At 35.9% G+C, this 57,671-nt stretch carries 48 protein-coding genes and 1 tRNA gene (2 of these 49 running past the window's edge); 31 read left to right on the top strand and 18 right to left on the bottom strand.

All coding sequences use genetic code 11. The annotated features are described in order from the left end of the window. Both OO013_RS02000 and OO013_RS01995 read left to right on the top strand, forming a co-directional pair. Positions 1–1,371 carry the 3' portion of an ABC transporter permease gene (locus OO013_RS02000; RefSeq protein ID WP_266054899.1) on the top strand. Its footprint begins 939 nt before the window's first position, so the window shows 1,371 of its 2,310 coding nt (coding positions 940–2,310); the start codon falls outside the window, past its left edge; it ends in the stop codon at positions 1,369–1,371. A gap of 1 nt (position 1,372) precedes the next feature. Then, the gene (locus tag OO013_RS01995; protein WP_266054898.1) at positions 1,373–2,062 is read left to right on the top strand and encodes an ABC transporter ATP-binding protein; all 690 of its coding nucleotides are present in this window, start codon (positions 1,373–1,375) and stop codon (positions 2,060–2,062) included. A gap of 73 nt (positions 2,063–2,135) precedes the next feature. On the opposite strand, the gene OO013_RS01990 is transcribed toward OO013_RS01995, so the two are convergent. Next, complete coding sequence (locus OO013_RS01990) at positions 2,136–3,134, bottom strand: NADP-dependent oxidoreductase (protein ID WP_266054897.1); 999 nt, start codon at positions 3,132–3,134, stop codon at positions 2,136–2,138. A gap of 165 nt (positions 3,135–3,299) precedes the next feature. Between OO013_RS01990 and OO013_RS01985 the strand changes: the two genes are divergently transcribed. Continuing rightward, complete coding sequence (locus OO013_RS01985) at positions 3,300–3,935, top strand: peroxiredoxin (RefSeq protein ID WP_266054896.1); 636 nt, start codon at positions 3,300–3,302, stop codon at positions 3,933–3,935. Positions 3,936–3,976: 41 nt separating this feature from the next. Here OO013_RS01985 and OO013_RS01980 read toward each other — a convergent pair whose 3' ends face one another. Then, positions 3,977–6,325 (bottom strand): TIM-barrel domain-containing protein, encoded by a 2,349-nt coding sequence (locus tag OO013_RS01980; RefSeq protein WP_266054894.1) that lies wholly within the window; start codon positions 6,323–6,325, stop codon positions 3,977–3,979. Between the two features lie 118 nt (positions 6,326–6,443). Between OO013_RS01980 and OO013_RS01975 the strand changes: the two genes are divergently transcribed. The 3 genes from OO013_RS01975 to OO013_RS01965 all read left to right on the top strand — a co-directional run bounded on the left by OO013_RS01975 (position 6,444) and on the right by OO013_RS01965 (position 8,476). Next, positions 6,444–6,674 carry a hypothetical protein gene (locus OO013_RS01975; protein WP_266054893.1) on the top strand — a complete coding sequence of 77 codons (231 nt, stop codon included), beginning with the start codon at positions 6,444–6,446 and terminating at the stop codon, positions 6,672–6,674. Positions 6,675–6,843: 169 nt separating this feature from the next. After that, a complete protein-coding gene (locus OO013_RS01970; RefSeq protein ID WP_266054892.1) occupies positions 6,844–7,416 on the top strand; it encodes a hypothetical protein in 573 nt (190 codons plus the stop codon). A gap of 289 nt (positions 7,417–7,705) precedes the next feature. Beyond that, complete coding sequence (locus OO013_RS01965; RefSeq protein ID WP_266054891.1) at positions 7,706–8,476, top strand: copper resistance protein NlpE N-terminal domain-containing protein; 771 nt, start codon at positions 7,706–7,708, stop codon at positions 8,474–8,476. Between the two features lie 22 nt (positions 8,477–8,498). Here the strand turns inward: OO013_RS01965 and OO013_RS01960 are convergent, their stop codons facing one another. From OO013_RS01960 to OO013_RS20235, 6 genes are all read right to left on the bottom strand, one after another. Further along, positions 8,499–8,945 (bottom strand): MarR family winged helix-turn-helix transcriptional regulator, encoded by a 447-nt coding sequence (locus OO013_RS01960; protein WP_305067177.1) that lies wholly within the window; start codon positions 8,943–8,945, stop codon positions 8,499–8,501. A 140-nt stretch (positions 8,946–9,085) separates the two neighbouring features. Beyond that, positions 9,086–10,708 carry an amidohydrolase gene (locus tag OO013_RS01955; RefSeq protein ID WP_266054890.1) on the bottom strand — a complete coding sequence of 541 codons (1,623 nt, stop codon included), beginning with the start codon at positions 10,706–10,708 and terminating at the stop codon, positions 9,086–9,088. 70 nt (positions 10,709–10,778) lie between these two features. Then, entirely contained in the window at positions 10,779–11,672 is an 894-nt protein-coding gene (locus tag OO013_RS01950; protein WP_266054889.1) for a thioredoxin family protein, read from the bottom strand. A gap of 427 nt (positions 11,673–12,099) precedes the next feature. Next, complete coding sequence (locus OO013_RS01945; protein ID WP_266054888.1) at positions 12,100–12,450, bottom strand: hypothetical protein; 351 nt, start codon at positions 12,448–12,450, stop codon at positions 12,100–12,102. A 109-nt stretch (positions 12,451–12,559) separates the two neighbouring features. Continuing rightward, positions 12,560–14,452: a hypothetical protein gene (locus OO013_RS01940; protein ID WP_266054886.1), complete on the bottom strand. Its 1,893-nt coding sequence runs from the start codon at positions 14,450–14,452 to the stop codon at positions 12,560–12,562. A 565-nt stretch (positions 14,453–15,017) separates the two neighbouring features. Then, positions 15,018–16,088: a helix-turn-helix domain-containing protein gene (locus tag OO013_RS20235; protein WP_266054885.1), complete on the bottom strand. Its 1,071-nt coding sequence runs from the start codon at positions 16,086–16,088 to the stop codon at positions 15,018–15,020. A gap of 214 nt (positions 16,089–16,302) precedes the next feature. On the opposite strand from OO013_RS20235, the gene OO013_RS01930 reads away from it, so the two are divergent. Further along, positions 16,303–18,114, top strand: a complete 1,812-nt coding sequence (locus OO013_RS01930) for a sodium:solute symporter family protein (protein WP_266054883.1) — start codon at positions 16,303–16,305, stop codon at positions 18,112–18,114. Here OO013_RS01930 and OO013_RS01925 read toward each other — a convergent pair whose 3' ends face one another. Further along, on the bottom strand, positions 18,115–18,849 hold the full coding sequence (locus OO013_RS01925) for a class I SAM-dependent methyltransferase (RefSeq protein WP_266054882.1): 735 nt from the start codon (positions 18,847–18,849) through the stop codon (positions 18,115–18,117). It abuts the gene before it with no gap. Positions 18,850–19,076: 227 nt separating this feature from the next. Between OO013_RS01925 and OO013_RS01920 the strand changes: the two genes are divergently transcribed. Continuing rightward, complete coding sequence (locus OO013_RS01920) at positions 19,077–19,964, top strand: tryptophan 2,3-dioxygenase family protein (RefSeq protein ID WP_266054881.1); 888 nt, start codon at positions 19,077–19,079, stop codon at positions 19,962–19,964. Here OO013_RS01920 and cls read toward each other — a convergent pair whose 3' ends face one another. Then, positions 19,965–21,437, bottom strand: coding sequence for a cardiolipin synthase (gene cls / locus OO013_RS01915; RefSeq protein ID WP_266054880.1), 1,473 nt, complete (start codon positions 21,435–21,437; stop codon positions 19,965–19,967). 130 nt (positions 21,438–21,567) lie between these two features. Between cls and OO013_RS01910 the strand changes: the two genes are divergently transcribed. Together OO013_RS01910 and OO013_RS01905 are read left to right on the top strand one after the other, a co-directional pair. Further along, on the top strand, positions 21,568–22,158 hold the full coding sequence (locus tag OO013_RS01910) for a DJ-1/PfpI family protein (RefSeq protein WP_266054879.1): 591 nt from the start codon (positions 21,568–21,570) through the stop codon (positions 22,156–22,158). Next, on the top strand, positions 22,155–22,967 hold the full coding sequence (locus OO013_RS01905; protein WP_266054878.1) for a PhzF family phenazine biosynthesis protein: 813 nt from the start codon (positions 22,155–22,157) through the stop codon (positions 22,965–22,967). The genes OO013_RS01910 and OO013_RS01905 overlap by 4 nt, the downstream gene beginning before the upstream one ends. A 61-nt stretch (positions 22,968–23,028) precedes the next feature. Here the strand turns inward: OO013_RS01905 and OO013_RS01900 are convergent, their stop codons facing one another. Then, the gene (locus OO013_RS01900; protein ID WP_137090203.1) at positions 23,029–23,898 is read right to left on the bottom strand and encodes a sigma-70 family RNA polymerase sigma factor; all 870 of its coding nucleotides are present in this window, start codon (positions 23,896–23,898) and stop codon (positions 23,029–23,031) included. A gap of 342 nt (positions 23,899–24,240) precedes the next feature. Continuing rightward, complete coding sequence (locus tag OO013_RS01895) at positions 24,241–24,882, bottom strand: phosphoribosyltransferase (RefSeq protein WP_266054876.1); 642 nt, start codon at positions 24,880–24,882, stop codon at positions 24,241–24,243. 79 nt (positions 24,883–24,961) lie between these two features. On the opposite strand from OO013_RS01895, the gene OO013_RS01890 reads away from it, so the two are divergent. Beyond that, a complete protein-coding gene (locus tag OO013_RS01890) occupies positions 24,962–25,984 on the top strand; it encodes a zinc-binding dehydrogenase (protein WP_266054874.1) in 1,023 nt (340 codons plus the stop codon). 51 nt (positions 25,985–26,035) lie between these two features. On the opposite strand, the gene OO013_RS01885 is transcribed toward OO013_RS01890, so the two are convergent. The 6 genes from OO013_RS01885 to OO013_RS01860 form a co-directional block, all read right to left on the bottom strand. Then, complete coding sequence (locus tag OO013_RS01885) at positions 26,036–29,203, bottom strand: cadherin-like domain-containing protein (RefSeq protein WP_266054872.1); 3,168 nt, start codon at positions 29,201–29,203, stop codon at positions 26,036–26,038. Positions 29,204–29,449: 246 nt separating this feature from the next. Beyond that, positions 29,450–29,926, bottom strand: coding sequence for a hypothetical protein (locus tag OO013_RS01880; protein ID WP_266054870.1), 477 nt, complete (start codon positions 29,924–29,926; stop codon positions 29,450–29,452). 279 nt (positions 29,927–30,205) lie between these two features. Then, positions 30,206–30,276, bottom strand: a tRNA-Cys gene (locus OO013_RS01875). 127 nt (positions 30,277–30,403) lie between these two features. Beyond that, entirely contained in the window at positions 30,404–32,185 is a 1,782-nt protein-coding gene (rpsA, locus tag OO013_RS01870) for a 30S ribosomal protein S1 (RefSeq protein WP_266054868.1), read from the bottom strand. 158 nt (positions 32,186–32,343) lie between these two features. After that, the gene (locus tag OO013_RS01865; RefSeq protein WP_266054866.1) at positions 32,344–33,177 is read right to left on the bottom strand and encodes a universal stress protein; all 834 of its coding nucleotides are present in this window, start codon (positions 33,175–33,177) and stop codon (positions 32,344–32,346) included. Further along, positions 33,174–34,019, bottom strand: a complete 846-nt coding sequence (locus OO013_RS01860) for a universal stress protein (protein WP_266054864.1) — start codon at positions 34,017–34,019, stop codon at positions 33,174–33,176. The genes OO013_RS01865 and OO013_RS01860 overlap by 4 nt, the downstream gene beginning before the upstream one ends. 625 nt (positions 34,020–34,644) lie before the next feature. On the opposite strand from OO013_RS01860, the gene OO013_RS01855 reads away from it, so the two are divergent. The 20 genes from OO013_RS01855 to OO013_RS01760 all read left to right on the top strand — a co-directional run. Beyond that, on the top strand, positions 34,645–35,688 hold the full coding sequence (locus tag OO013_RS01855; protein WP_266054862.1) for a PA0069 family radical SAM protein: 1,044 nt from the start codon (positions 34,645–34,647) through the stop codon (positions 35,686–35,688). Between the two features lie 381 nt (positions 35,689–36,069). Beyond that, complete coding sequence (locus OO013_RS01850) at positions 36,070–37,449, top strand: c-type cytochrome (protein WP_266054861.1); 1,380 nt, start codon at positions 36,070–36,072, stop codon at positions 37,447–37,449. Between the two features lie 37 nt (positions 37,450–37,486). After that, positions 37,487–40,627 (top strand): TAT-variant-translocated molybdopterin oxidoreductase, encoded by a 3,141-nt coding sequence (locus OO013_RS01845; protein WP_266054860.1) that lies wholly within the window; start codon positions 37,487–37,489, stop codon positions 40,625–40,627. A 27-nt stretch (positions 40,628–40,654) separates the two neighbouring features. After that, complete coding sequence (gene nrfD, locus OO013_RS01840) at positions 40,655–42,019, top strand: NrfD/PsrC family molybdoenzyme membrane anchor subunit (protein ID WP_266054858.1); 1,365 nt, start codon at positions 40,655–40,657, stop codon at positions 42,017–42,019. A gap of 5 nt (positions 42,020–42,024) precedes the next feature. Next, a complete protein-coding gene (locus tag OO013_RS01835; RefSeq protein ID WP_266054857.1) occupies positions 42,025–42,552 on the top strand; it encodes a DUF3341 domain-containing protein in 528 nt (175 codons plus the stop codon). A gap of 10 nt (positions 42,553–42,562) precedes the next feature. After that, on the top strand, positions 42,563–43,192 hold the full coding sequence (locus OO013_RS01830; protein WP_266054856.1) for a c-type cytochrome: 630 nt from the start codon (positions 42,563–42,565) through the stop codon (positions 43,190–43,192). Between the two features lie 9 nt (positions 43,193–43,201). Beyond that, entirely contained in the window at positions 43,202–44,596 is a 1,395-nt protein-coding gene (locus OO013_RS01825; RefSeq protein WP_266054855.1) for a quinol:cytochrome C oxidoreductase, read from the top strand. A gap of 22 nt (positions 44,597–44,618) precedes the next feature. After that, entirely contained in the window at positions 44,619–45,695 is a 1,077-nt protein-coding gene (locus OO013_RS01820) for a cytochrome c oxidase subunit II (RefSeq protein WP_266054854.1), read from the top strand. A 17-nt stretch (positions 45,696–45,712) separates the two neighbouring features. Beyond that, the gene (locus tag OO013_RS01815; protein ID WP_266054852.1) at positions 45,713–47,593 is read left to right on the top strand and encodes a cytochrome c oxidase subunit I; all 1,881 of its coding nucleotides are present in this window, start codon (positions 45,713–45,715) and stop codon (positions 47,591–47,593) included. A 34-nt stretch (positions 47,594–47,627) separates the two neighbouring features. Next, positions 47,628–48,647 carry a COX15/CtaA family protein gene (locus OO013_RS01810; RefSeq protein WP_266054850.1) on the top strand — a complete coding sequence of 340 codons (1,020 nt, stop codon included), beginning with the start codon at positions 47,628–47,630 and terminating at the stop codon, positions 48,645–48,647. Beyond that, positions 48,640–49,533 carry a heme o synthase gene (gene cyoE, locus OO013_RS01805; protein WP_266054848.1) on the top strand — a complete coding sequence of 298 codons (894 nt, stop codon included), beginning with the start codon at positions 48,640–48,642 and terminating at the stop codon, positions 49,531–49,533. Before OO013_RS01810 ends, cyoE begins: the two co-directional genes overlap by 8 nt. Positions 49,534–49,535: 2 nt before the next feature. Continuing rightward, a complete protein-coding gene (locus OO013_RS01800; protein ID WP_266054845.1) occupies positions 49,536–50,144 on the top strand; it encodes a cytochrome c oxidase subunit 3 in 609 nt (202 codons plus the stop codon). A 16-nt stretch (positions 50,145–50,160) separates the two neighbouring features. Next, positions 50,161–50,916 (top strand): cytochrome c oxidase subunit 3, encoded by a 756-nt coding sequence (locus tag OO013_RS01795; RefSeq protein ID WP_266054843.1) that lies wholly within the window; start codon positions 50,161–50,163, stop codon positions 50,914–50,916. A gap of 27 nt (positions 50,917–50,943) precedes the next feature. Next, positions 50,944–51,315 carry a cytochrome C oxidase subunit IV family protein gene (locus tag OO013_RS01790; protein ID WP_266054842.1) on the top strand — a complete coding sequence of 124 codons (372 nt, stop codon included), beginning with the start codon at positions 50,944–50,946 and terminating at the stop codon, positions 51,313–51,315. 9 nt (positions 51,316–51,324) lie between these two features. Then, positions 51,325–51,879: a hypothetical protein gene (locus tag OO013_RS01785; protein WP_266054840.1), complete on the top strand. Its 555-nt coding sequence runs from the start codon at positions 51,325–51,327 to the stop codon at positions 51,877–51,879. Beyond that, positions 51,872–52,411: a DUF420 domain-containing protein gene (locus OO013_RS01780; RefSeq protein WP_266054839.1), complete on the top strand. Its 540-nt coding sequence runs from the start codon at positions 51,872–51,874 to the stop codon at positions 52,409–52,411. Before OO013_RS01785 ends, OO013_RS01780 begins: the two co-directional genes overlap by 8 nt. Positions 52,412–52,424: 13 nt before the next feature. Then, positions 52,425–52,673 carry a hypothetical protein gene (locus OO013_RS01775; RefSeq protein WP_266054838.1) on the top strand — a complete coding sequence of 83 codons (249 nt, stop codon included), beginning with the start codon at positions 52,425–52,427 and terminating at the stop codon, positions 52,671–52,673. A gap of 73 nt (positions 52,674–52,746) precedes the next feature. Next, the gene (locus OO013_RS01770) at positions 52,747–53,034 is read left to right on the top strand and encodes a DUF983 domain-containing protein (RefSeq protein WP_266054836.1); all 288 of its coding nucleotides are present in this window, start codon (positions 52,747–52,749) and stop codon (positions 53,032–53,034) included. Between the two features lie 19 nt (positions 53,035–53,053). Further along, on the top strand, positions 53,054–56,725 hold the full coding sequence (locus tag OO013_RS01765) for a sensor histidine kinase (RefSeq protein WP_266054834.1): 3,672 nt from the start codon (positions 53,054–53,056) through the stop codon (positions 56,723–56,725). Next, positions 56,722–57,671: the start of a DUF8818 domain-containing protein gene (locus tag OO013_RS01760; protein ID WP_266054832.1), read on the top strand. Its footprint extends 2,431 nt past the window's final position; the window shows 950 of its 3,381 coding nt (coding positions 1–950); it begins with the start codon at positions 56,722–56,724; its stop codon lies beyond the right edge, outside the window. The genes OO013_RS01765 and OO013_RS01760 overlap by 4 nt, the downstream gene beginning before the upstream one ends.

Genomic DNA, 57,671 nt, shown 5'->3' with positions numbered 1-57,671 from the left:
AATTTGGCTACAACACTAATTTATACTGTTATAGCTATCTTATTGGGATTGACAATAGTTGAACTAACACTTCCTGTTTTTAATACCATATCACCCATTTCTATTAATGTACCGTATGACTCACCGATATTTTGGATAGGAACTTTGATGATTCTTCTGGTAACCACCATTGTTTCTGGTATATATCCTGCAATTTATCTCACTAATTTCAAACCAGTTAAAGTGCTTAAAAATGAAATTGAAAAAGGAAAATCAGCATTAAAGTTCAGGCAAGTGCTGGTAGTAATACAATTTTCACTTTCAATTATCCTGATAATCGGAACAATGTTTACTTACAAACAATTAGAGTTTTTACGAAACAAGTCCATTGGAATGGATAAAGAAAATGTGTTATTCTATTATCCTGGAGTGTCATTATTTGAAAAGTTCGACACCTGGAAAACAGAAATTGAATCAATGCAGGGGATTGATGTGGTTTCCAGGGTGGATGAAAATCCGGTAAGAGTCGGATCCAGCACTGGAGATGTGATCTGGGATGGTAAAAAACCAGACGAAATAAATTCATTCAAGGTATTGAAAGTCGGCTATGATTTTGAAAATGTATTGGGCATAGACATCGAAGAAGGCAGATCATTTGATGAATTATTTAATGATTCTACAAGCTATTTGATTAATGATGTTGCAGCCGAATTGATGGGGATGGATAACCCTGTGGGGAATCGCTTAAACTTCCGTAACACTGAAGGTAAAATAATTGGCGTTTTTAAAGATGTTCATACCAATTCCTTAAAAGCAGAAATCCCACCGACAATTATTACCCTCGATACTGACTATGTTTTTCGAGCAATAGTCAGATTTAAGGAAGGGCAAGAAAAACAGGCTCTGGCCTCTCTAAGCGCAATTCACCCGAAATATGACCAGGTAGCACCTTTTGACTACCAGTTTATGGATGAAGAGTATGACCAGCTTTACAAAAACGAAGAGATTCTGGGTAAACTTTCAGGGGTGTTTACTTTTGTGGCAATTATTATTTCCTGCCTGGGATTATTTGGTCTGGCATCCTTTTCAGCAGAACAAAAAACAAAAGAAATTGGAATCAGAAAAGTTCTGGGAAGTTCGATAAAAGACATTGTACTTAATTTTAATATGTCTTTTGTTAAGCTGGTTTTAATCTCGGCGGTAATCGCCATTCCAGTAAGTTATTTCATACTTACTGATTGGATCGGAGAATTTGCCTATCACATAACGCTAAATTTCTTAGTCTTTATAATTGGTTCCGGGATCGCATTTATAGTGGCTATAAGTACAGTAACTTATCATGCATTGAAAGTAGCAAGTACAAATCCGGTTAACGCATTAAAAAACGAATAATATGATAGAAATAAAAGACCTTGATAAGTATATCGATGCAAAGTTTCAAAGGTTGTTTTTGCTAAAAGCCATCGACTTAAAAGTTGAAAAAGGTGATTTTCTAACCATTATGGGACCTTCAGGGGCGGGTAAATCTACTTTGCTTAACATTATCGGTATGTTAGATAATGCTTCATCAGGTAAATATCTTTTAGATAATAACGATATCTATACCCTTAAGAGTAAAAAGCAGAGCGAACTGGCAAAGAATTATTTCGGCTTTGTTTTTCAGGCATATCACTTGATTGATGAGTTAACAGTTTATGAAAACATTGAAACACCTCTTTTATATCGAAAAGTTCCTGGTAAAGAAAGAAAAGCCTTAGTGGCTGAAATGCTGGACCGCTTTAATATGGTTGCTAAAAAAGATTTGTTTCCCAATCAACTATCCGGAGGCCAGCAACAACTTGTAGGGGTTGCCAGGGCAATTATTGGTAAGCCTAAAGTATTACTGGCAGATGAACCAACTGGTAATCTTCATAGTAAGCAGGCTGCAGAGGTTATGAATATTTTCAGAGAGTTAAATGAAGAGGGTACAACCATTGTCCAGGTAACTCATGACGAGCATAATGCTTCTTATGGTAAACGGATAATTGAATTGGCAGATGGAGCAATAGAACGAGATTATCTGGTTGAAAGAGAAAAGGTGTAATAAAGATAAAGTTCAATAAAAGGCAGCCCAAAGTGCGCTTTGCCGGCAAACAATTAAGGGCTGCCTTTACTCTTTATACTTTTACAACCATTTTACCTTTGTTTTCTCCTGAGAAAAGACCAAGGAATGCCTTCGGGATATTATCGAATCCTTCAACTACAGTTTCTTCGTATTTCAATTTACCCTGCTGAAGCCATGATGCAATCTTTTTAATCCCCTCACCAAATTCGCTTTGAAAATCAGAGATTATAAAACCCTGCATTTTTACTCTCCGTGTTAGCAGAATTGGTTGGATGCGTGGTCCGGTTGGCATTGATGTAGCATTATAAAGTGCGATCTGTCCACATAATGATACTCGTGCAAAATCATTCAATTGCATTGTTACTGCATCCGAGATTTCACCACCAACGTTGTCAAAATACACATCTATACCATTAGGACATGCTTCTTGCAAATCATTTTTGATATCATCGGTTGCTTTATAATTGATCCCCGCGTCGAAGCCGAAATCATTTGTTAGCATATCGATTTTTTCATCACTACCTGCAATACCAACAACCCTGCAGCCCTGTATTTTAGCAATCTGTCCGACTACGGAACCTACCGCTCCTGCAGCTCCTGAAATAACTACTGTGTCACCTTCTTTTGGCTCGCCTATTTTCATTAGTCCGAAATATGCGGTTAGTCCAGGCATTCCCAGAATTCCCAGGTTATAGCTAGGTGGAGCTATTTCAGGATCTATTTTTCTCAGGGTTTTATCATCGGCTACCTGATATTCTGCCCAGTCGAGCATTCCGAAAACTGTATCTCCTTCCTTAAAATTTTCAGATTTGCTTTTTTCAACTACAGCAATGGCACCTCCATTTAATGGTTTACCAACTTCAAAGGGTTCAGTATACGATTTTGCATCGCTCATTTTACCACGCATATACGGATCTACAGAAAACCAGGTAGCTTTAAGTAAAACCTGGCCGTCTTTTAGATCCGAAAGTTCTGTTTTTTCAAAGCTGAAAGTAGAGTCATCGGGCATCCCTTTTGGACGCTCTTTAAATATGATTTGTCTTGTTTGCATATGTTTATTGGTTTAAAGTCGAATAGATATAACCCCTCTTCGGGAGATAAGTTCTTTAATTTATAAATTAACTCAACAATGAACACGGTAATTCGTTTAAATACTACAAAACAACCTTGACCTCAATCAGTTTTGTTTCAACTATAATTTAAAAAACTATTGACCATGGCACATTTAAGACTGGGCGATACAGCGCCTGACTTTACCGCTGAAACTACCGAAGGTAAAATCAATTTTCACGAATGGCTGGGAGATTCCTGGGGCGTGTTATTTTCACATCCTGCAGATTTTACACCGGTTTGTACAACCGAATTAGGTACTGTGGCACGCTACAGAAATGAATTTGATAAACGAAATGTTAAAACAATTGCATTGAGTGTCGATCCCTTAGATCAGCATAAAGAATGGGTTAAAGATATTAATGAAGTAAATAAAACAACTGTCGATTATCCTATAATAGCTGATGAAGACAGGAAAGTATCTGAACTTTATGATATGATCCATCCTAACTCAGATGAAAATGCTACTGTCAGATCTGTTTTTATTATCGGTCCTGATAAAAAGATCAAATTAACTCTTACTTACCCTGCATCTACAGGCCGAAACTTTGATGAGATCATCAGGGTTATCGATAGTCTCCAGTTAACAGCTAACCAATCTTTGGCCACACCGGCTAATTGGAAGGAAGGAGAGAGAGTGGTGATATCGCCATCTGTTAGCGATGAAGATGCAAAAGAACGATTTCCAGGTTATGATACAATCAAACCATATCTTCGAATGACGGATGCTAAAAAGAAATAGAATGAATAATCAAAGCCCGCTAATTAGCGGGCTTTGATTTTTTAATTAAGATTTACCGTTTCATCATTTCTCAAAGTACTGTAAAAGGAAAGCAATGATTTTTTCGAAACCCAGGAAAATTTTTCCTGATCCATTCCCAATGGTTCTGATTTAATTCCATGAATCACAATTTTATAAACTCGGGTTGAAGGAGCACCTTTAAAACCATTTCCTTCATGATCTGCTGCAAAGGTTATGCTAGATGAATTTGAATTAACATTTACCGTAATCAGGTCGTATTTATTTTCCAGCCAGCTTTTATTAGTTAATCCATCGTCAAAATATATCTTATCTTCATTGATTCCTTCTTTATAGTAATAGTTTAATTGAACAGAGTCTGTGTCATAATAATCAGTTGACCTGATCACTTCTGTAGTAGGGATAATGCTTCCACCCTTTACAAAAACAGGGATATTTTCCATTGTAACAGATACATCTATCCATTTTCCTCCATTAAGCTTTTCATCTGTCCAGTAATTATACCATTCTCCTTCCGGTAAATAAACCTTTCTGTTTTTAACTCCTGGATTTAAGATTGGAGCAATCAGGAAATCATCTCCCCACATGTATTGAGTCTGGAGGGTGTCTGGAATTGAAGGATATTCAATAAACATTGGTCTCATTAGAGGCATGCCCGTGGTTGTATTTTCCCAGGCCATGGTATAATTGTAAGGTAAAAGTTCATATCTAAGTTCGACAAATGGCTTAACATTTTTCTGAACATCTTCACTCCACATGACTGGTTCTGCAGGAGCAGATTGGTCAGCATGAGGTCTGAATATTGGTGAAAATGCAGCAAATTGCACCCAACGTGTATAAAGTTCAGGATCTTTTTCCTCGACAAATGTAAAGCCACCAGCATCAGAATGCATATAACCTATTCCGGAAAGTCCCATGCTCATAATAATCGATGGCTGTGGTTTAAAGCCAGACCAATTTCTGCCAACATCACCCGACCAGGGGATCAAGCCGAATCGCTGAGTACCTGCAAATCCGGCGCGTGCAAGTAGGAAAAGTCTTTCGTTGGGGAAATCTGCAGCATAGCCGTTATACATAACCTTTGCCCATTCATGACCATAAGCACCATGGACTTCGTAACCTCTGCCGTTATAATGGTACATGGAATCCGGGTGAGTTTCCGGTTCTCCAAGATCTACCCACCATCCTGCAGCACCATATTCTTTCATTCTTTTGTATTCCTGCCAGATCCACTTTTGAGCTTTAGGATTGAAAATATCGAGTAATCCTGCATCACCAAAATAAAAGTCAGGCAGTTCGTATACTGAACTATCTTTGTCCAGGCCCAATAATCCATTAGAAGCTAAATATTTATAATACTGTGACTTTTTGGTGAAGAATGGCTCTGTTATCAGAATGGTTTTAACACCTTTCTCTTTGAAGTTATCGATCATTTTTACTGGTTCCGGCCATTTCTCTTTATTCCATTTAAGGTCTCCCATTCTTCCATCTTCAATTTCTGGGCCAAACCAGAAAATATCCAGAATAAGTGCATCTGTAGGATATCCGGCGTTTAAAGAGCGATCAAGAATATTTTCAGCTTCCTGCTGACTCTCATATCCAAAACGAGATTGAAAATTGCCTAATGCCCAGATCGGAGGAAGAGGCTGATTACCTGTCAGCCTGGTATAATTCCTTATCAATTCCCTGAAATTAGCTCCTTCTATAAAATAAAAAGAAAGATTACCTCTATAACTGGAATAGATCAACTCGTCTTTATTGGTTTTACCGATATCAAAATAAGATTTTGAAGGGTTATCGATCATCATCATATAATTAGATGAGGACATCCAATGAGGAATTGAATAATTCAATTCTGTAGCCCCCTCTCCATAAGCGTATTGAGGTTTATTGTAAGCCAGATAGCTATACCCTCGACGGTTTAATGGAATAGCCCTGAAACCTGTTCCATAAATGGATTCATCAGGTTTTAATGAGAAATTAACAGCGACACTATCGCCAATTCTATTAACTCCTCCATTGAGTTCAAGCTTAATATTACCGTTATTATCAAAATAGGTTAGTTTAAAGGGAGATTTTGTTATTTGTATTCTCAATTCAGAAGTTTTGGCTATGATCGTACTATCATTTTCAATAACCTCCATTTCAATTTCTTCGGTCATCACAGGAGCATAAATTTCATCTGAAGTAATTATCGAATCGTTAAAAGAGAGTTTAACTATTTCTTCAGTAAGGGCAGACAAATAGTATGTTCCATGATCACTATTGATAGTTACAATTTGTTGTTTGTTGAAATCACTTTTCTCGGATTTATCTTTACAACTAAAAATAAATACTGAGATCAGTAGAAAAAATGCACTTACTTGCTTCATGATTTATTGAGGTTATACTGAGGTTAATATAATTAAGATTAATTTTATTACTTAAGATATTCTTTAATTTAAGTGCGAACTTAATATTTGTTACAGGAATTTTTAAAGAGCATTTATTATGAGAGGTTATTTTATCTTTTTAGCCTTTTTTAGTGTCATATCAGTTCAAGCGCAATATACCGTTAATCCTTCTATATTTGCCAAAATCAGGTCAGGTGGGATATTTGGGGACCATCAATTTGGTGAAATAAACCTGAATTACATAAATGGTAATAATTTACTCTTAAAAGCATATTATGTCCAATATGTGCACAATCCATCATGGGAATATAATTATTCTCTTTCCTAACCAAATTCTTTTATTGCAAAAAAATGTTTAAATAATTATATCTAGTCTAAATAAAAGATTATATTTACACAAGGAGCTATAAATCTGAATCCCATCAGAAAAGTGTGATATTTTCATTGGTCTAAATCAAAAGAATAAGAAATTAATTATTCAAATAACCAATGCCATTATGAAATATAACCACCTTACCACACCATCTTTAAGTAGATTTTCATTAAATGTTTTGAAGATCTGTTGTTTGTCATTGTTAATCCTGTTTGCAGGATGTGAAAGTGAACCTGATTCATTCGTTCCCACTGGTAAAATGAAAGTTGATGGATTTGAATGTTGCGACGGAGATAAAGAACTCAACAAGCAACTACTCAAAGAGATTAATGAAGTAAAAGCAGCGGCTGGGAAATTACAAAATTTCAATGTTGCTTATTATCTAGGTTGGAATGACGATGTAACAGGTTATCTGCCAAATATGGGGCATCATTTTGTCAAGGGGGCCTTAGTAGACGGAACATTCGATCATCGAAACCCGGAAGCTTTGTTGTTCATTCCAGATGAAGACGGAAATTGGGAATTCCTGGCTGTAGAATATCTGGTTCTTAGATCTGAAAGCCCGGAACCACCTGAAGGATTTACTGGAGACTTAGATCATTGGGATGTAATAGGACCTTATTGGGCGTTACATCTTTGGATCAAACTTGAGAATCCTGATGGAATATTTAATCCCACCAACTCTCGTGTGCCATGATAAACATATATCCCTGACAGTTTGCTCTGTCAGGGTTATTTTTTGATTAGAAAATCATGCTACAGGTCTTTAATTTTCAAAATACTTTTAACAACCAATTTATTTGATTTTTTTATAGAAAATAAACCGTATTTATCTCCTGTTTATATTATGAATTGCTATAGAGAGTAGAAATAATCTTAATTAACAATATTAATTTAAAATTAAAGCCCAAGAGGTAACAATAGATAAGTGATATATGTTATATTTTATATAATCAAAAATAGTTTTTATTTAAGTCAATTAGATAATGAGATATTATACCACAACGTTTTTTTTACTAATCTTTTTAATATTTAGCTGCAAACCTAATCAACCAAGGTATGGTAAATATGATGGTGATAATAGCACGCTTTATATTGATTGGATAGGCTATTATGAAGGCATATTACCCTGTGCTGATTGTGATGGTGTTAAAACATCAATTACTCTTAAAGAAGATTCTACTTATATTAAAAAAGTAGTTTACTTAGGAAAAGAAGGCGAGGGGTTTGAGAAAAAAGGAGAGTTTGAATGGTTTGATGACGAAAACAAAATAATTCTGGATAGTAGAGGTGGTACTCCTGATATGTATCTCCTTGGTAAAGATAAGTTGATTCACCTTGATAATGATGGTAGTAGAATAGAAGGCGAGCTCGAGGATGATTACATATTGAATAAAGTACAAATGGAAGCAAAATTTGAGTTGACAGAACCTAAATGGAAATTAATTGAATTAAAGGGACAGAAAGTGAATAATATTTCTGGTAAGGAAATATTTATGGCCTTTGAACCTGATAAAGCCAGGGTTTATGGTTTTGCGGGGTGTAACAATTTCTTTGGCCAGTACAAATGGGAAGGGCAAACCCGGATAAGTTTTTCGAATTTAGGTAAAACTCAAAAGATGTGTACTGAGGGAATGGAGATCGAAGAGCAATTAATGAAAGTATTTGAAATGACTGATAACTTTACTATCACCGATGATATTCTTAACTTGAATAAGGCGAGAATGGCCACTCTGGCAAAGTTTGAGAAGATGTAATATTAAATAAGCTAATTAGCTGTCACTTATCTTTCATTTTGTCAATTAACAGACAAAGTGTTTCTTTCATTTGCAGAATTTCATTAACTGAAATATCCTCAGAAGACAATTGTTCAATCAGTTTAGAGGGAATTGATTGAGCTTTTTCTTTGAGCTTTTTACCTTTTGAAGTTAGTTTGATATAAACAGTTCTTTCGTCTTCTGCGGATCGTTTCCTTTTAACCAGCCCGGATTGTTCCATCCTTTTAAGTAGAGGCGTTAAAGTATTGGTGTCAAGAATTAATTTATTGCTTATCTGTTTTATGGAAATATTTTCTTTTTCCCATAATACCAACAAAACCAAATACTGAGGGTAGGTAATTCCCAATTGGTCCAAAAGAGGCTTATATGCTTTAGTGATTAAGCGTGAGCCTGCATAGAGAGGGAAGCAGATCTGGTTTTCAAGCTTTAATATTTCATCCGGGTTCATGATTCTCCTGGGAATTTTATTAAATCAATAATAAACTTAATGAAGATTAAAGGATGAAAGAAGAAAAAAAGCTAAAAAGCATAATTGATGCTGTTGAGGATTAAAACTTATGGAAATTCATATTATGTTTTAATAAAATATCAAGAGTTATACCTGTCAAATATTTGGGTTCCTTTATGCCAGACTGCATCCACTTTTAATTTATTTAATGATATACTTTCTACCTCATGAGGGTTTTCTTCTAATAATATTATATCTGCATCAAACCCAGGTAATAATCGCCCTGACGATTTCTCAGTATGATTTAAAAAGCAGGGTGATGTGCAGTAGCTATGAAAAGCTTCATCAATTGTGATTTTCTCTTGTGGCTGCCAGCCACCTTCGGGTTTACCGTTATCATCTGTACGATTTACTGAACTGAAGATGTGTTCCATTGGATTCAATGGGCCAATTGGTGCATCCGAACTAGCTGTAAAAATTACGTCATGATCAATAAGACTTTTTCCAACCTGAACAAACTCACATCTGTCTTCACCTAACCAGGAAGCATATTTTGGATATTCTTTTTGCAAGAAACCGGGTTGCGTTTCAATAGGTATCCTGAAGGAGTGGAGCATCTTTAATAGATCAGGCCTAGTATTTTGCATGTGGATTATTCTATGCCTCAGTGGATTTTTTTCCTTTTTATTTGCCTGAATAATTGCTTTTAATGCTGTTTCAACTGCCCTGTCACCAATACAGTGCATTGTTACTTGCATTTTGTTCTTTTCAGCAAAAGACAGCATTTTGTTTAATTCATTCTGATCGTAAATTAAAGTACCAGTAGTGCCTGTATCAAAATAAGGTAAATTAAGTGCTGCAGTATGTAGTCTGTATGTTCCATCAACAAAAATTTTAAACGCTCCAACTCTTACATTTCCTTCTCCATCCCCGGTTCTGAATTCATAATTTTTGATATAATTCTTCATATCTTCAAGATTAAATACATAATGATGAAGATATGCTGAACATGTTAGTTCTCCCTTCTTATCAAGATCAGAATAAGCTTTCCAGACTTTGGAATAGTCTCCGACATAATTAAGATCGTCAGAATCAATATGGGTAATTCCAAATTCGGCTAAATGGGGAAGCCCATCGATAATGGCATCTTTTGCTTCTTTAGTGGTTTTATTTCTAAAGTGCATTTTGATGAAATGTACAGCAGTATCTTTAAATCTTCCCGTCCAGTTGCCATCACTATCTTTTTCAATAAATTCGTCATGATCTTTTTGGAGCAAATCGTCCTTCCGTACAATTTCTAAAGCCTTACTATTAAGAACACATTCATGCCCGTCCTGGTGTAGTAAAAATATAGGGTAATCTATATCAATCTTATCAAGGTCTTCAGCAGTTAACAATTTATCTTTATCACTAAATTTATTATCCATTAAACCTCTGCCAACTAACCAGTTATTTTGTTGTAAAGCTACTTCTTCTGCACCATCAGTTAATTGCTCTCTCAGGTGTTTCCAGGTAGTAATCTTTCTAAGGTCGCGTTCCTTTTTCATTAGTGAATACCTTAAGAAATGAATATGGGAGTCTTTAAAGGATGGGCATAATACTCTGCCCTTTGCGTTAAAGGAATTGTCAGGTTTTTTTCCTTTGTAGCCATTTTCTTCTATTGAAACTATTCTATGATCTAATATTCTGACCTGATAGTATTTATTGTCTTGTAGGTCGAATGGTCTGTAAATCTGGGCGTTGGTGATTAAAGTATGAGACATAAATATTTAATTCATTATTACTATAATTTATTAAATATTTATGTCCCTTTGTAGGTTTATTAGGTAAAGTTTATTGATTTATATCTTCAATTTCTCTTAGTTTTTCTTTAGCATTTTTGTTTTCAGGATCTAACTCTAACACTTTATTATATAGATTCTTAGCTACTTCGTAGTTTCCTGCAATTACATTGGCCTCAGCATAGCTGTCATATACATTTGGTTGATATTTGAAGAGATACATATTTGTTTCGAAAACAAAAAGAGCTTCTTGAATCCTGTTAGCATCTAAAAGAACATAACCCAAAGTATTTAACTCATTTGATTTACCTGTTTTGTAAAAACATTCTAAGACATGTTTTCGCTTGTCTGTTTTTATTTCTTCAATTGTCTTGTTTTTAAAAAGTTCTAACATATAATCGGCCGCTCTGTAATTAGGCACAGATGGGTACCCAAGTGCAATTTGAGCCAGGTCTGTTTCAAGATCATTTACTGGAGATTCAACTATCCTGGCAAACTCGTTATCATTTCTGTAAAAAATGAATGTTGGAACCCTGTGAATTTTTAAGCCTTTCTCTTCTCCCTCGGGCCCTTGTTTGTATTTACCTTCTACATTACCATCATACAGTGCATATAATTTCAACTGTTCTTCTTTTAGGCCGATTTCTTTCCAAAGCTTAATGAACTTTGGAACATAGTTTTTGCTATCGCCACACCAGCTGCCAAAATAAATTTCTACGTATGAATCTTTAAGATTTTTTGCCCAGTCAACATTTTTACCCGATAATTCAAATTCATTGGCGCTTGAACTGTACCAACTAGAAAATTCCGGGTCATCCTCTAAAACATTTATTGGAATTTGACCACAAAGATGCTTTTCTCCATTTTCACTAATATAAAACTTGTCTTCCTGAGAAAAGGCAGGATGGAATAAAATGATTAAGGTGAGTGTTAATAATTTTTTCATATAATTGATTAAGGTTTGAATGCAATTTTAATCAACAATGAAGAAGTACCAGCTCTGCTAAATGTTAATAATTCCTAACTAATTAATGATTTTGTTAAATAGATGATTATGAATTTCAGATTATAAAATTCCTTTGATATTATGAACTTGAGTATTCTTGTTTTCACCACCGCATAATCCACAAATTTCCGTTTCATTATAGATATTACCACAATGTTTGCATCCCAAAACGTATCTGCTTGGTCGGTTTTGAATTATGAAATGTCCGATAAGAGGGGTGAATAAATAATTGATTAACAATGCACTAAAATAATTAATTCTTTTGTGCCTTGAGTCAAACCAACTAATAATTAATGGCACAACAAAATAAACTATTATTAATAAAAAAGGAATTATGTTGTTAATACTCAGGCTTATGAGGTCCATTTCATTTTTTAGCTATAATGCCTTTAATAATTAAAAGCATTCCTATAATAAGTGGTGAATACATAATAATGGAATATGGGCTATTTAAATGGATATCCTGATAGATCATGAATGACGTTATTAGGCCTGAAAAAAACAGTATAATACCCCACAGAAGTATTCTATTAGCTTTTTTGTTTTCAACATCTGTCTGGGCCTTCTTCTTAATTTGGGCGTCAATATACTTTATTATCGCTCTTACTTCATCTTCAGGTAATCCTTTGGACTCCATATCTTTTTTTATGAGATCGATATGAGAACCTGGCTTTTTCAATTCAGCCATGTAAATATCAATGATCCTAGCTCTACTCATAATCCACTTTTGTTAAATCCCTATAGTAATTTAATTCTATATTTTCTTTATTAAAAGAATTTTGGAGGCTTAATACCTTTGTATGTAATAAGTTAATACAGGTATTCAATTACATGTTTTGATCATTACATGTTTCGCAATAAATATTGTTGAGGAACTCACTGTTTCTTAATTGGAAGCTCGCCCCGCCTTGGGACTTTGAATTAAAAAACTGACAGAAACGTTCTTTATTTCGAGCAATTGCTTTCCTGACAAGCTGTTTCGAGTTGTCATTAAATGTAAGTCCGCTTTCTACGAAGTATAGTCTCAAATAATAAAATAATATATCTTCTGATACACCAAATTTGTTTACTTCCGGAGTAAGAATATTTATGGCAGTCTCAAATTCACTATTGAAAGAAAGAAATTTTGATATGCTAAATATTTCATCTTCATTTAGAGATGAGTTTCTATAATATGCAAGTATTTTTTTTATAGCATCCCGCTTCAGGTCATACTCATTATTCAGTATATGATATTGAACCAAAACCAAATAATAATTAATTTTTAATCTTGCCAGTAATGTTTCATCAAGAGGCGTGCTATTTAAACTTTGAATTTGATCATAAAGGACTTTATCGTAATTAAATGTAGAATCTCCATTTGCCCATTCTTCTATTCTAAGTGAGAGTAAATTGTATTTTATTTTCCAACTATCAGGAGTGAACTTTTCTATCTCTTCAAACTTCTCAATAATTTTTTTGCGATTACTTATTTTATAATCCAGTTCAAATAGTAACAAATTATTAAACAATGGTCCGAATTCAGATTTTTCTGGTATTTCAAGTAAATTAATGAACCTTGCAGGTAATTGACGATCTTTAATTTCTTTGAAAATATGTTTCTGGATCTTTATAGCCTTATCTAAATCCTCATCTCTGATGCTTTCATCAAATACTGATATTAATAGATCGGGATTCTTTAATATAGATTTTCTTAGTCTGAGATCAAGTTTAATTTCAGCATACCTTTGTTTAGCTAATAATGGCTCAATTTTATTTAATAATATCTTGTCAGTAAATAGCTTATTCTTTACTTCTTCTTTAGATAAATTTCTCAAAAATTCGAATTCTGTATTTCTTATTGATCTGGCAAATTGACTCCAGTTTTCAGATGTTTTTATATGGGGCTTTATTTTGTTTGTCTGATATTTTTCCAGCGCTTTAATAATGCTTTTTGCCCTGGCGAACTGCAGATAATCATTTTCTTTTACAGTACCTTCTACTGATGAATAAGCTTTGATCCAAATATCTGTTATTTCATAATCTGTTACATTAAGCGAATCGTAAAGAGGCTTTATATCTGTTGAATCATAAGTAGATTTGTTTTTATTAAATGGGATTTTAAAGGTGATGGATTTTTCAAAAAAGCGATCAGAAAATTCCTCCTGCTGTCGGGGAATAGTATCCCAATAGAGTCCTGTGTTGAGTAATGCCCAACTTTCCATTTCTAAACCTGCGGTTGATTCATAGCTGCATAGTGCCTTTTTTTGTAGAACCAATAAATTACATTCCACATTTTCAGGCTCAAACGAATAAGGTAAAAAACCGATATTTACCGCTACGGTGTTCAGTTCAGTTAAAACATAGTATTTCAATAATTCATTTTTAAAAACAGGATCCAGTAATAAGCCCCGGTTAGGCCATGCGCTTAGTAATTCATTATTATCTATGCAACTATATTGGTTCTTATCGATGATGTCTACTGCAACTCCATCAAATGAATCGTCAAAAAGTTTTTTGAAATGTTTTTCACTTGGAAAGGTTAATATTATTTGCCTGTCAAGAACTACAATATCAAATCTTATGTCTCTGGGAAATGAAGTGACTATATTATTGTATTCTTTACACCGGTCACCAAATAGGCTTTTAGGCCCTTTTATTTTGTTTCTGTAGTCACTTTGCTGGCTAAAAATTACTGTATGAAACAAGCAAAATGTTGCTAATAATAAAATTTTATTCATCGGTTAAAAAAGGTTGATAATTGGTCATTACCAGTTTGTTACTTCTGATGGCCCTGCTCTGTTCATAGTTTAAAAAAGTAGCAAACTCGGACGAAGATAATTTTATCTTTTTTTAATACAAAATATTTTTTTAAAAACCTTCATGAAGAATACCATTAGCAGGAGAATGATGATGCTCTTTTGCTTACAATGCTTAATAAAATAGCTCCCTGATGATTTTTAATGATAATTGACCAAAATATCTTTGATATAATAATTTAAAATGACTTTGGAAATATAGATACTTCTGGTGCCTGGCAGATCAGGTTAATAAACCTATAGGTGATTAATTAAAGTAGTTCGGAACCTGTTCTATCTTCATCTTTACTCAAACTTATGAATAATGCATTGCCAATTATGTAATCCTCATATATGAATTTATCAAATCTTGAGTCAAATGCCTTATTACGATTATTTTTTAGAGAAAAGTATATTTTTATTTGAAAGGTTTTACCAAAATAAATCTGCAAGTAAATGTTTTGTCTATAGGAAAAGTATTTGAAGGCAACTTAATAGTATTTTAAGTCTAATTAGATTTATCAGGATTAAAATAATTGGTTGGAGAACTGCCTTTAATATCTTTGAAAGCCTGGTTGAAGGTTAATTTTGAACTAAAGCCTGAATCCATTGCTATTCCAAGCAATGTTTTATTATCGAGTTCTCCGCTTTCTATTTTTTTTATCACTTCATTTATTCTTAGAGTATTAACATAATTCATGAAATCCATTCCATGATATGTACTGATCATTTCTAATAAATGTTGTGCGGAAATATTTAGTTGACTTGCAGCTTTTTCTATTGTTAGCTGTTGCTGTTGATAAAGCTTTTTCTCAACAAATAATTTATGAATTCGTTCAGCTTCTGTTCTGGATTCACTGGCATTGTCACTATATGATGTTTTTCTGGTTAAAAGAGGTGGAAGTGAAAAAAAATCAGGATTGAAAAGCGCAATGTAACTCAATATAAAAATAAGTATACATAGAATGATAATTGTATATGAGAAAGCAGGTAAATGAATAATTGCTTCTAAAAACCAGAGGATCGTTATTAATAAAAATGCGATGAAAAAAGAGAAGATCTTAACCAGGTGTTTTTTTGCTTTTTCTCCTGGTAAAAACTGAATAGAATTTCTTAATCTTTTAATATCTAGCCCCACTACTGCTAAAGCGACCACCATAGCCAAAAGGGGTAGGATTTCAGTAAACCAAAACCAGCCAGGATTATTAATAAGACTATACGAAGTATTAAGATATTTATTTGAATAAAAAGATGTTAATTCAAATCCTATTTCAATTATTGCCGGTATAAAAAGAGTCAGATGCCAAAACCTTATTTTAAATCTCGCTTTGGTAGATAACTCGCCAAAAAGATATAATGAAGGCGGCAAAACCAGGTAGGATGAAAATATCCAAAAAGGAAAAATATCCTGAACATTGGTTGTATTTGTTTTTACAGCCCAAATAGTTAGAATTTCTAGTGAGATAATTAAGGTAACCAACCCAAGAAAAAAGTTTTGCTTTTTACTAATCACACCGCTAATAACCAGGGCAAGACTTAGCAAAAGGCCTTGACCTGCAGAAATGAGTAGTATGATCACCAGTAAATCCATTTCGAGTCAGATATCAGAATGTTGCTGACAAGTTAGTTTATCATTTAGTAAAAATTAAACAATTCATTAATTCCCATCTTTTTTAAAATCAGATTTTAAAGTTTTTATTTGAAATATTTCCAACTCAGCACCCGGGATTGTCATATCTATTTATATATTTAGCTTTTGTTTTAACCCGAAAAACATTTTGAGGAGATAGCTTATGGAACTCGAATGGATAGACTGGCTTTCGGTCGCATTATTTTTTATTGTTTCCCTGGCCATCGGGGTATGGTTTGCAAAGTCAGCAGGTAAAAGTGCCAAAGACTTCTTTTTATCCGGAAGAAATATGCCGTGGTGGCTATTGGGTATTTCAATGGTGGCAACTACCTTTTCAGCAGATACACCAAACCTGGTTACAGAAATTGTAAGAAAAGACGGAGTAGCAGGAAACTGGACCTGGTGGGCTTTTCTTCTCACTGGCATGCTGACCGTTTTTATTTATGCTGCTTTATGGCGTAAATCAGAAGTTGTAACTGATCTTGAGTTTTACGAATTACGATATAGTGGAAAGGCCGCTGCCTTCCTCAGAGCATTCAGAGCAGTATATCTCGGGGTGTTCTTTAATGTGATGATCATGGCAACTGTGTGCCTTGCCGCAGCTAAAATGGGTAATGTATTACTAGGACTTTCTAAGGGAGAAACACTGATCATTGCCGGTGTGGTTACAGTTATCTATTCATCACTTGGAGGACTAAAAGGTGTTTTGGTAACCGATTTTATCCAGTTTATCATAGCTATGGCAGGATCAGTATGGGCTGCAATGATCATTGTCGATCTACCTGAAGTGGGAGGGTTATCAAATATGATATCTAGTCCTGCACTTACAGGTAAGCTGGATTTTATTCCCGATCCTACCGATCTAAATGTTTTTGTACCATTATTTCTAATTCCAATAGCGGTTCAATGGTGGAACGTATGGTATCCCGGTGCTGAACCCGGAGGCGGAGGTTATATCGTACAAAGGATGCTTTCTGCCAAAGATGAAAATAATGCAGTTGGAGCGACATTGTTTTTTAATATTACGCATTACGCTTTAAGACCATGGCCATGGATTTTGATCGGACTAGCGTCTTTACTGGTTTATCCTGACCTGGCTTCTCTACAAACTGCTTTTCCGGAAGTGGATAAATCAATAATCGGGCACGATTTGGCATATCCTGCCATGCTTACTTATTTACCTCATGGATTGCTTGGTGTAGTTGTAGCCTCGCTGATCGCAGCTTTTATGTCGACTATTTCAACTCATTTAAACTGGGGTTCGTCTTATGTGGTCTATGATTTTTATCAACGTTTTATTAAGCCTGAAGCAGAGGAAAAAGAATTAGTGCTTGTAGGGCGGATTTCTACAGTTGTATTAATGGTTCTTGCAATGTTATTTGCTTTGGTTCTGGAAAGTGCCCTTGAAGCTTTTCAAATTTTATTAACTATTGGTGCAGGCACTGGATTGATATTCATCTTAAGATGGTTTTGGTGGAGAATTAATGCATGGTCAGAGATCACTGGAATGGTGGTATCTTTCATCGTTGCTATATATTTTAATGTTATACACAAAAAATTCTTCCCGGATCTTGAAGCTTACGAAGTTCTGTTGATCAGTATTGCAATTACAACTGTTGCCTGGCTGACAGTTACTTTTCTTACAAGGCCAACTGATGAAGAAAAGCTAGTGAATTTTGTTAAAAAGATTAATCCTGGAGGGATAGGATGGAAAAGAATCTATCGCAAGATCTCTTTAGCAAAAGAAATACATTTTCAAACCGGCGAAATGTACAATAAGAGTAAAATCCCACTAGGTCTGGCAGGAATGCTTACTGGTACATTTTCTGTTTATTCAGCCTTGTTTGCAGTTGGATACTGGTTATATAGTGAAGTTTATTTAGCTTCCTTAATGACAGTGATTTCAGTATTGTCCTTTTTCCTGATGTTCAGGATATGGGGAGCTCTGAGAAAGATTTATAATTCAGAAAGATAATCAGAATGAAAGTTTACCTGCACGCATAAATATCTTTTGCTTTATTGCGTAGCTCTCTTCTTTTAGATTATTTTTTAGAAAACCCAAAGGATCAGTTCCGATGGAACTTTTGTAATTTTTTACCGCTGACCAGGTGGAAATGTAACCCAGGAGTTGTTTGCGTGAATAATGAGCATGGATCTCAAGTTCAGGAGATTCGAATTCATTGATGGGTAAATCAAAATCACGATATCCATTATCAACATACTTTCTTTCTTCAGGCCAGTAAGGTCCAATGAGGTCGTGATAAAACTCATCAATATATTTTTGATCTGGCGATTGAAGATCGATCAGATTATAACCCCAGGCAGCAAAGATCGCATCTTCGGTAGCTACCCTTTTGACCTGCTCAAAGAATTTATCAGTGTCTAACCAGTGCAGAGCCTGGGCGATAACAATCAGGTCAATGCTTTCTCCCGGCCATAGAGATTCTTCTGCTCTACCTATTTTGTAAACAATGTTATCATGTTCAAGGGAGTGCTCAATTTGTTGCTCACTAATATCGTTCGCGTAAACAGTAGAAAATTGCTTAGCCAATTCATAAGCTACCTGGCCATTTCCGCATGCTGCATCCCATGCACGGTAGAAGCCGGTACAATGTTCATAGAGCCATTTGTAAAGTTCCTGTGGGTACTTTGGTCTGTATTTGGCATATTCAGCTGCAAACTCGGAAAAATGATCTTGTTGTTCTTTCATAAAATGATTGACCAGGATTTTATATTTGTAGTGAAATTAATAAGAATTATTTCTTACTTACTCAAATCTTAAGTTAATTATTTAAAACTTTTTTCTAAAGACCTATTTAATCGAAAATTATGATATAAAGGACATTTTATGCATTTCAGGTCATTTTTTGGTAAAAAGAGCCTATACTTTCCTAACTTTCGACCGACAACATTAATGACCCCTAAGAAATATATTAGATGAAAGACGAGATCCTTAAACGCCTTCAGAAAAAGTATGACGATATAAACCAGCCTGCTGATGCTTATCTGGAAGGGTTATATCATGCTAAACCTATAAATTATTGGGATTATATCCAGGTTGATACGCTTCTTACTTTACAGAAAACCAGAACTGATTTTCACGATGAAAAAATATTCATTGTGTATCACCAAGTCACTGAATTAGTTCTTAATCTGATAATTCACGAACTGGAAAAACTCACATCTGGGGAGATTCCTGAAGAGGAAGAATTGGATATTCGCATGAACAGGTGTGTGAATTATGCCGATATGTTAATTAATAGTTTTAGTGTGATGAGTAAGGGGATGTCTTATGAAGAGTACAATCAATTTCGCATGACTTTGACTCCGGCTAGTGGTTTTCAGTCTGTACAGTTCAGGTTAGTAGAATTTTATTGTACTGATATCGAGAACTTGATGAAGCCCGAGGATAAAAAGAAGCTAAATGGAGGTGAGTCGATCAGTGATAAATTTGAATATCTATATTGGCAAAGGGCAGGTAAGAATCCTAAGACCGGCGAAAAAAGCCTGACTCTTCAAAATTTTGAAGATAAGTATAAAGGTGAAATGGTTTCGCTTGCAGAGAAAATGCGGGAAAACAATTTAAATAAGCGGTTAAAAACAATAGAAAAAGAGAAAGGATTATCTCCGAAATTATTAGAAACCGTAAAAGCATTTGAAAAGAAATTCAATTACGACTGGCCAATGGTACACCTTGAAACAGCCAGGTTTTATCTGACGGGTAGTCCTAAAAAAGAAGCAACCGGAGGTAGTGACTGGGAGAAGTATTTACATCCAGACTATCAGCAACGCAGGTATTTTCCGGAATTTACCATTGAAAAATAATCACATTAACGGACTGATCATTCTGCAAACTCCTTCAAGGATTTTCTGACTGGTCGGTCTGTTTTTGAATGCAACAGGATCGATCTTTTCACTTTCTTCAAGATCTGATTTGAAGTTTTTAGATAACGTTGAGGCTACTTTCTCATCATAAATAAAGGCGTTTACTTCAAAGTTCTTTTCAAAACTTCTCTCATCCATATTCGCTGTCCCCACTGAAGAAAATATTCCGTCAACTACCAGAACTTTTCCGTGGTTGAATCCTTTATTGTAAATGTAAACTTCCACACCAGCATAGATTAGGCGGCTTGCAAAATTAAGAGAAGTATAATAAAGAGTTTTATGATCAGGCATTCCTGGAAGAAGTAAAACAACTTTTACTCCACTTAGGACAGCTGTTTCTAATGCCGTAATGATGGGTTCATTAGGCACGAAGTATGGTGTTGAAATGTAAATATGATCTCTTGCTGTGGTAATTGCAGTAAAATATGCCTGCATAATTGCCACTTCTCTTGAGTCAGGACCAGAAGCAGTGATCTGGACGAAAGTATCGGATTCTGTTCTAAGCTTAGGGAAATATTCATGGCCATCGAATACTCTGTTACAAACAAATCTCCAGTCTTGTAAAAATACAGATTGAAGGCAAGTTGCGGCCTCTCCAGTTAGTTTGATGTGTGTGTCTCTCCAGAAGCCAGTGTCCTTTTTGATTTTTGAATAGCGCTCAGCGATATTTAAACCGCCGGTAAATCCGACTTTACCATCTACAATTAATATCTTTCGGTGATTGCGATAATTTAATCGGGTCGTAAGTAAAGGAAATCTTACAGGCATAAAAATCTCTACCTCGATACCGGAATTTCTTAGTAGCCTTATGGTCTTTTTGGATAATCCCCAGGACCCAATTCCATCAAAAATACATCTGATAGCAATTCCTTCTTTTGCTTTCTCAAGTAGAATTTTAATAAAATCCTGCCCTATATCATCTTCTTCAAATGAATAGAAGCACATATGGATGTGGTGTTTGGCACCTTTTATTGCTTCTAGCATGGAAGGGAAAGTAGCGGCCCCATTTTCAAGAATCTCAGTACAATTACTTTTTGTCAGCATAGCTTTATTAGCTGCAGCTGCAAGTTTCATGATCTTGTTAAAAGGAAAATACTTTTCATCTTGTGCAAGAATATCTGTTCCTGATAGGTCAATATCCGAAACTTGCTCGATGATTTTATTTGAATCTTCTCTTGATTTAGCGGTAAATAGCTTTTCTTTCCTGAAATTTCGTCCATACCGCAGGTATAGTAAAATACCTATTAATGGTAAGAAAAGGACAATGAGCATCCATGAGATCGACTTTGTGGGATTTTTCCCTTCAAGAATAATTACGGTAACAGTAAATGCCAGTGTTAATCCATAAAACACTAAAAAAATAGCAGCTAGTATTTCCGTTGTCAGAGGGCCTAAAAAAGCAGATATTTCCATTTATTAAAAAATACCATTTTAATTATTCTAATCTAACGCTTTATAACTGTGATTTCGAAGATTTTTGTTATTAAATTAAATGAATAAAATCAGGAAGTGATTAATTGCCATTATTAAAAACTCTATAAATATGACTGTAGGTTTTTTCATTTATGATAATATGGAACTCATGGATTTTGCAGGTCCGTGGGAAGTATTGTCTGTTGCTGCAGAACTTGTCAAAGATAAACATTCATTAAAGCTCTATTCATTTGCGGATGTCAGCCGTCCGGTCAATACGATTAATGGAGTCACAATTACTCCTGATTTCGTAATTGATGAAATTCCGGATACGAATTTATTGATCATCCCGGGTGGAAATGGGTCAAAAAGAATTATTGACCAGGATCACATAATGAATAGGCTGAAAGAAATTATTTCTTTTACCGAATTGACAGCTACAGTATGTAGTGGTGCCAGGATCGCAGCATCTTTAGGGTTATTAAAAGAAAAAAAATTCACTACCCATTATTCTGTTTTTGACGATGTATTGAAAATAGAACCAACTGCAAACCCTGATTTTGATAACCGATTCATGCATGATGACAGAATTGTAACTTCGGCTGGAGTTTCAGCTGGTATTGATATGGCTATTTATCTTGTTTCCACTATTTTTGATGATGAAGTAGCTCAAAAAACAGCTAGGTTTATAGAGTACCCATATTATATTTATAACACATGATGAAAAAAAACTCCTATAATTATTACCAGGTTGATGCTTTTGCAGAAAAGATTTTTGAAGGAAATCCGGCAGCTGTGGTGCCTTTGGATTTCTGGTTTGATGATGAGGTAATGCAAAGTATCGCGAAGGAAAATAATCTTTCTGAAACTGCTTTTTTTATTCCAATTAATGCCGAAGAAAATGAATACCAATTGAGATGGTTCACACCTGAAGTTGAAGTTAATTTATGTGGCCATGCTACTTTGGCTTCAGCATTTGTGCTTTTCAATATCATGGAGATGCCGGGTGATTCCATTAGGTTTCAGTCGAGATCAGGAATGCTTGAAGTTAAAAGAAAAGGAGAGTTGTATTGGCTTGATTTCCCAAAGATGGGGTATGATGAGGCAGAAGTTAGTCCGACAATAGTAGAATCAATGGGAATCGCTCCATTAAAGGTTTACACTTCTGAGGATGACTGGCTGTTTCTGTATCAATCAGAAGAACAGGTTAGGTCTTTAAAACCAAACATGGAAATGCTTAAAGAATTTCCAGCCAGGGGTGTGATAGCAACTTCTGTTTCTGAAGAATTTGATGCTGTCTCAAGATTTTTTGCTCCTTCTGTTGGGATTGATGAAGATTACGTAACAGGATCTTCATTTACAAAATTAATTCCTTTCTGGTCTGAAAAGTTAAATAAGGAAGAGCTACATTTCTATCAGGCTTCGAGCAGGGGAGGAGTAGTCTTCGGAAATATTAAAGGAGAAAGAGTTGATATTGGGGGAAAGGCTAAATTATTTTCGAAGGGAAAATTTTATATAAATGGAGATTAAATAATTTAAAAATAAAAAAGCCGGCTTGTGCCGGCTTTTAATATATATTTCCAATAAGTAATTATCTTCCCAGATAAGCGATAAGATTTCTCGCTGCAGGGCTTTTAGACAGTTTTCGAATGGCTTTTTCCTTAATCTGTCTTACACGTTCACGTGAAAGACCAAGGTTTTCACCGATGTCTTCCAAAGTCAAACTTTGTTGTCTTCCGATACCGAAAAACTGACGGATAACTTCTCTTTCTTTTTCAGATAATATTGACAAGACTCTTTCAACCTCTGATTTCAATGAATCCTGGTGGATAAGATCATTATCAACCTGGTTGGCATCTTCATTTTCAAGCACGTCAAGAAGAGAACTGCTTTCTCCTTCTTCAAACGGCTTATCCATAGATACCGATTTAGTTAATGACTTCAAAGTGTCCTGCACCTGATCAACATCCATTTCAAGAACGTTAGCCAACTCTTGAGGAGTAGGTTCACGGTCAAATTTCTGTTGTAATTCAGCTGCAGCCTGATCAATTTTAGAGAGTGTACCGATTTTGTTTGCTGGAAGCCTGATCATTCGAGACTGCTCTGCCAAAGCCTGGATAATCGATTGCCTGATCCACCACACTGCATACGAAATGAATTTGAATCCCCGGGTTTCATCAAATTTTTTGGCTGCTTTAATTAGCCCTACATTACCCTCATTAATCAAATCATTCAAAGGAATTTTAGTGTGCTGATATTGCTTGGCAACCGAAACAACGAATCTTAAATTAGCCTTAATTAATTTAGCTAACGCTACTTGATCACCTTGTTTTATTCGCTGGGCTAGCATTACTTCCTCTTCTGGTGTAAGCATTTCTTCTTTTGAAATTTCGAAGAAGTACTTCTCAAGGGTTTTACTATCCCTGTTGGTAATCGTTTGCGTAATTTTAAGTTGTCTCATATTATATAAGCTTGAAAATCAGTAGTTTTTATTTTAAAACCTTTAACTCAAACGTCAATGGTATATATATGTTGCAATAATTTGCAATACTATTTTTTTTATTCTTACATCAATAAATTATCAGCAATGCTGATCAAATGAAGGAGCTAACGTGATGAATTTGTAAACGTAGGTGGTTAAATTTAATGTAAAGTCGCAAGTATTTTAAACGTATAACCATGTGATAATGTTTCAAATTTCATCCTTTTGCGGATACTTCGGCTGCTAACCCGGGGGTCAAAAGTCGAAATTAACCGCAAAACTAATCTTATTTTTCATAAAACCAAAATTCAAACTTTATTTTTAGAAAATTGTTTTCTGATGATCGATGTTTTTTGAATGACGAATCAAATTATCGATAACAGATAAGCTACATGTCTTGAAATTTTCATAATATGTCGATACAAATCTGAATTCTGGAGGTTGTAATAATGAAATTAGATTGTCTACTTTATCCTCAATTTTATTCAATCCTATAGGTGAGCCGACAGGTACCGCTACAGTTATACTCTTAGGATCATACTTTTTCACATATTCAATAGCTGACAGTGCTGTTGCACCTGAAGCAATGCCATCATCGACAATGATTACATCTTTATTACTAAATGATTGAGTTCCTATGGACAGCGAATAATATTCCGCTGAATTTGCTAAATCTCTTTCAATTATCTTACATTGAGTGTCAAGGTATTTTTTACTTATACCGTGATGGGCAAAAAGCTTAACTGAGGATTGATTTACTGCACCAACTGCATACTTCTTATTTACGGGGTGTGGTATCCGCTTTACAAGCACAAAGCCAAGGGGGGTATGAAGCGCTTTGCTTAATACATGAGCTATTACCATTCCTCCATTGGGAATTCCTACCACCAGAGTATCTTTTGTTACTCTGTCATGCAAGGATGGGTATAAAGCTAAAGCGGCATCAATTCTATCCTCGAACATTATTTTTCATTTAGTTAATGATAATAACAATTTATTTATACTTAGTCAAGAAAAAATATAATTATATATTGAAAAAGTTATGAAAAAGACATCTTGGAAAGTAACTCCTAAGGCCGGGAATATGAAGAGGTTAAAAATTATAGATGAAGAAATTGGCCCTTTGAGCGAAAATGAAGTCAGAATTAAAAACAGGGCTATCGGCCTAAATTTTGCAGATATTTTTGCCATATTCGGGCTTTACAGTGCAACGCCTGAGGGTGAATTTATTCCCGGACTTGAATTCTGTGGTGAGATAGTTGAGGTGGGGAGTAAAGTTATTGATTATAAAACAGGAGACCGTGTCATGGGATCCTCCAGGTTTGGGGCGTACACTTCTTTGATAAATATTGATCAGAGATATGTGTTAAAACTACCAGATAACTGGTCATTTGAAGAAGGCGCCGGATTTATTGTCCAGGCATTAACTGCCTATTATGCATTGGTAGAGCTGGGCAATGCAAAAACAGGTCAGAATGTTCTAATTCATTCGGCTGCCGGAGGGGTAGGGCTGATGGCAAACAGAATAGCCAAAAAGTTTGGACTTTATACAATTGGAACAGTTGGTAGTGAGTCTAAAATTGACCTTCTGCAAAAGGAAGGATATGATAAATATATCGTAAGAGATAAAAAGTTTGGTCAAAGGCTTAATGAGGCATTAGACGGACGCCCTTTAAATATCATACTTGAGTGTATTGGGGGTAAAATCTTTAAGCAAGGATATAATCAATTAGCTAAACAGGGGCGTCATGTTATTTATGGATCAGCCAGGTATGCACATCCAGGAAAGTCACCAAATTACCTTTATTTGATATGGAAATATCTCACGAGACCGAAGATAGATCCGCAAAAAATGATCGAGGAAAATAAATCGCTTATGGGATTTAACCTGATCTGGTTATATGAGCAGGTTGATGAACTCATGGCAATGCTCAAAAAGATCGAAGCTATGAATTTGGAACCACCTTTTATCGGGCACACGTTTAAATTTGAAGAGTTGGTAGATGCCCTGGAATTATTCCAGTCGGGGAAAACTACTGGTAAAGTAGTTATTACTCTAAATTAGTTTATTGTAAATAAATAGATAGAAATTAAAAGGGACCGGGGTCCCTTTTATTTAATCATGCTGTATCATCAATTTACCATGGTATAGATAATTATTTTGTTGGATTTGATATAAATAAATACCATTCTGATATTCTTGGCCATTCCAATCTATCTCATAAATTCCTGGTGTTTGATTTTTATCAACTAACACTTCTAATTTTCTCCCGGTTTGATCAAATATTGAAATTGTAACTTTGGCATTATTTTCAACAAAATATCGGATAGTAGTAATGTCGCTAAATGGATTAGGATAATTTGTTGGCTCATTAATCGTTAAACTTCCTGAAGAATTATTCACCTGGAGGCTATGTAAACTTAAACTACTTTCTGAGGTCATAGGTAATATAGCTTCAGATGTACTTATATTATTTTCTTCATCGATAGCTTTACATAATAGGGTGATTACATCGCCTTTTACAGAGACTAAATTACCAAAGTCATCAAATTTATATTTGAATTTATTCTTTTCATATTTCAATTCCAGTATTTGTCCGTCATTTACTTCGACTCCCATATTATTACTGATATTTATCCAAAATAACTGTGGATTTGGAGCCTTTATCTCAACCGTGTTCTTGCTTTGATCAATTTCAATGGAATAGGAAGAATTGATTTTGTATTGAATAGCTGGATTTATTAGATCCGGTATTTTTATTACTGATGTAGTTGTTAGATTGTCTGAACAGACATCATTTGCTAAACATGAAACAATATATTCATTATTACCGCTTGGTGTTAGTGCTGCTGAGACTTCCGGAGGTAAACTATCATCAACAGTTATCGTAGCTGTTTTATTATCTTCTTTACCACATTCATCAACCACTTTCAATAGATAGTCAAAACTTCCAACTTGAAGAATTACTGTTGTGGTAGGGGCTGTCGATGGTCCGGCGATCAATTCGCCCTCGCTGTACCAGCTATATAGTAAAATTCCTTCTTCCGGATCAGATGATCCACTTCCATCAAGGATAACCTCTGTGCCTTCTGGTCCTTCACATTCAAAGGTTTGATTTTCAAAAACTGCGATCGGTGGTTTATTTTCTTCAATTACTTCAATAAAAACCTCTACTGAATCTGATAAATTGTTTGTCGCATCTTTCATTCGGTAAACAAATTTATCTGACCCGACAAATCCTTCATTAGGGATGTAAACGAACTTGCCATCGGCAAAGGCAGATATGTTTCCGTTTTCTGGAGAGGATAATATTGCCGTGGCTGTTATCGCGTCACCATCAGCGTCATAATCATTTGCAAGAAATCCACTTGTTGGAATTGTTAGTGTTGTGTTCTTGATTGCAGTGTAATGATCATCTAAACCTATTGGATTCCGGTTTCCCTTAACTACCATAATATATACTCTCACTGAGTCAGAATTATTATTCGAGGCATCTTTCATTCTATATGCAAATGAATCCATCCCTTCAAAATCCGAATCAGGAGTGTAGTTAAAATGACCATCTGCAAAGGCTGATAATGTTCCATTATCCGGTGGGTCTAATATAGCTGTAGCTGTAATCGCTTCAGAATCCTGATCTATATCATTAATTAAAAATCCTGGAGAATTCACTACCAGACTCATATTTGTTAAAGCTGTATAGTAATCATCATATCCTACCGGATCTCTGTTTGCAGACGGGGCTACATCGATAGTAACAAATACTGAATCAGAAAAGTTAGATGAGGCATCTCTCATTCGGTAAGCAAATTTATCAGGACCTGTGTACTCAGGATCGGGAATATAGATGAATTGTCCGTCAGCAAATGCAGAGAGTATTCCATGATCTGGTGGGTCTAATATAGCTGTAGCGGTTATTACTTCGCCGTTTGTGTCAATATCATTAATTAAAAATCCTGGAGCATCAACTATTAAATCCCGGTCATTACTTATTTTAAAATGATCATTAACACCCACAGGCATTGTACCATTTTCAATTACTGTTATTTCGACAGTTACTGAATCAGATATATTAAATAAAGCATCTCTCATTCGATAGACAAATTTATCAGGACCTGTGTAGTCAGGATCGGGAATATAAGTGAATTGCCCCGCAGCAAAAGCGGAGAGTATTCCATGATCCGGAGGATCCAATATTGCTGTTGCTGTAATTTCATCTTCATCAGGATCAAAATCGTTGATTAAAAATCCGGAAGTTGGTATTGATAAGGTTCCGTTCTTAACTACAACAAATTTATCATCAATTCCTTCTGGAGGTCTGTTTCCTTCGAGGACATTTATAGTTACTTTTACTGAATCAGAATAATTGTTTGATGCATCTCTCATTCGGTAAGCGAATGTATCTACACCAGTAAAACCCTGATCAGGTATATAAGTAAATTTTCCGTCTGCAAAGGCCGATAATTGACCATTGTCTGGAGGATCTAAAATTGCAGTGGCTGTAATCATTTCCCCATCCTGATCAATGTCATTTTGTAAAAAACCGGGAGCATCTATAACTAAAGTAGTATTAGCTGTAACACCAAATATGTCATCTTGTCCAATTGGTGTTCTGTTAGAAGGTTCTGAAACAGTAATAGTCACAAATACAGAGTCTGAATAATTGTTTGAAGCATCTCTCATTCTGTACGCAAAACCATCATCTCCAATGAACCCAGGATTTGGGATGTAAACGAAATTACCATCTGCAAAGGCTGAAAGTATTCCATTATCAGGCGGATCCAGAATTGCTGTGGCTACTATCGCTTCTCCTTGTAAGTCGATATCATTTTGTAAAAATCCGGGGGCATCAATGATCAATTGTCTGTCTGTGGCAGTCTGATAATAATCAGGTGTGCCTACAGGAGCTTCGCCACACACTGTAATGGAAAAGACCTGAAAATTATTAATATCTTTTTTTATACCGACTTTGAGAAGTGAAGATGAATAATTTATGTCTGCTTCAGGTTTGTTAGATGCACTATTTGAATCAATTGATTCTGTAGAAAGCTTGATGTCTGAATCATTTGAATATAATTGCTTCATGACAGTAGATGGTAAAGCTTCATCTATCAAAGGGGTATTATTCCCATGGTCTATCGGCTGATAGAAAATTTTAGGTTCGTAATTTGTGTTGATTTGGTTTTCTTCAACCGGAATTTGATTTTGCCCGGTGATAATTAATGGCAATAGAAGCAACAATATGCTAAAGAGCACTTTTTGGTAGTGTGGTAGTGGTGACATTTTTAAAATGGTGTTATTTGTATATTTAATATAATAAAAATAATACTAAACAACACTATTAATAGATTTGTAACGATTGAAACTCTATTAAAAATAGCTTGTATATCAGTAAATGAATCAAAGGGTTACTGACTATTCAAGATGTTTAAAGTTTAATTATTATTGAAAAGAAAAAGAATGGTTAGGTGAATAACCAAAAATTCTTTTCACCTTAAGAATGATAGGAGATTTTTGAATTTGAAAACCTTATTGAGAATCGGACTCCCTGTTAAATCTTGGTTTCATATCACCAGTATCAGATGGATTGAAATTCTCATTTTGGCTCTTTACTTCTCCCGCTTCTAAAGCCCGGTCCAAATGAATAACCAGATCTCGTACTTTGGTACTTGAGCCTCCATCAATATCAAGAAAGTATCGAATTACTACATATACGTTATTATCTTCTTCATCCTTGTAAAGACGGCGGATAGGAAGTGCCAGATCTTCGATCCCTCTTCGAATATATACTTCCGGTTTTGAAATCCTTTCGGGTTTTGGGATGAAACAATATCTGTAATGACTTGCAGAAGCTTTGCCAAAAGTAATTAACATTCCTGCATGATAGGTAGCACTATCAATTGCGGTATAGACAGGGAGCCTGGAAGTTTTAGGGTATTGAGCCTTTAGCTGTTGACTTATGCCAAAAGTAAAAAGGATCAAAAAAATGAAAAATATTTTATTCATTACCCAAAATATGAGACACCTATAAAAATTAACGAAATCCGTAATTTTAGTTTCGGATTTTGCCTTATAAAATTAAAATGATCTACTAATACTACCTTGTTTGCTCTTGTTTATTATTGCTTATGGTGCTGAAATCATGCCAAACTATTAAAATTCTAATCAATAGCTTTTAAAATTTGATAAATTCAATTTTATGCTCTATAAACAATATTTATTATAATATAAGCATCAATATTTTAAAATAAAAAAAAACCGACTAATCAATAGTCGGTTTTGGTGAGGTTCCGAGCGGATTCGAACCGCTGTAAAAGGTTTTGCAGACCTCTGCCTAGCCGCTCGGCCACGGAACCTTGTTTGTTTTAAGGTGATGCAAAACTAGTTAAAACAAATGTTTTGCACAACATGAAAAGTCAATTTTATTAGATAAAAAAAATCCGCCGGTTAAGGCGGATTTTTATCTTATTGAAAAGGAGACAATTACTTGTCGTCTTTACCTTTTTCCATTTGTTGTTTAAGCTGAGAAAGGGCATCAAGATCACCTAAAGTAGCTTTGTCTTCCTGTGTTTTAGGAGCTGCTTTCTTAGTTGATTTTTTCTTAGGAGCTGGCTTCTCTTCAGCTGCTACTTCAGAGTGAGTAGCTTTGTGAGAAAGAACGATCTTTTTATCGTCTTTAGAGAATTCCATTACCTTAAAGTCTAATGACTCGCCTACATCAGCTTTGCTGCCGTCTTCCTTAATCAATTGTTTTGTATTCGCAAAACCTTCGATTCCGTAAGGAAGTTCAAGGATCGCTCCTTTGTCATTTTTGTTAACAATAGAAGCTTTATGTACAGAACCAATAGAGAATACTGTTTCGAAAGTATCCCATGGATTCTCTTCTAGTTGCTTGTGTCCAAGAGCAAGTCTTCTGTTTTCAACGTCAAGCTCAAGTACGATTACTTCAAGCTCATCGCCAACTTTTACAAACTCAGAAGGGTGCTTGATCTTCTTAGTCCAAGACAGGTCAGAAACGTGTACAAGACCATCAATACCTTCTTCAAGCTCAATGAACAATCCGAAGTTAGTCAGGTTACGTACTACACCTTTATGTTTAGTACCAACAGCATATTTAGTAAGGATATCTTGTTTAGTCCAAGGATCCTCAGTAAGCTGTTTAATACCTAGTGACATCTTTCTTTCGTCTCTGTCGATAGTTAATACAACTGCTTCAAGTTCGTCACCAATGTTGATGAAGTCTTGTGGGTTACGCAGGTGCTGAGACCATGACATTTCTGATACGTGGATCAAACCTTCAACTCCAGGCTGGATTTCAAGGAATGCACCGTAATCAGCAACATTAACGATCTTACCTTTAACTTTTGAACCAACTTCGATCTTCTCATCAAGTGAATCCCATGGATGAGGAGTAAGTTGCTTCATACCTAGAGAAATTCTCTTCTTCTCATCATCAAAGTCAAGTACAACAACGTTAACTTTTTCGTCAAGTGAAAGAACTTCTTCAGGGTGGTTAATTCTACCCCATGAAATATCTGTAATGTGAAGTAATCCATCTACACCACCAAGGTCAATGAATACACCAAAGTTTGTCATATTCTTGATAACACCTTCAAGAACCTGACCTTTCTCAAGGTTGTTAAGAATTTCAGCTTTTTGAGCTTCGATATCTTTCTCGATAAGTACTTTGTGTGATACAACAACGTTGTCGTTAGCGTAGTTGATTTTAACAACTTTAACTTCCATTTGCTTTCCAACAAATACGTCAAAGTCACGAATTGGCTTAACATCGATCTGTGAACCAGGAAGGAAGGCTTCGATACCGTAGATGTCCACGATAAGACCACCTTTTGTACGACGTTTAACCGTACCCTCGATCACTTCATCATTGTCAAGAGCAGACTGGATTTTTTCCCATGCCTTAACGATCTTCGCTTTTCTTCTTGAAAGCACTAACTGTCCGTTAGCATTTTCTTTTTCTTCGACGAAAACCTCAATTTTCTGTCCAACTTTCAGATCTGGCACGTCACGGAATTCCGAAGCAGATACCAGGCCGTCAGATTTGAAGCCGATGTTCAAAACAACATCTCTGTCGTTGAAATCAACAACAGTGCCCTCTACAACCTCTTTTTCAGTAACCTCGTTTAAGGTCTGGTCGTAAAGTTTTTCCATTTCAGCTCTTTCTTTCTCAGAATAGCTGTCTCCAAACCCCTGGTCACTGATGTCATCCCAGTTGAAGTCTTGATTTTTTGATTCTTCTGCCATAATAAAATTAAAATCACCCGTTTATACAGCATAAAACCCGGGCAGCTTTTTATGCCTTTTTATTTTACAATTTTCTGTAAACCAATAATTTACAGATTCGCTCACCTGAGCGGAGCGCAAAATTAACCAAATTATTTGATTTTCACTAAGTAAGCTCCTTAATCTTTGTCCTGATTCAATATAAGCAAGGGCTTTCTGATGTGTGTGGCGAGATAGTGACTTTTGCTTTTCCCCAGTAAATTTTGCCAAAATCCTTTTTCACGATGCAAATTTACTACAAGGTCGATTTCATTCTCTTCGAGATATTCTTCTAATGCCGGAGTAAACTTTGCTGAAGGGACAAAACGGTAAACATGAGGTGCATCTTTTAGTATATTTTCAAGGATCAACCCTGCTTCGATTTCCTTTTCGGAAGGATGTTCGAGATCTTCCCCTGCATACAATACGTGAATTCGAAACCCAAAGGCCATACTTAAAGAATTAAATACTTGCATATTTTGATTGTCCTTGACCTGCTTGAAATCATAGCTGAACACTGCTTCCCTGAAATCAAAATTTTCCTGTTCCTCAGGTATGATCAATAAAGGCTGGGTGACAGTGTGAAGAACATCTGTGATAGTATTGCCTAGAATAGGTTTCTTGTTTTTGTATTTTTCTGGATTCCCCAATATGATAAGGTCCGGATGAAAAGATTTTATATTATCTAAAATAGCCTCTAAGGCAAATGCCAGATCTGGATTAAATTCAATTTCAGATTCATTCAATTCTGGAATGTCTTTAATGATGTTGTCATATTTCTTTTTTGCCTCTGCCAGATATTCGTCAATAATAGAGCGATCGAAAGTATTGGCAACGTCCATCATCGGAAACGGAGCATTCGTGCCATGCAGGATCATTATTTGACAATTTCCTACTTTTTTTCCGATCAGAGCAGCCGTTTTTAAAGAAGGTTTAGCAGCTTCATTAAGATCAATTGGAACTAATATTTTCATCTATCTGCCTGTATAACTAAAAGAGGGATTTCGCTGTGAAAAGCTAATTGTTTAGTGATGCTACGCTTAAATAATTTTGTAATTATATCATGTTTTCTCGGCATTACTGCCAAAAGATCTGCATCGGTTTTTTCAGTGAAAGAAAGAATTCCTTCTTCAACTTTTTCTGCCTCCAGGTACTTGAATTCGTGCGGTATACTCTTGAAGTGTAAAGCAAGTTGCTTTGCCTCAAACCGTTCTTCTTCATCAAGTCCGGTAACTCCGTCTGTATCAATGTGTAAAATATGAATTTTTGCACCAACGAATTTAGCCAGGTCTATAAGGAAAGCAATAGTTTCTCTTTTCGGTACTTGCTGAAAATCACTTGTGAAGACGATGGTTTTCAGGCTTTTCAGTGAGGCTTCTTCCGGGATAATGATGACGGGTATCTTAACAGTTTTAATAACATTGTAGGCATTGCTACCTATTAATACCTCATCTATTCCTTTTGCTCCATTTGTGCCCATAATCACGAGCTCAATATTTTCGCTTTCTATTGCGTCTTCTATCGCGTCATTAACAAAATCGTAAGTGGATTTTAATTGAAAGTTTACCTTCTTTAATTCAGGGATTTTTTCCTCCAGATTTTCAAATTCTCTGTCAACATCTTCTTTTATTTCTTTGTGCAATTCAGGATCTACTGCAACTCCTGATTCCATTTCTACTCCGGTAACAGGAATACGGTATGCATGTAAGAGAACAACTTGTGCATTCATTGTTCTGGCTAAAGCAACTCCCTCTTTTGCTGCATTAAGAGAGCAGGCGCTAAAGTCTATTGGGATTAATATTTTTTTGATGACCATTGTTGTCTGTTTATTTAATTGGTTTACGGATTGGGCCCGTATTATTTTGATAGATCTTATTTTTCAGGTTTTTAACCTAAATAACGCCAATAAAGACGTAACAAATGATAGACCGCAGTGAAAAGTGAATTGTCAATTTGTAAATCACTCTATTCTGTCAGTTTCATTACCTAATTAAATATAGTTTACACCAGACTAATTATCAAGCTAAGCAACTGATAAGAATCAGGAAACCAAAAGACTTTTAGCATCGTATGAGATAAAATAAAAATACCCGGACTTAATGCCCGGGTATTAAAAAAATCGTACAAGTTTAGGTACAGGTAAAGTTTAAAAAATCGTTTAGTTTAAAAAGTTCAACTTCTCAGTTAAAAAATGATTTGTTATTAATTAAAATATATTCTTATCATCTGATCCATCTCATGAGAATATATTCTTACAAATCTTGCGTTGTCAAAAGCTTTTTCCATTTTTTCTTCTCTTTTCATTTCACATTGTAAAGATAGGATCCTTATTGTCTTTTTCCATGAAAAAATGTACGTCTACCTTTCGAGTGTAATATATAGTGTCTAATATAATCTTGCTAAAAATATTAGTTTACTAAAAAAATTAGTATCATTACCGTATGAAGGGTAGAGGATCAGATTTTAATTTTAATAATCGATTTTACAAGGAAAAATTTGGCTTGTTCGAGCCAGAAGGTATTGATGTTTTTGAATCTGAGGATGTAGTAAATACAAAATATTATAATGATTCTCCTAAAAAAGTTATAAATAAGGTTAATAGCCCAGACTTGAGATTGGATTTCTCAATCAATCCATACCAGGGTTGTGAGCATGGATGCAGTTATTGTTACGCAAGAATGAGTCATGAGTATTGGGGTTGGAATCCTGGTCTCGATTTTGAATCGAAGATTATTATAAAAAAGGATGCCCCTAAACTTTTGGAAAAAGAACTGATGGCGCCTTCCTGGAAAGTCTCGCCAATTATGTTATCAGGGAATACTGATTGCTACCAGCCGGTAGAAAAAAAACTTGAGATCACCCGGGGCCTCCTACAGGTTTTTAATAAATATAAACATCCTGTTTCCTTAATAACTAAGAATTCACTTATCGAAAGGGATCTTGATATACTGGAAGAATTGGCTCAGGAAAATTTGTGCCATATATATATAAGTATAACTACCCTTAAGGAAGAGCTTAGAAGAACAATGGAACCGCGGACGGCTACTGCAAAGAAAAGACTTGAAGTGATTAGAAAATTTTCTGAGAGAAAAATACCTGTCGGTGTAATGGTTGCTCCTGTCATTCCTGGCCTAAACAATACGGAGATTCCAAAAATTGTCGAATCAGTTGCGCAGGCTGGCGCCAGAAAGGTAGGTTATACGGTTGTAAGATTAAGCAAACCGGTTTACCAGGTTTTTGATCGGTGGCTCAAGCAAAATTTCCCCGAAAGGTATAAAAAAGTAATCAATCAAGTTAAAACTTTGCACGGAGGAGATGTCTCTGATTTGAAATGGGGCAGAAGAATTAAAGGAGACGGGCCCATAGCAGAAATTATTCGCCAATCTTTTCAGTCAAGTATAAACAGGTATATGCCTGATAGGTCCATGCCAACCTTTAATCTTAATTCATTTAGGAAAGGTGGAAACCTCAAAATAGAATTTTGATGTAATTTTCATGTAAGAAAATTAATATAAAATAACAATTTAAGTTTTGTTTAAGCTTTTATCAATCAATCTCTTAAACGATTAAAAAACTCAATTTCGTAATTATCAACCCAGTTAATTATTACAATTGTAATGAGCTTTACTTATGAAGCCATCTTTGAAAAGTTAAACAAAACAAAATACACAACATCTTATTTAAAACCATTCTAAATTAAATAGCTTTCATATTAGAAAAGACTAATAAATCGCTGAAAAGCACTGTTTTGAGCATAATGAGAGAAATTATGTATGATTTGAAAGTATTTTGTCAAACCTGTTTGTTTGAAAACAAGCGTTCGCATAGTAGATTTGTAGCGATTTTAAAGGATGTAGTATACTGAAATGAGTATAATCAATTACTTAAACGAAAAGAAAATGGCTCTGGGTTGCAAAATGAGGAACTTTTTGTTCCTAATTTGTATTCTGTCGGGTACTGTAGCGTATGCTCAGCAAGACTCGGCTACTGCTGCGGGAGATGCTGCGGCGGGTGGTGAACAACAGGAAACAGCTGCTGCAGATGATGCTGCTTCAGGTGGAGGAGAAAAATATCCTGGGATTCCCACGGATCAGGCTTCAATATCAGCCGGTCAGGAATTATTTGAAGGAAACTGTAAAACTTGTCACAACATCCACACTAAGTTAGTTGGACCTGCTCTGGCAAATGTTTATGAAAGAGTTCCAGGTGAAGGAGAAGAGTCGATAGAATGGCTCCATAATTTCATCTACAATTCACAAAAGGTTATTGCTTCTGGCGACCCATATGCTCAAAAGCTTTGGGAAGAATATAAGCCAACTGTTATGACGTCTTTCCCTTTCGAAAAAGAACAGGTGAAAGACATTTTAGCTTATATACAGCAGGAAACAATTAAAGGACCAGCAACAGCTTCAACTGAAACTGGGCCTGGAGGAGAAGTTACAACAGATGGAAAGCAAACTGGAATAAGTAGCACTTATATGTCTGTTATTCTTGGCGTATTGATCTTTGTTCTTGTTCTGATCCTTGTGGTTCTGATCTTAATAGTTAACATTCTTGTTAAGTATTTAAAGGACAAAGAAGACCTGGACGAAGCTGACAGAGAAGTAATTGAGCAAAAGTTCAGTTTTAAAGATCTGGCAACTAATAAAGTATTTTTGGCAATATTAACTGCAATTTTCATAGCAGTTGTCGCTAAAACGTCAATTGATGCTTTATTTACTGTAGGTATCCAGCAGGGATATCAGCCTGCACAGCCTATCGCATTTTCTCACGCTCTTCATGCCGGTGAGTATGAAATTGATTGTAATTACTGCCACACCGGTGTAAGAAAAAGTAAAAATGCGAACATTCCTTCGGCAAATATCTGTATGAACTGTCACTCTGTTGTAAAGACAGAATCAAAACAGATTCAGGAAATATATAAAGCTGTAGAGGAAAACAAACCAATCGAGTGGGTCCGTATCCACAACCTTCCTGACTTAGCTTATTTTAATCACGAGCAACACGTTGAAGTTGGTGAGATCGAATGCCAGACTTGTCATGGGCCGATCGAAGAGATGGAAGTAGTATATCAATATGCTCCGTTAACTATGGGATGGTGTATAAACTGTCACCGTGAAACTGCTGTTAATGCAGACGGAAATGATTACTACAACAAACTCGTAGAATTACATAATCAAGAGACAGACGAACCAATGACCGTTGAAGATATCGGTGGTCTTGAATGTTCTAAGTGTCACTATTAATTAAAGAATTTCTTTCCCTAGATATAGATAGATTGAAATGAAAAAAGTAAATAAAACATACTGGAAAGGCCTTGAGCAGTTAACAAACGATACTGAGTTTGTTAAAAATGCACAGAATGAATTTCCAGAAGTCCCTGGTGAAGGTGAAGATGCACCCTCGAGATCACGACGTGATTTCCTTAAAATGATGGGATTCAGCCTTGCAGCTGCTTCTCTTGCGGCTTGTGAAGCTCCTATCAGAAAAGCAATCCCTTATTTGAACAAACCGGTAGATGTTGATCCGGGTATTCCTAACTATTATGCGTCTACTTACTTTAACGGTGGTGATGTATATAGTGTGGTTGTTAAAACCCGCGAAGGTCGTCCGATCAAATTAGACGGAAACAAGCATGGTGTTGCTGAAGGTGCTACAACAGGACAAGTTGAAGCTTCTGTTTTAAATCTTTATGATACAAACAGACTTCAAAATCCTAAAAAAGGTGAAGCAGATATTACCTGGGAAACCCTTGATGCTGAAGTTAAATCTAAATTATCTTCAATTCAGGCGAAAGGTGGAAAAATTGCTGTTGTAAGTGAAACAGTAAACTCACCTTCTATTAAAAAGGCATTAAAGAAATTTGCTGATAAATATCAGAATGTAGAGCACGTGATGTACGACCCGATCTCTGAGTACGGAGTGATGGCTGCTCACAAAGCAACGTTCGGAGTTGACGCAGTACCTTCTTATGACCTTACTAAAGCAGATGTTATTGTTTCAGTAGCTTCTGATTTCCTTGGTTCAAGAAGTAATTCAGGACAATTCTCAAAAGCTTATGGTAAAATCCGTAAGGTAAGTAAGGACAATCCTGAAATGAGTCGTCACTACCAGTTTGAATCAAACCTTTCATTAACTGGTGCAAATGCAGACTACAGAACTCCAATCAAACCTTCCCAGGAAGGATTTGTAGTTGGTCAGCTTTATAATTTGTTAGCTAAAAAGGCTGGAGCGGCACCTCTTTCAGGTGTATCTGGTGCTGAAGTAGCTAATCTTGAAAAAGCTGCAAATGACCTGTGGAAAGCAAAAGGTAAGAGTTTAGTGATCGCTGGCTCTAACGATCCTGATGTGCAGATCGTTGTAAATGCGATAAACAACTTACTTACAAACTACGGTTCAACTATCAATATCGATAAACCTGCTTATTACAGATTAGGTAATGATAGAAAAATGAATGCTTTCGTAAGCGGATTGGCAAAAGGAGAGTACAGTGCTGTAATCTTCTACAATGCAAACCCTGTTTACAATCATCCAAAAGGTGATCAGATTGCTTCTGCTTTATCTAAAGTTGAACTTTCAGTGGCAACAAATGGTACTTCTGATGAAACTTCATCATTATCACAATACATTGCCCCTGATCATCACTTCCTTGAAGCATGGAATGATGCTGAACCTGTAAAAGGACACTTTACCCTTGGTCAGCCTGCTATCAGACCTTTATTCAAAACAAGAAATGCAGGAGAATCTTTCCTTGCATGGTCTGGTGAAACTACTTCTTACTATGATTTCTTAAGAAATAACTGGAAAGAAGGACAGTTCGCTGCTCAGTCTTCTACAGGAGATTTTGATCAGTTCTGGAATGAGACTTTATATAAAGGTGTTTTTGCCGGAGATGTTCAAACAGCGGAAATTACTGAAACCGCTACTAGTGATGAAGCTCCTGCTACAGAAGGCCAGTCTTCTACAGGTTTCACTGCTAACCTGGCTGCAGTTGCATCTAGAATTAAAAAGAACTATAAAGCTTCAAGCTCCAATATTGAGCTTGCACTATATACAAACGGAACAGGTAATGGTAGCATGGCTAATAACCCATGGTTACAGGAAATGCCTGATCCAATTACAAAAGCTACCTGGGATAACTATCTGACTGTTTCTCAATCTTTCGCTCGTGAAAATGGGTTAGAAATGAAAGAAGGTCAGACTGTTACTGCAACCTTGAAAGTAGGAGGGCAAACAATGGAAGTGCCAGTTCTTATTCAGCCTGGTCAGGCAAAAGGAACAATGGGACTTGCGTTAGGTTACGGTCGTAAAAAAGCAGGTAAAGTTGGAAATGAAGTAGGAGTTAATGCTTACCCACTTCTTGCAGTACAAAATGAATTTGTTTCATTTAATGTAACTGAAGGAGTAACTGTAGAGCCAACAGGTAATACATACAAGATAGCTCAAACTCAGACTCACGAAACAGTAATGGACAGAGATAGCATCATTAAAGAAGCTACTCTGAAACAATATAAGAAGGATCCAAACAGTGTTGTTGATCATCCAGAGTTCCACACATCTGAGGGTAAGAAAAGACCTGAAGCGATCACGTTGTGGGATGGACACGATTATAATAATCACCATTGGGGACTTGCAATTGATCTTAACTCATGTACAGGATGTTCTGCTTGTCATATAGCTTGCCAGGTTGAGAATAACATTCCGGTTGTGGGTAAAGAGGAAGTTCTTAATCGTCGTGAGATGCATTGGATCAGAATCGACCGATACTATAGCTCACCAGAATCGGCAGATTCTTATGATGAGATGGAAAATGCTGCAGATAATCCTGAGGTTGTATTCCAGCCAATGATGTGTCAGCATTGTAATAATGCTCCATGTGAGACTGTTTGTCCGGTTGCTGCTACAACACACAGTTCTGAAGGTCTTAACCAGATGACGTACAACAGATGTATTGGTACTCGTTACTGTGCTAATAACTGTCCTTACAAAGTAAGACGTTTCAACTGGTTCAAATACCATGACAATAAGCAGTTTGACAAAAACACAGCTCAGAACAGTGCGCTTGGAAAAATGGTTCTTAACCCTGATGTTACAGTTCGTGCAAGAGGTGTAATGGAGAAATGTTCATTGTGTGTACAAAGAATCCAGTCAGGTAAGCTTAAAGCGAAGACTGAAGGTCGTCGTCCGAATGATGAGGATGTGACAACAGCTTGTGCTGCAGCTTGTCCTTCAGATGCAATAGTATTTGGAGACCTTAAAAACGAGGATTCTAAGATCCACAACTTATTGAAAATAAGAAAGGCAGAGAATGATGCAAATGGAATGGAAATCGGAGAGGAGAGAGCATATGCTGTTCTTGAAGAACTTCGAGTAGATCCGAATGTATTCTACTTTGCTAAAATTAGAAATAAAGACGAAGCTTAAGTTTAACCCGGAGATTGTAAATAAATTATGCAGGTTACTTCAACAGTAAGAAAGCCCTTGGTTACGGGTGGTAAGACATACCACGACGTAACGCAGGACATATGCCAGTATGTGGAACAGAAACCACCGAAGACATGGTTAGCCGCATTTACTTTTTCTTTCCTTGTATTACTGGTAGGTAGTTATGCCGTAGTAATGACCTTATGGGAAGGAATTGGAATGTGGGGTCTTAATAAAACTGTCGGTTGGGCATGGGATATTACCAACTTCGTATGGTGGGTTGGTATCGGACACGCAGGAACACTAATTTCTGCTATTCTATTACTCTTCAGACAAAAATGGAGAACATCAATTAACCGTGCAGCTGAGGCGATGACTATTTTCGCCGTTATCTGTGCTGCGATGTTCCCGGTACTTCACATGGGTAGACCATGGTTAGGAGCATACTGGGCATTACCATTACCGAATACATTTGGATCTCTGTGGGTTAACTTTAACTCACCACTTCTTTGGGACGTATTTGCGATATCAACTTATTTCTCTGTATCATTAGTATTCTGGTACATTGGATTAATTCCTGATTTCGCAACTATTCGAGACAGAGCAACAAATAAAATCAGTAAAGCAATTTATGGCGGACTCAGCATGGGCTGGGACGGAGGTGCTAAAAACTGGATGCACTATGAAGCAGTTTCTTTGATTCTTGCTGGTATTGCAACTCCACTTGTACTTTCTGTACACACCATTGTATCGTTTGACTTTGCTACTTCAGTTATTCCTGGATGGCATACAACGATCTTCCCTCCATATTTCGTTGCAGGTGCGATCTTCTCTGGTTTCGCAATGGTACTAACATTAATGTTGATCACCAGAAAAGTTTACCACCTTGAAGATTATATTACAATTAACCACATCGAACTTATGAACCTTGTGATTCTTATTACAGGATCGATCGTGGGTATTGCTTATATCACTGAGTTATTTATGGCTTGGTATTCAGGAGTTGTTTATGAACAGTATGCTTTCATTAACAGAGCAACTGGACCATATGCCTGGGCTTACTGGTCAATGATGACTTGTAACGTGATCTCTCCACAGCTATTCTGGATTAAGCGAATCAGAACTAGTCTTGTTTCGACATTTATCTTGTCGATCATTGTAAATATCGGTATGTGGTTTGAGCGTTTCGTAATTATCGTTACTTCTCTTCACAGAGATTACCTTCCTTCGAGTTGGGCAATGTTTACTCCAACATGGGCTGATATGGGAGTTTACCTATTTACTTTCGGATTGTTCTTCACAGCGTTCTTCTTATTCGCGAAGTTTTTCCCTGTGATCAACATGGCTGAAGTAAAAGCTGTTTTAAAATCTAGTTCTGAAAGAAAAGACTGAGACCAATGGATACAGGAAAAAATTACTTAGTAGGTATATTTTCTGACGAAGACGATGTTATGTCAGGAGTGCCTAAGATAAAAGAAGCCGGAGTTAAGATAGAAGAGGTTTATACTCCATACCCTGTTCATGGACTTGAGCATGTACTGGGATATAGTAAATCAAAATTACCAATGATCGCATTCTTCTTTGGTTTAACAGGTACGACCCTGGCTCTTGTAATGCAGATCGGTATGATGTATTGGGACTGGCCAATGATCATTGGTGGTAAAGACTTTTTAGCATTACCGGATTTTATACCCGTAACTTTCGAATTAACTGTTCTACTTACTGCATTTGGTATGGTAGGTACGTTTTTCGTGACAAGAAATCTGAAACCTTGGGCAAAACCAAAGATATTCGATATTCGAAGTACTGACGATAAGTTTGCAATGGCTATTGACCTGGCTGTTAATAAAAAATCAGTAGAAGAGATTCGAACTATCCTAAGTGAAGCCGGTGCTTCAGAAGTTAATGAGAAAAGCTTTGAATAAACAATCGAGAATGATGTCATCAATACAAAAATATTTTTATGCGTTAGTTGCCATTTCAGTATTGGCTTCATGCTCTGCAGATGGTGATAATCCGGGCGTTGAATATGCACCTCAAATGTATCATACAACCCCTTATGAACCACTATCTCAAATCACGAATGTAGAAGCTGGTGAATGGGCAAGCAGTGATGAAGATACTTTGGGTGAATTTTACAATTCAAACCCTTACAATCCGCATAATATGACTATGCGTGAACCTGCAGAAAATACGGTAAGATACACCGGTACTGCTCCTATGCCTTATAATATACCTAAGGATAGTTTCGATCTTGCTGCTCGAACTTTAACAAATCCTGTAGATTCTACAGATGCTGTTATAACTCAGGGTAGAGCATTATACGATCGTTTTTGTTTACACTGCCATGGTCCGGAAGGAAAAGGTGGTGAAACAGGTACAGTAGGAAAAGTATTTGCCGGTATCACCAGTTATTCATCAATTGGTGTAAAGGATAAACCTGCGGGTCATATCTTCCATGTTATTACTCATGGAAAAGGCCGAATGGGCGCTCATGGATCACAGTTAAGCCAGGAAGAGCGTTGGAAAATTGTTCGTTACGTACAAATTCTGCAAAAGAAATAATAGAAAGAAATGCACGCTGTAAATCACAACCTTGACGAAAAATTCAATTTCACCTCTTCCCTGAAGAAAAAGGTGTTTATCGTCGGTATCGCAGGCTTATTGCTTATGATAGCCGGAATTTTCACAACTTCCTCAGGAGATCATCACGGTGAAGAATCACACGAAGCAGTTGCTGAAGTAGTAGTTCAGGACCAGGATCAACATGGTGAAGATCATGCTTTAGATGCAGAAGACAGTCCGGGAGAAGCTTCCCATGAAGCTCAGCCTCATGGAGAATTTAGCTGGGCAGACAGATTAAAAGCTGATCTTTGGATAAATAATATGTATTTTACCGGTTTGGCAATTATTGGAGTATTCTTTTTTGCTATACAATATGTGTCTCAATCAGGCTGGTCAGCCGGAATCCTTAGAATACCTATGGCATTTGGTGCATGGCTACCAATAGCATTTGTATTAATGCTTATCGGATATTTCTGGGGAGGTCATGAAATTTTTCACTGGACTCACGGATATCTGTATGATAAATCAAGCCCTTTATTTGATTCGATAATAAATGGAAAAGCAGCATTTTTCTTTTGGCCTACTGAGCCATCAGGAGATTATCCTTTTCCTATTTTCTGGTTTGTAAGATTAGTTTTATTCTTTGCACTTTGGTATTACATGTTCGTTACAATGCGTAAAACCGCATTGAAAGAGGATATAGATCCAAGTACAAAGTATTGGCATAAATTAGTGAAACAAGGTGCTGTATTCCTGGTTATCTTTGCAGTAACAAGTTCTGTATCTGCGTGGGATTGGGTTCTTTCAATTGACACTCACTGGTTCAGTACTATGTTTGGATGGTATGTATTCGCAAGCTGGTGGGTTAGTGGACTTGCTGCTATTACCTTGATAGTTTGCTTATTGAAAGGAGCTGGTTACTTATCAGTAGTAAATAGCAACCACCTTCATGACCTTGGTAAATTCGTCTTCGCATTCAGTATTTTCTGGACCTATATCTGGTTCTCACAGTTCTTACTGATCTATTATGCAAATATTCCGGAAGAAACAATATACTTTATAGAGAGAATGAGTAGTCACCAATATGCACCATTCTTCTATTTCAATTTAATCATAAACTTTTTCTTCCCATTCTTGTTTCTTATGACAAGGGAGTCTAAGCGTCATTTAGCATTCTTGAAAATTGCTTGTATTGCAGTTTTAGCAGGTCATTGGATTGACTTCTACCTGATGATAACACCAGGTGTATTGAAAGAGAATGGTACTTTTGGCCTGATGGAAATTGGCTCAGCTATGTTCTTTGGTGCAGCATTTACTTTTGTAGCACTAACAAGTCTAGCTAAATATCCGTTAGTACCGAAAAACCATCCGATGTTGGAGGAAAGTTTACATCATCATATTTAATTAAACTGTAACACTCGATAAAATGGATAATACGTTATTAATATTAGGGGCATTCGGAGCGATTCTGATACTTGTGATCCTCATCACTGTATTCAGAGTAATCACCCTGGTTGATGTTGCGAAGGGTTCCGATAAGAAGCGTGCCTCAGGTAGTAATTTTAATAATGCCCTTTTAATGCCAATCTTCGGATTGTTGTTTTTAGGAGGTATATTTTATTATTCCTGGGCCTCTTTCGAAGATTATAAACTTCCAGTAGCCTCAGATCATGGTGTTAAAACAGATGAATTATTCTGGATTACAATGCTTGTTACTGGTGGTGTATTTGTCATCACTCATATTCTGTTGTTCTGGTATAGCTGGAGATACAGATTCAGTGAAAAGAAGAAAGCATTGTTTTATCCTGATAATACAAAGCTAGAATTAGCCTGGACTATTGTTCCCGCTATTGCATTAACAGTATTGATTCTTAGTGGACTTTTCGTATGGAATGATATTACTGCAGATGCTCCTGAAGATGCCATTAATATTGAAGTAATGGGTTATCAGTTTGCATGGGGAGTTAGATACCCTGGTAATGATGGTGAACTTGGTGATTATAATTATCAATTGATTGATAATACGAATTCATTTGGAGTTAACTTTAATGATAAAGCTGCTTTGGATGATTTTATGCCATTAAAACTGGTTATACCAAAAGATACTCCAATAAATCTTAATATAAGAGCAAGAGATGTACTTCACAGTGTTTTCTTACCTCATTTCAGAGTGAAAATGGATGCTGTACCAGGTATGCCAACTAATTTCCACTTTGTCGCAACAAAGACTACGGATGAAGTGAGATCAGAAACTAAAAATCCTGATTTTAAATATGAAATGGCTTGTACTGAGATTTGTGGAAGAGGTCATTTCTCAATGAGACTTGAGGTTGAAGTGCTTACTAAAGAGGAGTACAAAAAGTGGGCAAGTGAGCAAAAGACATGGGTAAATATGAATCAAGACTATTTCACTGAAGGAAATGGTAAAAGATTCGAATTGCCAAAACTGGCTGAAGAAGGTCAGGAGAATGAAGAGAAATTATCTGTTAACGCAGCACTTTAATAAAAATATTAAGGACAATGTCTGAAATTAAAACACAAAACGTGCACATCGATTCTCATGAGGAACATCATGATGATCATGCACATCACGAAACGTTTATTTCAAAATATATATTTACTACTGATCATAAAATGATCGGTAAGCAATTCCTGATGACAGGTATTTTCTGGGCACTTATTGGCGGTGCACTTTCCCTGATATTCAGGATTCAGCTAGGTTTCCCTGAAGCTGATATTTCATGGATGAGACCGATGCTGGGTGAATGGATCACTCCGGAAGGAAGATTAGATCCGGAATTTTATCTGGCTCTTGTAACAATGCATGGTACTATTATGGTATTCTTTGTATTGACTGCAGGTTTGAGTGGTACTTTCAGTAACTTCCTGATTCCATTACAGATCGGAGCCAGAGATATGGCAAGTGGTTTCATGAACATGCTTTCATACTGGTTCTTTTTTGCTTCCAGTGTAGTGATGTTCTCTTCACTATTTATTGAAACTGGTCCTGCTGCTGGTGGATGGGTAGTTTACCCTCCATTAAGTGCATTAGAGCAAGCTATCCCGGGATCTGGTCTTGGTATGACTATGTGGCTGGTTGCAATGGCATTGTTTATTGTATCTACTCTATTAGGTGGTATTAACTATATCACTACTGTAATAAACCTTAGAACTGAAGGGATGTCTTTCTCAAGACTTCCATTAACAATCTGGGCGTTCTTTATTACTGCAGTGATTGGGTTACTTTCATTCCCTGTTCTTTTTGCAGCAGCGTTATTATTGATATTTGATAGAAGTTTTGGTACAGCTTTCTATCTGTCTGATATTTATATTGGCGGAGAAGCTTTACCTCAGCAAGGTGGTTCACCGGTATTATACCAGCACTTATTCTGGTTCCTGGGTCACCCTGAAGTATATATTGTGATTATGCCGGCTTTCGGTATCACTTCCGAAGTAATCTCAACAAATGCCAGAAAGCCTATCTTTGGTTATCGAGCAATGGTTGGATCACTTCTTGGTATCGCATTCCTTTCATTTATTGTATGGGCTCACCACATGTTCGTATCTGGTATGGATCCGTTCTTAGGTAGTGTTTTCATGCTTTTAACTCTTGTGATTGCGGTTCCATCTGCAGTTAAGGTATTTAACTATCTGACTACACTTTGGAAAGGTAATATCGTGTTTACACCTGGTATGCTTTTCTCTATAGGACTTGTGTCACTATTTATCTCAGGTGGTCTTACTGGTATTTTCCTTGGTAACTCTGCGATTGATATTCAGCTACACGATACCTATTTTGTTGTTGCTCACTTCCACCTTGTAATGGGTAGTGCTGCATTCTTTGGTATGATGGCTGGTGTTTATCACTGGTTCCCAAAAATGTTTGGTAGAATGATCAATGCAAAACTTGGATATGTTCACTTCTGGTTAACATTTGCAGGTGTTTATTTGGTATTCTTCCCTATGCACTATATTGGTATAGCAGGATTCCCTAGAAGATATTATACCTGGAGTTCATTCGAAACATTCAGTAATATATTCCAGGATCTGAATGCTTTCGTTACGATAGCTGCTATTATAACTTTTGCAGCTCAGTTTATCTTCTTATTTAATTTCTTCTATAGTATTTACAGAGGAAGAAGAGCTCCTCAGAACCCATGGCATTCTAATACTCTTGAGTGGACAACACCTATTGAGCCTGGTCATGGTAACTGGCCTGGAGCAATCCCAACAGTTTATCGTTGGCCTTATGATTATAGTAAGCCAGGTGCAGCTGATGATTACATTCCTCAGACAGTGCCTTATTCTGAAACTCCGGAATCTAATACTGATTTCGAAAATGAGCTTGCTGCGTTAGAGAAGGAAAGTGGAGTAGAAGAAGTTGACGAAACTAAAGAATAAATCAAGATATATTAATCTATTCAGAAAATGCGGTGTGCTCACCGTATTTTCTGTTTATATACTCATTCTTGTAGGAGGGATAGTTCGGTCTACAGGAGCAGGTATGGGATGTCCGGACTGGCCAAAATGTTTTGGGCAGTGGGTTCCACCTACCAGTGAAGAACAACTCCCCGAAGGATATGAGAATTACTATACCCAAAAGAGGGTAGAGAAAAACGAAAAACTTGCTGGATACCTGAATGCCTTGGGATTTTCATCACTTGCTTATGAAATCTCAAATGATCCGATGGTAATGGAAGAACAACCTTTCAATCCCACGAAAACATGGATTGAATATGTGAACCGGATAGTAGGAGTGATTATAGGGCTTTTTATCTTTGCTACACTCGTCTTTTCAGTTCCATTTGCTTTCAGTAATAAGAAAGCGTATTTCTGGTTGGCTTTTCTGGCATTTATACTTGTTGGTATTGAAGGCTGGATTGGTAGTGTAGTTGTTTCTACTAATCTTATGCCATGGATGATAACAGTTCATATGATATTGGCTCTTTTTATTGTGCTGATACTTGAGCGGCTAATCTTCAAAGTAATGGAATATGATGTTGTTACTTTACCTTCAAGATTTAAAGCGATACTTTGGATTGGTTTGATTTTGTCATTCGTTCAAATAATACTCGGAACTCAGGTTCGGGAGAGTATAGATGAAATCGCATTGGCATTTGGAAATGAGCAAAGAGAACTTTGGATCGGTGAATTAGGACTAGGGTTTTACATTCACAGAAGTTTTTCATTGGTTATCTTTGCAGTGCATTGCTATGTAGCCTGGGTATGCTATAAGCTGGGACGTACCTCGGGTAAGTTCTGGAAATGGCTAATGATTGTTCTGGTTATTATAGGAGTTGAAATTATTTCAGGCGTAATAATGGCCTATTTTGCAATTCCGGCAGTGTTACAACCAGTTCATTTGCTCTGTGCAGCATTAATGATTGGTATTCAGTATTGGATAATACAGATTGTATCTAAAAAGAAAGAAGAGGTAATAACTGTCCATGAATAATTCGGCAGAAATATTAAATACTAATACAGCTTCGGTACGCTTCAGAGCATTTGTCATGTTGTTGAAGCCAAGGTTATCGATGTTGGTGGCGTTTTCATCAGCATTTGGCTATGTCCTGGCTGTTAATGGTTCTGTAGACTGGTTTATTTTAAGTATGCTGTCTATAGGAGGCTTTCTTGTTTCCGGTGCATCAGTAATCTTTAATCAGATCATTGAAAAAGATCTTGATGCAATGATGAACCGAACTAAAACAAGACCTTTACCCTTAGGGATAATATCATCAAATGAAGCTTTATTTTTCGGCTTAATAGTAGGTATTGCCGGTTTGGTAATGCTTTATATCTATACTAATCCATTAACTGTATTGCTTTCATTTGTATCAATGCTTCTTTACAGTTTTGTTTATACTCCACTTAAAAGGGTAGGGCCGATAGCTGTATTTGTGGGAGCAATCCCTGGCGCTTTACCACCGCTTATCGGGTGGGTTGCTTATTCAGGTGATATTACTTTTGAAGCGTTAGTGATCTTTGGGATTCAGTTTATCTGGCAATTTCCACATTTCTGGGCGATAGCCTGGGTAGCTGATGATGATTATAAGAGAGCTGGGTTTAAACTATTACCAAATGGAGGTCGTAAAGATTTTAATTCAGCTGTTCAGATAATGACTTATACCTTATTTTTGCTACCGTTGAGTTTACTTCCGGCAAAATTTGGTATTACGGGAATAGATTCTGCAATCGTAGCGATTGTTTGTGGAGTCTTATTTTTGGCGCAGACCTTTAAATTGATGATTGACACAAGCAGAAAATCTGCTTTAAAAATAATGTTTGGTTCTTTTATTTACCTGCCTGTGGTGCAGATTGCATTTATGTTGGATAAGGTGTAGATATGGAAAAGGAGAGAGAGAATATGGAAGAACAATTAAAAATAACTCGGGAGTCGAAAGGCATCTTGAATATGCATCCGCAAAAATTTGCTATGTGGCTGTTTATGTTGACAGTACTGATGATATTTGCGGCTTACACCAGTGCATATATTGTTAGAAAAGGACAGGGAAGCTGGATACCATTTGATCTTCCGGTTACTTTTCTTTATAGTACGGGGATTATAGTTTTGAGTAGTATATTTATGCAAATAGGTTACTTTGAAGCTAAAAAGAATAATAAAGGTAAAGTAATTTTATTCACAGTGCTTACCTTGCTTTCTGGTATTGCATTTCTTGTAATGCAATTTAAAGGATACGGAAGGCTTGTGGATATGAATCTTTACTTTTCGGATCCCAATAATGTTAGTGGATCATTTATTTATGTAATTACCGGAGTGCATGCAGCACACTTGATTAGTGCTCTTGTATTCCTGATAATAGTATTGATAACTGCCTTTAAAGTAGAAAATATCAAAGATAAACTTGTACGAATGGAGATTTGTACAACTTATTGGCACTTTTTAGGTGGACTTTGGATTTATTTATATTTATTTTTGCAACTGAATCAATAATCTAAAATAAAATTAGATGGCTACAACAGCAACAATCAAATCGCCTTCGAAAAGCACATGGAGCGGTGGGCAGGCACCGATGAAGGCTAGTTACGGGAAATTAATGATGTGGTTTTTCCTATTGTCGGATGCTTTTACTTTTTCGGCTTTACTAATCACATATGGAGTAATTCGTTACAGCTATCCTCAGTATAATCCTGAAATACACGGAGAGGTATTTAAATTCTCTACTGAATACTGGCCTATTCCTGATTACGTATTCGATGGAGTGCCATTTCTACATGGTATGCACTTACCATTGATTTTCGTATCGATCATGACATTTATATTGATCTTGTCTTCAGTGACCATGGTACTTGCTGTTGAAGCCGGCCACAGAAGAGATCGAAAAGACGTAGAAAAATGGATGCTTTGGACAATCGTCGGAGGTCTTACCTTCCTTGGATGCCAGGCATGGGAGTGGTCACACTTTATTACAGGAAAAGAAGAAGGTCTTAAAGGTGTTGCAGATGCTACCAAATTCTTCGGAGCTAACCTGGTGCAAAACCAATATGGCCCTCAGGGATTCGCTGATTTGTTCTTCTTTATAACAGGTTTCCACGGAACGCACGTATTCAGTGGTGTTGTTCTGAACTTTATAGTATTCTATAATGTAGTTGTAGGAACATACGATAAGCGGGGACATTACGAAATGGTTGAAAAAGTTGGACTATACTGGCACTTTGTTGATCTTGTGTGGGTATTTGTATTTACTTTCTTTTACCTTATCTAATTCATTTAAAGGCAGAATCTAATTATCATGGCTAATATAAATACAGAAAATACAACAGGAACGATTCCAAGGAACAAAGAAACGGTCAACAAGATAATAAAAGTAACAGCAATACTTGCTGTAGTTACATTGATCGAAGTTGGTGCGGCTTATGTTTTCCCACGGGGATTGTTATTATTCGCATTTTTCATTGGACTGACATTGGTAAAAGCGTTTTATATCGTATCTGAGTTTATGCACTTAAAATACGAGACAAAATCGCTTATCTGGTCAATCATGCTTCCTCTTCTATTTGTAATCTGGTTATTGGTAGCATTGAGGACCGAAAGTGCTGAAATTTTTCAGACTAAATTCTCAGATGAAACAAAAACAGAAATTCCTGTAGAGAATAAAGAATAAAATTCTTATATGAATAAAACTTTTAAAGTCGGCATATTGCTTGTAATACTAGCTGTGCCGGCTTTTATTTTTGTTTTTCTCCATAGTTTCGGGAAAAACCACTTCGACACTCAAACTTACTATTCAAATGGTGTTGATTCTGTTCTGACTGATTGTGTAATAAATGAATCTGGTCAGTATAGGATTTCTCATTCCTTTTTTAGTAATGATTCAATTAATGTCTTTTTATTGAATTCAGATCCCGTTATTCATTCTGGATTAACTTCCACCTGGGAAAGCTGGTTTGATGCTTATTATGAGATGCCAGTTTCTTTCAAACAGGTACTTCCTCAATCCTTATGTCTTCAAAATACTTATAGGATTAAAAACATTAAGTGCGTTAATTCTAATGAATTAAATGAACTTTACTGTGATTTAATAGTTAAAAAGGAAAATCTTAACCAGCCTTATGGAGTTCTGGTTAATGAAGATAAGGTCATTAAAGGCTATTTTGAGCTAAATGATAACAAGGAAATAGACAGGCTTTTCGCTGAAATACAAATATTGTTGACGAATTATGAATAGTGGAACTATTAATAAGCCTACTCAGTGGTTTGTAGGTGTTGTTTCTGTAGTTGTGCCCCTTTTAGTTGCATATTTACTATATGCTGATTTGGGATTAGCTTCAGATAAAGGCTGGGTATATTCTCTGCCGGGATTAAATGCAGTAATAAACTCAGCTACAGCTGTTATTTTGATTCTTGGACTTTACTTTATAAAAAAAGGTGATATAGCTAAACATAAGACTATGATGCTTTCTGCACTTGCTCTGGGAGTTATATTTCTAGTGTCTTATATAATTTATCATTCTTCGGTTTCAAGTACCGCTTTTGGAGGGCAAGGTGCAATCAGATACATCTATTATTTTCTACTTATATCTCATATCTTACTATCAATAGTTGAAGTGCCATTGGTATTATTGGCTCTAATTTATGCTTTTACAAAACGTTATGATAAACATAAACGTATAGTAAGATGGGCATATCCTGTATGGCTTTATGTATCTGTAACCGGAGTCATAGTTTATTTAATGATAAGTCCTTATTATAGTTTTTAAGATCAGTAAAAGTATGAAGAGGGTTTTATTAATATCGTTTTTGTTTCTATATAGTTTCCTTGCCAAAGCACAATGCTCTATGTGTGCTGCTACCCTGGAAACTAATGTAAGTGAAGATGGCGGTAGCCTGGCCTCTAACCTCAACACTGGTATACTTTACTTATTTTTAACTCCGTACGTAGCTATCGGTATTATCGCATTTTTCTGGTATAGAACAAGTAAACGAAATGTCCGAAACAAGCTTAATAACAGCTATTCTTAAAGAACGTTGTCCAAGGTGCCGTAAAGGAAAATTATATAAATATCCTTTTTACAAAATCACTAAATTTGCCAAGATGAACGATAAATGTTCATGTTGTGGATTGAGGTTCGAAATTGAACCTGGTTTTTATTTTGGGGCCATGTATATAAGTTATGCTTTTGTAGTGGCTCTATTTGTAGCCACATCACTGTTCTTAAAGGTAATCTTTGATCCGGAGTTGATCTATTACCTGATAACCCTGCCCGTAATTTCGGTGATATTAATGCCGATTATATTCAGATTTTCCCGAACAATATATTTATATCTTGTTGGAGGTATAAAATTTGACCCCGATCGTGTATTTCAGCACGAAAATTGCTAAACTGTAAATTAGTTTAGTAATGAAATATTCAAATAAATTTTTAAGCCTCTTTCTGGCTGTCCTAAGCATTCTTATTTTTTCTGTTTTGTGGTTTATTTATGACTACCAAAAACAGAATGAATCATACTATGTAGAGAGAGTAACAGCCAATATTAATAATGCTGTTTCCGAAATAGAAGATGTTTACAAGAAACTTCCTGCTTCAAATGATTCAGTTAAATTCTCCTTTGATAAATTAAATGACCGGGTAGACAGACCTCTTATCATTCTAAATGAAAGCAACGAACCTGTATACTGGTCAACTTCAAAATATCTACCACACGAAAATATTGATCTCACCCCAGGTATTAATCTGGTAACCAGTACCAATGGGGAATATTTAACTTATATTTTTCTCAGGAATGAATTTAAGTTAGTGTTTTATATTCCACTATTTGAACGGAGTGAGATAAATAATGCTTATATCGGTCCTAGAGCTAATCCTCGAATATTTGAAAATAATGATATTCGTATTTCTTCTAATTCTGATCAGGAAGGTTATCATTCTATTAAGTTAAATAGCAGAGATATTTTTGGTGTACTCTTTCAACCTTCGTACCGAATACATTTCGGAGTAGCGGATTTTTTCATGTTCGCATCTATAATTTTCTTTGCTGTTTTTGTGACTATTTTTATTACGTTTTTAGTAAGAGATTATCGCAAAGATCTTGCAATTCCTGCCGGAATGATCACTTTACTTATATTCAGGGTTCTGGCTTTATTATTAGAATTCCCATATGAATTTATAAATCTCAGGCTTTTTAATCCTAAATTTTTCTCAGCCTCTAAACTGGTACCAACCCTGGGAGATCTTTTATTGAATATTCTGGTTGTTTTTATCCTGGCAATAGGATGCCTGTATTATTATCAGAAACCTAAAGTTGTAAAGTGGATCCATAGATTGTCAGAAAGGAAGAAAATCGCATTATCAATATTTCTATTTTGTCTGGGTATAGCTTCTTTATCTCTACAGATGTTTGTATTTAGAACTCTGTATCATCATTCATCATGGACTTATGATATCACCTCAAATCTTTCTTTTTCAGGTTTAAAATTAATTTCCGTATTAATTATTTTCCTAAGTGTGGCTATTTTCATCTTATTTGGCCACATCGCTTATCAGGTGAATAATCATGTCTGGAAAAATAAAATCAGGATGTTTTGGTTATTGCTGGGCATTACTTCTTTGTTTTATATCTCTCTTTCTTATTTCACAGATAATAACTTTTTACCTATTGTAATAATTTATATTATCTATACCTTTTTCATGTTTGGTACTCGGGCAGGGAAATTATTTATAAGAGTACGTTACAACACTTTATTTTATGTAATTGGTAGTTTAATAATTGCCTCAATAGCGGTTACAATTAGCGTATGGACCTTCGAACAGGAACGAATTCGTGAAACAAAGGTAAGAGTAGCATCAAAACTTATTGAAAAAAATGATGTATTAGGGGAGTTTCTTTTAAATGAGGCTATTACACAGATTAGAGAGGATAATTACATAAAAGCCCGTTTACTTTCTCCATTAGCAAACAGAAGAGCAGTTGAAGATAAAGTGCAAAAATATCATCTGGGTCCCTATTTTGATAAGTATGATATACAGGTTTCTATATTTGGGATAAATAAAGAACCTATCGGGGTTTCAGCAACACAAGTTCCATATCAATTTTATAAGTTTTACTATGAGTCAGAGGAATTCAGGACTGAATATGAGAATATTTATTTTGAATCTGTAAAAGGGAAGCCGCTATTAGGACATTATATCGCTTTAATAGAGATACCTTATAATGATCGGGTAATTGGATATCTTAAAATAGATCTCAATCTTCTAAATAATCAATTAAATACTGTATTTCCAGAGTTACTTGTTGATACTGGAGTTAGTTCCGAAGTAGATGAATTCAGAGATATAAGTTATGGGTTTTATGAGAATGGAGAATTAATAACAGCAGGAGGTGATTTTAATTATTCACTTCATATTCCATCAATAACTAATGTGGATAGCGTAGATCTATTTAATAAGGGTTTGGTTGAGGAAAATTACAGGCATTTTGGGCAACAGGCAGAAGGAGATCAGATCTTACTGGTCAGTATGCAATATAAACCACTTAGTTTTCTGATAAGTAATTTCTCTTTTTATTTTGTACTACCGGTATTTTTTATTCTTTTATCCTCGCTGGGATTGACGATTTATCATTTCATTAATTCTACCAGGGTATCCTTTACCACGAAACTTCAATTATATCTTAACCTCGTTTTTCTTATACCCCTGATCGCTGTTAGTTATTCAGCGATAAATCTCATTTCCACTACTTATAGAAATGATATACGGGAAGAATATTTGCAGAAAAGTAAAAATACCAGTGATCAGTTAATTGATGATATTAATAAGGTTTTTACTGGAGATATGTCTCGTGAAGAATTGGAAAGAGAGTTAAAAGAAATATCTCGATATGCTCAATTAGATATAAACTTATATGATGTTGACGGTCAATTACTGGCTACCAGTCAACCTCGAATATTTGAGAAAAAAATCTTTTCAGAACAATTAAACCCTGAGGCGTATGCCAAAATAATAGAAAAGGGCTATGATGAAATAATTCTTGATGAAAAAGCGGGTGACCTTTCATTTAAATCTTCTTTCTCAGGTGTAAATGCATTTAATAGTAACCGGAAGTTGGGAGTTATTAATATTCCTTATTTTGAATCTGGAGAAGAACTTGAAAATCATATTATTGCTGGTATTGTTAATATATTAAATCTTGCAGCTTTTACTTTTTTAATATTCTTAGCGATATCCTATTTCAGTTCGTCTATGCTGACTAAACCATTACGATATATAGCTAATAAAATAGGAAAAACCTCTCTGGGCGATAATGAGCCACTAAATTGGAGTTCTAATGATGAAATAGGTCTTCTGGTAGATCAATATAACAGAATGCTGAGTAAGCTCGAAGAAAGTCGTCGTGCACTTTCTGCGTCTGAGAAGGAGTCTGCCTGGAGAGAAATGGCTAAGCAGGTTGCTCATGAAATTAAAAATCCGCTAACTCCAATGCGATTAAGTTTACAACACTTACAAAGATTAAATGATAGTGATGTAAAACTTAAAAATCTTTCTGAAAGTCTGATTCGTCAGGTAGACACTTTGAGTGACATTGCAACATCTTTTAGTGCCTTTGCTAAGATGCCTATTCCTGAGAGTGAGATTTTCGATCTGACGAAAGTAGTGAAGGATTCAGCAGAAATATTTAAGCGTCAGGAAGGAGAGTTTAAAACTGTTATTCCTGATAGAGAAATTATTGTAAAAGGCGATGAAAAATTAATTGGCAGAACGATCAATAACCTGTTGATCAACGCTAAGCAATCTGTCGATGATGGGGAAATACCTGAAATTTATCTGGAGATGTCAGTTCAGGATGATAAAAATGCATTGATCATGGTACAAGATAATGGTCAGGGTATACCTGATTCATTACGGGAAAAAGTATTCATTCCTAATTTCAGTACGAAGTCAAGTGGTTCAGGTATTGGTCTAGCAATTGCTAAAAGAGGTATTGAACATGCCCAGGGTAACATTTGGTTTGAATCTGTAGTAGGCGAAGGAACTGTATTTTTCATATCTTTACCTTTGTACAATGATGCTCAATGAGATATGTGGTATTAATCATACTGATTACTGCTGTTCAAACTATATTCGGACAGGAGAGGAAAGAAATTTGTGTTAGTGTTGAAGTTTCCAAGGGAGATACGTTAAAGATCAATGCTGATTCAATAATTCTTAATTCTCTGTATGTCAAATCCGCACCTGCCAATAAATATCAAAGTATAAATAATGAAACTCTGGTTTGGAACGGTGAGAATCAAAGTATTACCATCTGTTATTTAAAGCCTGACCTGATCTTTAATGATCTTTACAGGTATTCTTATGATGAATATGATAGTAATGCCTTCTTCTATGATAAACAGGTGAAAAAATCTGCTCTTGATGAGGTTTTACCCTTAGAGGATAAGCAACTCCAGACTTCAGGAGTATTAAGTAGAGCAGTTAATAGTGGCACAAATAGTGATGCCGGTATCCAATCTGAATTACTACTGAATCTTTCCGGTAAATTATCCGATGATATAAGTATTAATGCCAGAATTTCAGATAGAAATATCCCTTATCAACCGGAGGGAAATACCGCTCAGTTACAGGATTTTGATAAGGTATTTATCGAGGTTTTTAACGATAAGTATTACCTGGAAGCCGGAGATATTCAGATAAAAAATGATTACAATCATTTTCTTCGTTATCAAAAGAATGTACAGGGTTTAGGACTTGCGATGAATACCGGTGAAGATAGCGTGGGTACATTTGCCGGCATAAGAGGGGGAATCAATAAAGGAAAGTTTACCACCATATATGTTAAACCGATAGAGGGAGTCTCTGGCCCGTACAGGTTGTCAGAGGGTATTAATGAACTGTTCCCTGTAGTCATAGCTAATAGTGAGAGAGTTTACCTTGATGGCCGTTTAATGCAGAGAGGATATGAAAGAGATTATGTGATAGATTATAACACCGCAGAAATTACTTTTTCTCCTGATATATTGATAAC

This window comes from Mangrovivirga halotolerans, assembly GCF_026241165.1.
Taxonomy (GTDB): domain Bacteria; phylum Bacteroidota; class Bacteroidia; order Cytophagales; family Cyclobacteriaceae; genus Mangrovivirga; species Mangrovivirga halotolerans.
Note: the sequence above shows the minus strand (reverse complement) of the source record. Positions and strands in the feature narration are given on the sequence as shown.

What these genes read in the sequence shown, in the direction of transcription:
- OO013_RS01995 (WP_266054898.1), top strand. Translation starts at nt 1,373, where the DNA reads ATGATAGAAATAAAAGACCTTGATAAGTATATCGATGCAAAGTTTCAA.
- OO013_RS01990 (WP_266054897.1), bottom strand. Translation starts at nt 3,134, where the DNA reads ATGCAAACAAGACAAATCATATTTAAAGAGCGTCCAAAAGGGATGCCC.
- OO013_RS01985 (WP_266054896.1), top strand. Translation starts at nt 3,300, where the DNA reads ATGGCACATTTAAGACTGGGCGATACAGCGCCTGACTTTACCGCTGAA.
- OO013_RS01980 (WP_266054894.1), bottom strand. Translation starts at nt 6,325, where the DNA reads ATGAAGCAAGTAAGTGCATTTTTTCTACTGATCTCAGTATTTATTTTT.
- OO013_RS01975 (WP_266054893.1), top strand. Translation starts at nt 6,444, where the DNA reads ATGAGAGGTTATTTTATCTTTTTAGCCTTTTTTAGTGTCATATCAGTT.
- OO013_RS01970 (WP_266054892.1), top strand. Translation starts at nt 6,844, where the DNA reads ATGAAATATAACCACCTTACCACACCATCTTTAAGTAGATTTTCATTA.
- OO013_RS01965 (WP_266054891.1), top strand. Translation starts at nt 7,706, where the DNA reads ATGAGATATTATACCACAACGTTTTTTTTACTAATCTTTTTAATATTT.
- OO013_RS01960 (WP_305067177.1), bottom strand. Translation starts at nt 8,945, where the DNA reads ATGAACCCGGATGAAATATTAAAGCTTGAAAACCAGATCTGCTTCCCT.
- OO013_RS01955 (WP_266054890.1), bottom strand. Translation starts at nt 10,708, where the DNA reads ATGTCTCATACTTTAATCACCAACGCCCAGATTTACAGACCATTCGAC.
- OO013_RS01950 (WP_266054889.1), bottom strand. Translation starts at nt 11,672, where the DNA reads ATGAAAAAATTATTAACACTCACCTTAATCATTTTATTCCATCCTGCC.
- OO013_RS01945 (WP_266054888.1), bottom strand. Translation starts at nt 12,450, where the DNA reads ATGAGTAGAGCTAGGATCATTGATATTTACATGGCTGAATTGAAAAAG.
- OO013_RS01940 (WP_266054886.1), bottom strand. Translation starts at nt 14,452, where the DNA reads ATGAATAAAATTTTATTATTAGCAACATTTTGCTTGTTTCATACAGTA.
- OO013_RS01930 (WP_266054883.1), top strand. Translation starts at nt 16,303, where the DNA reads ATGGAACTCGAATGGATAGACTGGCTTTCGGTCGCATTATTTTTTATT.
- OO013_RS01925 (WP_266054882.1), bottom strand. Translation starts at nt 18,849, where the DNA reads ATGAAAGAACAACAAGATCATTTTTCCGAGTTTGCAGCTGAATATGCC.
- OO013_RS01920 (WP_266054881.1), top strand. Translation starts at nt 19,077, where the DNA reads ATGAAAGACGAGATCCTTAAACGCCTTCAGAAAAAGTATGACGATATA.
- cls (WP_266054880.1), bottom strand. Translation starts at nt 21,437, where the DNA reads ATGGAAATATCTGCTTTTTTAGGCCCTCTGACAACGGAAATACTAGCT.
- OO013_RS01910 (WP_266054879.1), top strand. Translation starts at nt 21,568, where the DNA reads ATGACTGTAGGTTTTTTCATTTATGATAATATGGAACTCATGGATTTT.
- OO013_RS01905 (WP_266054878.1), top strand. Translation starts at nt 22,155, where the DNA reads ATGATGAAAAAAAACTCCTATAATTATTACCAGGTTGATGCTTTTGCA.
- OO013_RS01900 (WP_137090203.1), bottom strand. Translation starts at nt 23,898, where the DNA reads ATGAGACAACTTAAAATTACGCAAACGATTACCAACAGGGATAGTAAA.
- OO013_RS01895 (WP_266054876.1), bottom strand. Translation starts at nt 24,882, where the DNA reads ATGTTCGAGGATAGAATTGATGCCGCTTTAGCTTTATACCCATCCTTG.
- OO013_RS01890 (WP_266054874.1), top strand. Translation starts at nt 24,962, where the DNA reads ATGAAAAAGACATCTTGGAAAGTAACTCCTAAGGCCGGGAATATGAAG.
- OO013_RS01885 (WP_266054872.1), bottom strand. Translation starts at nt 29,203, where the DNA reads ATGTCACCACTACCACACTACCAAAAAGTGCTCTTTAGCATATTGTTG.
- OO013_RS01880 (WP_266054870.1), bottom strand. Translation starts at nt 29,926, where the DNA reads ATGAATAAAATATTTTTCATTTTTTTGATCCTTTTTACTTTTGGCATA.
- rpsA (WP_266054868.1), bottom strand. Translation starts at nt 32,185, where the DNA reads ATGGCAGAAGAATCAAAAAATCAAGACTTCAACTGGGATGACATCAGT.
- OO013_RS01865 (WP_266054866.1), bottom strand. Translation starts at nt 33,177, where the DNA reads ATGAAAATATTAGTTCCAATTGATCTTAATGAAGCTGCTAAACCTTCT.
- OO013_RS01860 (WP_266054864.1), bottom strand. Translation starts at nt 34,019, where the DNA reads ATGGTCATCAAAAAAATATTAATCCCAATAGACTTTAGCGCCTGCTCT.
- OO013_RS01855 (WP_266054862.1), top strand. Translation starts at nt 34,645, where the DNA reads ATGAAGGGTAGAGGATCAGATTTTAATTTTAATAATCGATTTTACAAG.
- OO013_RS01850 (WP_266054861.1), top strand. Translation starts at nt 36,070, where the DNA reads ATGAGTATAATCAATTACTTAAACGAAAAGAAAATGGCTCTGGGTTGC.
- OO013_RS01845 (WP_266054860.1), top strand. Translation starts at nt 37,487, where the DNA reads ATGAAAAAAGTAAATAAAACATACTGGAAAGGCCTTGAGCAGTTAACA.
- nrfD (WP_266054858.1), top strand. Translation starts at nt 40,655, where the DNA reads ATGCAGGTTACTTCAACAGTAAGAAAGCCCTTGGTTACGGGTGGTAAG.
- OO013_RS01835 (WP_266054857.1), top strand. Translation starts at nt 42,025, where the DNA reads ATGGATACAGGAAAAAATTACTTAGTAGGTATATTTTCTGACGAAGAC.
- OO013_RS01830 (WP_266054856.1), top strand. Translation starts at nt 42,563, where the DNA reads ATGATGTCATCAATACAAAAATATTTTTATGCGTTAGTTGCCATTTCA.
- OO013_RS01825 (WP_266054855.1), top strand. Translation starts at nt 43,202, where the DNA reads ATGCACGCTGTAAATCACAACCTTGACGAAAAATTCAATTTCACCTCT.
- OO013_RS01820 (WP_266054854.1), top strand. Translation starts at nt 44,619, where the DNA reads ATGGATAATACGTTATTAATATTAGGGGCATTCGGAGCGATTCTGATA.
- OO013_RS01815 (WP_266054852.1), top strand. Translation starts at nt 45,713, where the DNA reads ATGTCTGAAATTAAAACACAAAACGTGCACATCGATTCTCATGAGGAA.
- cyoE (WP_266054848.1), top strand. Translation starts at nt 48,640, where the DNA reads ATGAATAATTCGGCAGAAATATTAAATACTAATACAGCTTCGGTACGC.
- OO013_RS01800 (WP_266054845.1), top strand. Translation starts at nt 49,536, where the DNA reads ATGGAAAAGGAGAGAGAGAATATGGAAGAACAATTAAAAATAACTCGG.
- OO013_RS01795 (WP_266054843.1), top strand. Translation starts at nt 50,161, where the DNA reads ATGGCTACAACAGCAACAATCAAATCGCCTTCGAAAAGCACATGGAGC.
- OO013_RS01790 (WP_266054842.1), top strand. Translation starts at nt 50,944, where the DNA reads ATGGCTAATATAAATACAGAAAATACAACAGGAACGATTCCAAGGAAC.
- OO013_RS01785 (WP_266054840.1), top strand. Translation starts at nt 51,325, where the DNA reads ATGAATAAAACTTTTAAAGTCGGCATATTGCTTGTAATACTAGCTGTG.
- OO013_RS01780 (WP_266054839.1), top strand. Translation starts at nt 51,872, where the DNA reads ATGAATAGTGGAACTATTAATAAGCCTACTCAGTGGTTTGTAGGTGTT.
- OO013_RS01775 (WP_266054838.1), top strand. Translation starts at nt 52,425, where the DNA reads ATGAAGAGGGTTTTATTAATATCGTTTTTGTTTCTATATAGTTTCCTT.
- OO013_RS01770 (WP_266054836.1), top strand. Translation starts at nt 52,747, where the DNA reads ATGAACGATAAATGTTCATGTTGTGGATTGAGGTTCGAAATTGAACCT.
- OO013_RS01765 (WP_266054834.1), top strand. Translation starts at nt 53,054, where the DNA reads ATGAAATATTCAAATAAATTTTTAAGCCTCTTTCTGGCTGTCCTAAGC.